This window comes from Kitasatospora sp. NPDC034035 (genome assembly GCF_055575755.1).
The window spans coordinates 169,486-225,314 of the sequence record NZ_JBVISA010000012.1; the positions used below are offsets into that span (position 1 = coordinate 169,486).

The window sequence follows — 55,829 nt, forward strand, 5'->3', positions numbered from 1 at the left end:
AGGTGATCGTCGACGCGCACGAGGAGGCCCAGGCGGCCATCGACGAGCTGCGCGACCTGGTCCGCGGCCTGCACCCGGCGGTCCTGGAGGACCGCGGCCTGGACGCGGCGCTGTCCGGCATCGCCGCGCGCGCCCCGCTGCCGGTGCGGCTGGACGTCGACCTCTCCGAGCCGATCGCCCCGACCGTCGAGGCGGTCGCCTACTTCACCGTCTCCGAGGCGCTTACCAACGTGGCCAAGCACGCCCGGGCCAACCGGGTCGACCTCGCGGTGCGGACGGCTCGCGGCCGGCTGCGCCTGGTCATCAGCGACGACGGCGTGGGCGGCGCGGACCCCTCGCGCGGCACCGGGCTGACCGGTCTGCGCAAGCGCGCCGCCTCGGTCGACGGCACGCTGTCCGTTCTCAGCCCCCTCGGGGGCCCCACCACCATCACTGTGGAGTTGCCGTGCGCGCTGTGATCGCCGAGGACTCGGTCCTGCTGAGGGTCGGCCTGGTCAAGGTCCTGGAGGCGGTGGGCTTCGAGGTCGTGGCAGCCGTCGGGGACGCCACCGAACTGCTGGCCGCGGTCGAGGAGCACCGCCCCAAGGTGGTGGTCGCGGACGTCCGGATGCCTCCGGGCTTCCACGACGAGGGCGTGAAGGCCGCGATGGTGATCCGTCGCCAGTGGCCGGACACCGCCGTCCTGCTGCTCTCCCAGTTCGTGGAGGAGCGCTACGCCGCCGACCTGCTGTCGACCAACACCAGCGGGGTCGGCTACCTGCTCAAGCAGCGGGTGGCCAATGTGGACGACTTCGTGGACGCGCTGCAGCGGGTCGCCGAGGGCGGGACCGCCCTGGACCCGGAGGTGGTCGCCCAGCTGCTGGTGCGCCGCCACCGGGACCCGCTGGAGAAGCTGACCCCGCGCGAGCGGGACGTGCTCTCGCTCATGGCGGAGGGCCGTTCCAACGCCGCGATCGCCGGCTCGCTGGTGGTCAGCGAGAGCGCGGTGGCCAAGCACATCAACTCGATCTTCACCAAGCTCGACCTGCCGCCGGCCGAGGACAGTCACCGCCGGGTGATGGCGGTGCTGCGGTTCCTGGAGGTCGGGTAACGGTGGGCGTGGCGAAGGCTTGGCGCGTCACCGGGACGCTCGCGGCCGTCCTGGTCATGGCCGTCGGTGGACTGCAGACCTGGGCGACGGCGGCGCAGCAGCAGTCGAACTCGACCCGGTCGTACGACGACGTCACGATCCACCGGTTGACGCTGGAGACCGGCAGCGCCTCCGTCAAGGTGAGGGTGGGCCGGGAGAGCCGGGTGGTGGTCCACCAGCGGCTGGACTGGATGGTGCGCAAGCCGGTGGTGTCGACCGTCCTCGCCGACGGCGTCGTCACCGTCGGCGTGCACTGCCGGCAGATCCTGCCGGTCGCGGACGTCGGCTGCGGCGCCGACCTCGAGCTGGAGGTGCCGGCCGCCACCGAGGTGACGGGGTCGGTGGACTCCGGCTCGGTCCAGGTGGAGGGCCTGAGCGGAAACGTGGACCTGAGGCTCACCTCCGGCGAACTGCTGCTGGTCGACACCTCCGGGGACGTGAAGGCGCACGCCACCTCCGGGCTGATCCAGAGCGCCGACCTGAGCGCACGGCGGGTGGAGGCCCAGACCACCTCGGGCTCGATGGAGCTGCACTTCGCCAAGGCGCCGCAGCAGGTGGACACCAGGTCCACCTCCGGCTCGCTGACGATGACCCTGCCGAAGGGCAGCCGCTACGCCTTCTCCAGCGACATCGGCTCCGGCAGCGGCCGGATCGATCCGCAGCTGGCGGACTCCGGCAGCCCCAACCGCATCCACGCCACGGTCACCTCGGGGTCGATCACCATCAATCCGTCGTAGCGCTCGCCCCTCGCGCGGACCGGCCCGGCGGCGTCCCGGTCCCGCCGCCGGGCCGGCCGCTCACCCTGGTGGGGGACAATGGAGAGTCCCGTCCCCTCGACCCGAGGTCAGCCGCGCATGACAGCCACGCCCGCACCCACCGCGCCCGACACCGAGTTCGCGCCGCTCGACATCGGCCCGATCCAGGTGTGGCCGCCCGTCGTGCTGGCACCGATGGCCGGCATCACCAACGCGCCCTTCCGCACCCTGTGCCGCGAGCAGAGCGGCGGCAAGGGCCTGTTCGTCTCGGAGATGATCACCACCCGGGCGCTGGTCGAGCGCAACGCCAAGACCATGCAGCTGATCACGTTCGACCCGAGCGAGAAGCCGCGCTCGATCCAGCTGTACGGCGTGGACCCGGTGACCGTCGGCAAGGCCGCCCGGATGATCGCGGACGAGGGCCTGGCCGACCACATCGACCTCAACTTCGGCTGCCCCGTGCCCAAGGTGACCCGCAAGGGCGGCGGCTCGGCGCTGCCGTACAAGCGCAACCTGCTGCGGGAGATCCTGCGCGAGGCCGTCGCCAACGCGGGCGACCTGCCGGTGACCATGAAGATGCGCAAGGGCATCGACGACGACCACCTCACCTATCTGGACGCCGGCCGGATCGGCGCCGAGGAGGGCGTGGCCGCGATCGCCCTGCACGGGCGCACCGCCGCCCAGCACTACGGCGGGACGGCCGACTGGTCGGCGATCGCCCGGCTGCGCGAGTCCGTCCCGGCGCACGTCCCGGTGCTGGGCAACGGCGACATCTGGTCGGCCGACGACGCGCTGCGGATGATGCGCGGGACCGGCTGCGACGGCGTCGTGGTGGGCCGCGGCTGCCTGGGCCGGCCGTGGCTGTTCAAGGACCTGGTCGCGATCTTCGAGGGCGACGTCGACTACGCCCGCCCCGACTTCGGCTACGTGGCGCGGGCGATGGTGCGCCACGCGCAGCTGCTCGGCGAGTGGATCGGGGACGAGGCGCGCGGCGTGATCGACTTCCGCAAGCACGTCGCCTGGTACACCAAGGGCTTCTCGGTCGGCTCCGAGCTGCGGGTGCGGCTCGCCAATTCGTCCTCGTTGGCCGAACTGGCCGAAACCCTGTCCGAGGTGGAGCAGTCGCAGGGCTGGCCGGCCGGCGCGGACGGCCCGCGCGGGCGGACCAGCGGCAACGGCCGGGTGGTCCTGCCGGAGAACTGGTTGGACGATCCGTACGACTGCGCCCGCCCGGGTGAGGACGCCGAATCGGACACCTCCGGCGGATGATCTATACGGACCGGCAAAATGGGCCCTCGCGGTCCGATTGCCACTAGGTCCCAGCCCTCTTGTCCATTCTGGACAGGAGGGCTCCTTTTCGGCGTCCGGATGTCACGGAACGGGCACGTTTCTGGACGCTGTGCGACGATCGGCGGAGGCCATCTACGCTCGAGCGGTGAGACACGCTGGTGACGCTTGCCACACGCCGCGGGGGCTGATGCCGGGTCAGTGGACGAAATGGACAGGTCGGCCGTGAATCGCTTCCCGAAGCCGCCATCCGGGGATCGGCCGATCCGGGTGCAGGAAATCAAGCCGGGGCAACGCGACGGACCCGCGGTCGCTACACAGCGTCCGAATCGTGCGATCTTCGGGTTTCGTTGTCTTCAAGAGTTGAACGCTGGCTAGCGTCAGGCGGACGATTTCACCAACAGAGGTGAACGCCTTTATGTGCATTCGATCTAGCGGGTTACCTCTCGGTACCGGCCTCGGGTGGCCTATTCAGGGCAGAGAAGTGCCTTCGAAATGGGTATGTTCTCCGGCGTCAGGGCAACCGCGTACGAGGAGACCGACCCGTGCCGTCCCAGCAGAAGTTTGTTTACTCCTTCACCGAAGGAAACAAGGACCTCAAGGATCTTCTTGGCGGCAAGGGCGCGAACCTGGCCGAGATGACCAACCTGGGACTCCCCGTCCCCCCGGGATTCACCATCACCACCGAGGCCTGCAAGGTCTTCCTGGAGACCGGTAGCGAGCCCTCCTCCCTCCACGAGGAGATCAGCGCCCACCTGGAGGCCCTCGAGCAGCAGATGGGCAAGAAGCTCGGCCAGGCCGACAACCCCCTCCTGGTCTCGGTGCGCTCCGGCGCGAAGTTCTCCATGCCCGGCATGATGGACACCGTCCTGAACATCGGCCTCTCCGACGCTTCGGTGGTCGGCCTCGTCGCCCAGTCCGGCAACGAGCGCTTCGCCTGGGACTCCTACCGCCGCCTGGTCCAGATGTTCGGCAAGACCGTCCTGGGCGTCGACGGCGAGCTGTTCGAGGAGGCCCTGGAGGAGGCCAAGCACGCCAAGGGCACCGTCAACGACCTGGACCTGGACGCTTCCGACCTCCGGGAACTGGTCGAGGTGTTCAAGGGCATCGTCGAGCGCGAGACCGGCCGGGCCTTCCCGCAGGACCCGCGCGAGCAGATGGACCTCGCCGTCCACGCGGTCTTCCACTCCTGGAACGGCGACCGCGCCCGGCTGTACCGCCGCCAGGAGCGCATCCCGAACGACCTCGGCACCGCGGTCAACATCTGCTCCATGGTCTTCGGCAACCTCGGCGAGGACTCCGGCACCGGCGTCGCCTTCACCCGCGACCCCTCCACCGGTGCCCAGGGCGTCTACGGCGACTACCTGTCCAACGCCCAGGGCGAGGACGTCGTCGCCGGCATCCGCAACACGCTGCAGCTGTCCGAGCTGGAGAAGCTCGACAAGAAGTCGTACGACGAGCTGATGGCGATCATGCAGAAGCTCGAGAACCACTACCGCGACCTCTGCGACATCGAGTTCACCATCGAGCGCGGCAAGCTCTGGATGCTGCAGACCCGGGTCGGCAAGCGCACCGCCGCCGCCGCCTTCCGGATCGCCGTCCAGCTGGTCGACCAGGGCCTGATCGACCTGGACGAGGCCCTGATGCGCGTCACCGGCGGCCAGCTGGCCCAGCTGATGTTCCCGCGCTTCGCCCCGACCCCCGAGTCCAAGCAGATCGGCTGGGGCCTCGCCGCCTCGCCGGGCGCCGCGATCGGCAAGGTCGTCTTCGACTCGTACACCGCCGTCAAGTGGTCCCGCTCCGGCGAGAAGGTCATCCTGGTCCGCCGCGAGACCAACCCGGACGACCTGGACGGCATGATCGCCGCCGAGGGCATCCTCACCTCGCGCGGCGGCAAGACCTCGCACGCCGCCGTCGTCGCCCGCGGCATGGGCAAGACCTGTGTCTGCGGCGCCGAGGAGCTGGAGGTCGACACCAAGGCCCGCAAGTTCACCACCGCCGACGGCCTGGTGGTCCACGAGGGCGACATCGTCTCCATCGACGGCGCCAGCGGCAAGGTCTACCTCGGCGAGGTACCGGTCCTGCCGTCCCCCGTGGTCGAGTACTTCGAGGGCACCCTGCACGCCGGCGCCGACGTCCAGGGCGGGCTGGTCCAGGCCGTCCACCGGCTGATGTCGCACGCCGACGGCCGCCGCCGCCTGGCCGTGCGCGCCAACGCCGACAACGCCGAGGACGGCGGGCGCGCCCGCCGCTACGGCGCCCAGGGCATCGGCCTGTGCCGCACCGAGCACATGTTCCTCGGTGAGGAGCGCCGCAAGGAGGTCGAGCACCTGATCCTCGCGGACAACGACAAGGACCGCGAGCAGGCCCTCTCCACCCTGCTGCCGCTGCAGAAGAGCGACTTCCTGGAGCTGTTCCAGGCGATGGACGGGCTGCCGGTCACCGTCCGCCTGCTCGACCCGCCGCTGCACGAGTTCCTGCCGGACATCACCGAGCTGTCGGTGCGCGTCGCCCTCGCCGAGGCCCGCAAGGACCCGAACGAGAACGACCTGCGGCTGCTCCAGGCGGTGCACAAGCTGCACGAGCAGAACCCGATGCTGGGCCTGCGCGGCGTCCGCCTCGGCCTGGTCATCCCCGGCCTGTTCGGCATGCAGGTCCGGGCCATCGCCGAGGCCGCCGCCGAGCGCAAGCTGGCCGGCGGGGACCCGCGCCCCGAGGTGATGATCCCGCTGGTCGGCACCGTCCAGGAGCTGGAGCTGGTCCGCGACGAGTGCGAGCGCGTGCTCGCCGAGGTCGCCCAGTCCACCGGCGTCCAGCTGGACATCAAGCTCGGCACCATGATCGAGCTGCCGCGCGCCGCGGTCACCGCCGGGCAGATCGCCGAGGCCGCCGAGTTCTTCTCCTTCGGCACCAACGACCTGACCCAGACGGTCTGGGGCTTCTCCCGGGACGACGTGGAGGCCTCGTTCTTCACCGCCTACCTGGAGAAGGGCATCTTCGGGGTCTCCCCGTTCGAGACCATCGACCGCGACGGCGTCGGCGCGCTCGTCAAGCACGCCGTCGAGGCCGGCCGGGCCACCCGCCCCGACCTCAAGCTCGGCGTCTGCGGCGAGCACGGCGGCGACCCGGAGTCGGTCCACTTCTTCCACGAGGTGGGGCTGGACTACGTCTCCTGCTCCCCCTTCCGGATCCCGGTGGCGCGCCTGGAGGCCGGCCGCGCCGCCATCGAGACGGCGGGCAGCGACTCGCGCTGAGGGAGGGAAGGCATCCCCTCCTCACGCGCGGGCACGACTGACCGCTCTTCCTCCCACCGGGAGGGCGTACACCGGAGCTCGGCGCAGGAGAACCGGCGTACGTAACACGGCCGAGCGGGAACGGACAACGGCGTCCGTTCCCGCTCGGCCGTACGTCTGCGCCCGGCCGCATGCCTGTACCCGGCCCTACGGCTGCGCCCGGCCGTACGTCCGCGCACCGGCGGGCGTGGCGGCGACCACGTGTGCGGCTCGCCGGGCGGGGCCCGGGCGCCTGCCAAGCTGGGGCGCATGACCAGTCGCAAAAACCCGCTCGTCGTCGTGGCCGTGCTGATCCTGGCCCTCCTGGCCGGGTCCGGGTACCTCCTCGCCGACAGGGGGAGCAGCCGCCCCAAGGCCGCCGCGAGCCCCACGGCGGCCGCCGCCGCGGGTTCTTCGACGTCCACGTCCTCGGCTCCCAAGCCCTCGGCCCCCAAGCCGTCCCCACCGGCCGGCGGCGCCCCCTCCGCGGCCGGCACCTGGGTCCCCGCCGACCCCGCGCTGGCCGACGTCTGCCGCACCAAGCTCCCCAGCCAGGCCCAGGACACCCTCGGCCTGATCGCCAAGGGCGGGCCCTACCCGTACAGCCGTGACGGCATCGTCTTCGAGAACCGCGAGAGCCGCCTCCCCAAGAAGGCCGGCGGCTACTACCACGAGTACACCGTGGTCACCCCGGGCTCCGACGACCGCGGCACCCGCCGCGTGGTCACCGGCACCGCCGGCGAGCAGTACTGGTCCGGGGACCACTACGCGACGTTCCAGGAGATCGACCCCCGCTGCTGAGCCGGCCTCCCGGCCCCGTCCTTCCGGCCCGACCTGGCCCGACTCGACCCGACCTGGCTCGGCTGATGGAAAGTACTTTCCATCCTGGAAACAGGGTGCCATGGTGGACGCTCTCGAAGAGGCCGGGTACGTCGCCGTGAAGAAGGGCTACGTCGGCAAGCGCCCCCGCACCTGGCTCGCCGCCACCAGGGCGGGCCGCAAGGCCCTGGCCGCCCACCTCGCCGAACTCCAGCGCCTGGTGACCGCCGCCGAGGCGGCCTCCGCCCGGCATGCCGGGCATGCCGGGCGGACCGTCAGTGGGCCCGGCGCCACGTGATCCGGCCGTGCGGGCCGTGCGGGCCGGTGGTGACCAGGGCGGTCAGTTCGTGCAGCACCGGTGCCGGGTCGCGGCGGAGCTGGACCGGCGTGGTGCGGACCACCGGGAGGCCGGTGGCGGTGAGCCGGTTGGCGCGGGCCAGGCCGCGCTCGTGATCGGCCGGGCGCAGGTGCCAGGCGCGGGAGTCGATCTCCAGGGCCACGCAGGCGTGTGGCCAGTAGGCGTCCGGGACGGCGAGGAAGCGTCCGTCCAGGAAGAGCACCGGATTCCACAGCGGTTCGGGCAGGCCCGCGTGTGACAGCAGCTCGTGGGCCTCGCCCTCGACCGCCGAGCGCACCCCCGCGGTGAGGTCCTCCACCACCCGGGCCACGTGCGGCAGTCCGAGCACGCCCGGCCGGGTCAGCAACTGGTCCAGCAGTTCGCCGAGTTCGCAGTGCCGCCGCTGGACGGCCTCCGCGCACAGCGCCCGGAACCGACGCTGCCCGGTCTCCCTCGGGGCGAGGTCCGCCAGCGCCCGCGCGACCGTGGTGCTCCACAGCCCGTCGTCCCGCTCGAAGCCGCCCGGCATCGCCCCGCCGGCCCGGTGGATCCGGACGAACTCCCGTTCCCCGACGCGGCGTTGGCGTGGAATCAGGACGTCGACCGCGTCTAGGTCGGCCGGGTGCCCGGCGCTCGGCAGCCCGGCGTCGGCCAGTACCGCGAAGCCGGTCAGCAGCACCTCCCCCGGCTGCGGCTCGTGCCCCTTCGGCGTCGCATAGGCCAGGGCGGCCCGCAGTTTCTGATGGGCCGTCAATCTCCCGCTCTGCAGGCAGATCACCCGGGGCAGCACCTGCTGCCAGGGTCCACCCGGCCGCAGCCGGTGGGCGATGGTGCCGGAGGGCACCCCGAGCCGGCGCAGCTGCGCCCGGGTGGCGATGTGCTGCTGGTCGGCGCCGAGCAGGGCGACCGGGTCGAGCGGGTTCGCGCGGGTCATGTCAGGGTGCTGCCCGCCCCGATCGGAGGTATGCGAAACATCCCTCGTCGGGGGCGTTCCGGCAAACGTGTTGACGAAACGGCGGCCGACCGGCTGAGCTGGCGCCCATATGACAACTCCACACACCGGCCCGGCGCTCGACGCGCTCCGGGGCCTCTCCGTCGGCGACGCCCTCGGCGCCCAGTTCTTCGTCCCCGAAACCGCCCGCGCCCACCTCGCCGACCGCACCGACCCGCCCGGCCCCTGGCCGTGGACCGACGACACCGAGATGGCCTGCTCGGTGCACGCCGCCCACACCGAACGCGGCACGATCGACACCTTCGACCTCACCCACGCCTTCGCCCGCCGCCACGACTTCGACCGCGGCTACGGCCCGGCCGCCAACCGGATGCTGCGGCTGATCCGCGAGGGCGGCGACGCGAAGCGGCTCGCCGCCGAACTCTTCGACGGCCAGGGCTCGTACGGCAACGGCGCCGCGATGCGGGTCGCCCCGCTCGGCGCCGCGTACGCCGAGGACCTGGACGAGGCCGTCCGGCAGGCGGCCTGGACTGCGGTGGTCACCCACACCCACCCGCAGGCGGTGGACGGCGCGATCGCGGTCGCGGTGGCGGCGGCTCTCGCGGTCCGGGCGCGGACCGAGACCATGACGCCGAAGACCTTCCTGGGCAGGGTCGCCCACCACACTCCGCTGGGCGCCGTCCACGACGGCCTGACCGAGGCGATCGGGCTGCTCGCCGAACCGGACCTCCGGGTCGCCGCCCACGTACTCGGCAACGGCAGCCGGACGTCGGCTGCCGACACCGTCCCCTACGCCCTGTGGTGCGCCGCCCGCCGGCTGACCGACTACCGGGCCGCGGTGTGGGAGGCGATCGCAGCGGGCGGGGACATGGACACCGTCGCGGCGATCACCGGGGGAGTGGTCGCCGCCCGCACCGGCACGCGCGGCATCCCGGCCGCGTGGACGGCCGCGCGCGAGCCGCTGCCCGGTTGGGCGTTCCCGGAGCCGGACAGCATCCCCGACGGCCGGGGCCGTGAGGAGATGCTGGTGCCGCGTCTCTTCCCGGTCCCGGACGTGGTGTGGACCGACGAGCAGTGGCAGCGCATCCGGACCGGGTCCGATCCGGCCGCGATGGACCACCGCTGGCAGGTCCTCACCTATGAGGGCACCCTGCGGCTGTGCCACCCGGACGGCCCGGCCCGCTGGGAGGTGACCGTCGCCCGCGTCCGGAACGGCTGGCGCCCGGTCTCCGCCGTCGCCGAGACGGCCCACCACCGGTTCCCGACGGACGCGGACCGGAGCCCCCTGCTCCTCGCTCGGCTCCTGAGGAACGCCGCCGACGGTGAGTGGTCCCCGGTCAGGCCGTGATCATCAGCTGCCCGGCGCCGCTGCCGCCCTGTCTAAGGCACTCCTGGTTGATCGCCGGATCCGGGGCGCTCGGCGAGGTGGCGGCGGCGATCCGCATCTCGATGATGTCCCGGACGGCCGGCCACTCGGCGTCGAGGATCGAGTAGAACGCGGTGGACCGGACCACCCCGTCCAGCCCGCGCGAGTGGGCCCGGCGCACGCCCTCGCCCGTCGCGCCGAGCCGCTCGATCGCGGCGCGCGAGCGCAGGTTGCGGGCGTCCGCGCGCAGGGAGATCCGCTGCACGCCCCAGGTTTCGAAGGCGTGGCGCAGCATCAGCAGCTTGGCCTCGGTGTTGATGCCGGTGCCCTGGGCGCGCGGCGAGAGCCAGGTGTTGCCGATCTCGGCGGCGTCCGGGACGGCCGTGGCGGGATCGCCGAACGGCACACCGGGCACCGGCGGCCACACCATCGGGCCCTGCCAGTAGTCCAGTTCCAGGAACCGGGTGGAGCCGACCACCCGGCCGTCGGCGACGTTCACCGTCGCGAACGGCAGCGACCGTCCCGAGGCCTGGTCGGCGAGGGCCCGCGCGATGTAGTCGCGGGCCGCTTCCAGGCCGTGCGGAACGGGGGTGAAGGCGTAGGTCGTACGGTCCTCGGCGCCGGCCTTGGCGATGGCCTCGGCGTGGTGCGCGGCGAGGGGCTCCAGCCGCACGGTGCGGCCGGTGAGGATGACAGGTACGGGCACGGAACCTTCGGTCCTTCATCGGTCGGAGGGCGCCTCCCGGGCCGGGGTGCGGCTCGGGATGCGGTTTCGGGGTTCGCCCCGGCCCGGGTCCGTCCGCCCGGGTAGCCGTGCGCGCCGGAGGATCCGGTCGGGCGGGGCGGGGGCGGCGGCCCGGAACGGGCGGCGCGGGGTGCCGGAACGGACACGGGTCCTCGGACCGGTCCGGCGGGAAGTGCGAGGGGACAGTGTGCGTCCGCGAAATGGCCGAGAAGGAAACGAGAGCGCGAAGGGAAGCAGGCGGCCAGGTGAAGGCAAGATGCGTCGTGGGTGGCTGGCCGAGCACCGGACCGGGACGTGGCCGACGGCGTTACGGACGACGTGACGACGACGCGACGATGCGAGGCAGCGAGAGGACGATACCCGCCAGAAGGCGGTGCGTCACTTCGCGGCGCGCGAATGGCGGCGCGGCCTGTTGCGGCGCACCTCGGAACGGGCCCTCGCAGGCCTGTGACCAGGGGATCTTCCGTCGGGTGCGATCATGGTCCGGAGGGGTCGGCCGAGGCTCCGGACGAGTCGTCCGGCGTGGCGGGAATTCCGGCGGTGCCCGGCACGCTGGACAGGACGAGAAGCCGGTGGGACGACGAGCAGAGAACGGGGTTGGGTGCGCGGTGCGTGACTTCCAGGCGCTGTACGAGCTGGATCAGCAGGGCGTGGCCGCGGTGGCCACCGCCACCGCGCAGTTGCGCGACACCGGCGCCGGCTTGGTGCTGCTCCAGCACTTCGAGGGCTTCATGGACGCCGGCGAGGCCGGCGGCCAGGTGGTGGCCCACCTGCTGGAGACGGGATCGCCGCAGGTGGTGGCCAGTTTCGACCACGACCGGCTGGTCGACTACCGGGCCCGCCGTCCGGCGATGGTGTTCGACCACGACCACTGGACGTCCTACGACCCGCCGGAGATCCTGCTCCAGCTCGTCCACGACGCCGCCGGCGCGCCGTTCCTGCTGCTCACCGGCCCCGAGCCGGACGTGGAGTGGGAGCGCTTCGCGCGCGCCGTCCGCGAGCTGGTGGAGCGCTTCGAGGTCCGCCTGTCGATCGACTTCCACGGCATCCCGATGGGGGTGCCGCACACCCGCCCGGTCGGCCTGACGCCGCACGGCAACCGGCTCGACCTCGCGCCCGGGTACCCGCAGTGGTTCGAGCAGGCCCAGGTCCCGGGCAGCGCGCAGGCGCTGCTGGAGTACCGCCTGGCCGAGGCCGGGCACGACGTCCTGGGCTTCGCCGTGCACGTCCCGCACTACGTGGCCCGCTCGGCCTACCCGGCGGCGGCCGTGCTCGTCCTGGAGGCGGTGCAGTCCGCCACCGGGCTGGTGCTGCCCGGCACCCGGCTGCGCGAGCGGGTCGGCGAGGTCTACGCCGACATCGAGGAGCAGCTGACCCACGGGGACGGCGAGTTGCGTTCGGCGATCCGCGGCATGGAGGGCCAGTACGACGCGGTGGCGGGCTCCGAGGACCGGGAGAGCCTGCTGGCCGAGCCGGTGGACCTGCCGTCGGCGGACGAACTGGGTCGGCGCTTCGAGCAGTTCCTGGCCGAGCACGAGCGCGGCGCGGAGTAGTCGGGAGCGGGCGCGGAGCCGGCTCCTCCGGCGCGGCCCCGGGGGCCCTGACGGGAACGCGGATTCCCCTTGGGAGGATTTCGCGGAGGCGGGAGTCATCGTCGACGGCCGCTCGTTGGAGCCCGAGGTGCCCGGGGGACGGGCTGCCGTGAGGAGCCGACCGTGACTCGTCGTACCCCCGGGGGGATGCCATGCCCAGGACCACACGCCCGACCGTCGCCCTGACGGCCGGGCTGGCCGCGCTGCTGCTGGCCGGATGCACCGGCGGAGGCGGTTCGGACAGCCAGGGGAAGGACCTCGCAGGCGCGGTGCCCGGCCGTGCGAAGGCCGGCGCCACCCCGTCGCCGACACCCACCCCGCCACCCACCGGCCCGTACGTCGCGCTCGGCGACTCGTACACGGCCGGCATGCAGATCCCCCCGCAGACCGGCGAGCCGCGCGGCTGCTCCCGCTCGGCGGTCAACTACCCGTCCCTGGTGGCCAAGGGCCTCGGGGTGGCGTCCGGGCAGTTCCGGGACGTCAGCTGCACCGGCGCCACCACCGTGGACCTGACCGCGGCGCAGGACACCGGCAACGGCAGCAACCCGGCCCAGCTGGACGCGCTGAGCGCGGACACCCGGCTGGTCACCCTCGGGATCGGCGGCAACGACGCCGGTTTCATGGAGGTCGTGACCGAGTGCGCCAAGGACAACCTGATGGACGTGGTGAAGGGCGTGATCAAGCAGACCCGCGCCGCCTCGCCCTGCCGTGACCACTACTCCTCCGCCGACGGCGCCGACGAGGTCCAACACAAGGTGGACGCGGCCGGCGACCGGCTCGGCGGGATCCTCCAGGACATCAAACGGCGCTCCCCGCAGGCCCGGGTGTACGTGATCGGGTACCCGACGCTGCTGCCGGCCGAGCCGTCGGGCTGCCTGCCGGTGCTCGGCAAGACCGTGGCCGCCTCCGACCTGGGCTTCCTCTCGGAGAAGGAGCAGCAGCTCAACGGCATGCTCAAGAAGCACGCGGAGGCGGCCGGAGCGGTGTTCGTGGACACGGCCGGGCCCTCGGCCGGGCACGACATGTGCGCGGGGGAGGACCAGCGCTGGGTCGAGCCGCCGTTCCCGGCCCGCGGAATGGCGCCGATCCACCCGAACGCCAAGGGGCAGGAGGCGGTGGCCGGCGTCGTCCTCAAGGCGCTCCGGGGCTGAGCCGTCCGGGTGAGGAGGATTCACCGGGACGGGCACCCGCGCGCCGCGCGGCGTTCACGCCCCGGCCCGCGCTCCTTCGCGCGCGGCATACCCCGCGTGTCAGGGGCGCGGCGTACCGTGAGTGCCATATGGATGACACCACGCACCGCCTCGCCGCCCCGATCCCGTACGACCACGCCGCCGAGGCCCGCTGGGTCCCCGAACCCGACAAGCGCCCGGGTCGTACGGCGTTCCAGCGCGACCGCGCCCGGGTGCTGCACTCGGCGGCGCTGCGCCGGCTGGCCGGCACCACCCAGGTGGTCGCCCCGATGCGCAGTGACTTCCCGCGCACCCGGCTCACCCACTCCCTCGAATGCGCCCAGGTCGGGCGGGAGTTGGGCGCGGCCCTGGGCTGCGACCCGGATCTGGTGGAGACGGCCTGCCTGGCCCACGACATCGGCCACCCGCCCTTCGGCCACACCGGCGAGGAGGCCCTCGACCAGGCCGCCGAGGAGTGCGGCGGCTTCGAGGGCAACGCCCAGTCGCTGCGCATCCTGACCAGGCTCGAACCCAAGCGCTTCGCCCCCACGGAGGAGCCGTCGACCCGGCTCGCCCCCTGGCCCGGCCGCAGCGTCGGCCTCAACCTGAGCCGCGCCGCGCTCGACGCCGCCACCAAGTACCCGTGGACCAAGGGCACCCACCCGAGCGACCCGGCCTCGCCCAAGTACGGCGTCTACGCCGACGACCTGCCGGTCTTCCGCTGGCTGCGGGCCGGATCCCCGGCCGGGCGCAAGTGCTTCGAGGCCACCGTGATGGACTGGTCCGACGACGTGGCCTACTCCACCCACGACGTCGAGGACGGCCTCCAGGCCGGCCACATCGACCCGGCCGTGCTGCGCGCCCCGAGCGAGCGCGCCGAGCTCTTCAAGGTCGCCGAGCGCTACGCCCCCGACGCCGAGCCGGAGGAGCTGGCCGCCGCCCTGGACCGACTGCTCGCCCAGGAATGGTGGCCCCGCTCGTACGACGGCACCGCGCGCGACCGGGCCGGGCTCAAGGACCTCACCAGCCAGCTGATCGGCCGCTTCTGCCTGGCCGCCGAGCAGGCCACCCGCGCCCGCTACGGCCCGGGCCGGCTCACCCGCTACGCCGCCGAGCTGGTGGTGCCGCGGGACGTCCGGCTGGAGTGCGCGGTGCTCAAGGCGGTCGCCGTCCGCTTCGTCATGCAGCGCGACGAGCAGGCCCAGCTGCGGGCCCGCCAGCGGATCGTGATCGCCGAGCTGGCGTACGTCCTCACCCAGCGCGCCCCCGAGGGCCTGGACCCGGTGTTCGCCGCGATGTACCGCGAGGCCGAGGACGACCGCGCCGCCCTGCGCACGGTCATCGACCAGATCGCCACCCTGACCGACGCCTCGGCCCTGGCCCTGCACGCCAAGCTCGTCGGCGCGGCCTGGGCGTAGCCGGTCCGCCGTTCGACCCGACCCCTCAACCCGGCTGGTTAACCCGGCCGGTTAACCCGGCCGCCCCAGTAGACTTCCGGGGTGGCCGGGCGGATCAGGGACGAAGACGTACAGGCGGTGCGCAGCGCACTGCCGATCGACGCGGTGGTCGGCGACTACGTACAGCTGACCAATGGTGGCGGTGGCGAGTACAAGGGCGTCTGCCCCTTCCACGACGAGAAGTCCGCCTCGTTCTACGTGAACCCCGCCAAGGGCGTGTTCCACTGCTTCGGCTGCCAGGAGAACGGCGACACCATCGCCTTCCTGATGAAGATCGAGCACTTCACCTTCGCCGAGGCCGTCGAGCGGATGGCCGCCCAGGCCGGCATCACACTGCGCTACGAGGAGGGCGGCTACAGCCCCCGCCACCAGCAGGGCGAGCGCACCCGCCTGGTCGAGGCGCACAAGGTGGCCGCCGCCTACTACCGGGAGCAGCTGACCTCGCCGGAGGCGGAGATCGGTCGCCGCTTCCTGGCCGAGCGCGGCTTCGACGAGGAGGCGGCCGCGGCCTTCGGCGTCGGCTACGCCCCGGTCGGCTGGGAGCACCTGGTCCGCTACCTGCGCGGCAAGGGCTTCACCGACAAGGAGATCCTGCTCGGCGGCCTGGCCTCGCAGGGCCAGCGCGGCGGCCTGATCGACCGTTTCCGGGGCCGGCTGGTCTGGCCGATCCGGGACATCGCCGGCGAGGTGGTCGGCTTCGGCGCCCGCCGCCTGCGCGAGGACGACAACGGCCCGAAGTACCTGAACACCCCCGAGACGCCGATCTACAAGAAGTCCCACGTGCTGTACGGCATCGACCTGGCGAAGAAGGAGATCGCCAAGTCGGGCCGCGCGGTGGTGGTCGAGGGCTACACCGACGTGATGGCCTGCCACCTCGCCGGGGTCACCTCGGCGGTGGCCACCTGCGGCACCGCCTTCGCCGAGGACCACATCAAGATCATCCGTCGGCTGCTGATGGACACCTCGCAGTACCGGGGCGAGACGGTCTTCACCTTCGACGGCGACGCGGCCGGCCAGAAGGCCGCCCTGCGGGCCTTCGAGGACGACCAGAAGTTCGCCGCCAAGACCTCCATCGCGGTCAGCCCGGGCGGCATGGACCCGTGCGAGCTGCGCCTGGCCCAGGGCGACGAGGCGGTCAAGCAGCTGATCGACAACCCGGTCCCGCTGTTCGAGTTCGCACTGACCTCGGCGGTGGCCCGGCACCGGGTGGACACCCCGGAGGGGCGCTCGGCGGCACTGGAGGAAGCGGCCCCGATCGTCGCCAAGATCAAGGACCGCTCGATCCAGCACGAGTACGCCGTCCGGCTGGCCGGCATGCTCGGCATCCTGGACGAGCCCTTCGTCGTCCGCAGGGTCTCCCAGCTGGCCCGCTGGGACCGCGAGCGCCAGCAGAATCCCCGCGGTGCCGCGCAGCGCCGCCCCGAACCGGTACAGCCGCCGCGCCCCGCGCAGCAGGCCTTCCGGCTCAACCCTCGTGACCCGGCCCAGTTCGTCGAGCGCGAGCTGCTCAAGTTGGCGCTGCAGCACCCGGACCTGGTCAGCCCGGCCTTCGACCACTACGGCGACGACGAGTTCCCGACCCCGCCGTACACCGCCGTCCGGCAGGCCGTCGCCAAGGCCGGCGGGGCCGCGTACGGGGCGACCCTGCCGGACTTCACCAGCGCGGTGCGCGAGGCGTCCCCGGACGACCGGGTGCGCTCGCTGGTCACCGAGCTGACCGTCGAGCCGGTGCGCTCGCGCCGCAAGGTGGACGCCGTCTACGCGGGGGAGTTCCTGGTCAAGCTCCGCCTGCTGGCCGTCGACCGCAGGATCGCCGAGGTCCGCGGCTACCTCCAGCGGCTCGGCCACCGGGCCGACACGGAGCAGCTGCACGCGGTGCAGACCGAGCTGTGGCAGCTCCAGCAGTACGGCGATCAACTGAAGAGCCGGGGCGCCGCCGCCCTGTAGCACTCGCTGCACAGAAAGTCGGCGCACGAGTCTCGGCCACGGAGTGTGGCGTACCGCACACTGGAGGGCGTCTCACCTCCGTACAGCGCGGGTCCGCCAGAGTCGCGCCCGCCCCGAGGGGATGCCCGTGGAGCAAGGCCTCGCCGCAGCGACCACCACCAGCACGAGAGCGAACCCCGCCGAACCGGCGGGGGAGCAGGAGACCGACCACGGCCGGGCCGGGGCAGCGCCCCCGGACGGCGCGCGCGTCCCTGCCCAGGGCCTGCCGGAAGGCCACCCGGACAGCCCGGAGCCCGAGCCGGAGCCCGAAGCGGACACCGGCGGCGATGCCGAGCGCCCTGCCGACCACGATGCCGACGCGGCGGACGAGCGCCGCGAGCCGGCCGACAGCGGCGGGCCGGGCGCCGACCTGCTGCGCCAGTACCTGCGCGAGATCGGCCGGATCCGCCTGCTCACCGCCGCCGAGGAGGTCGAGCTGGCCCGCCGGGTCGAGGCCGGCCTGTTCGCCGAGGAGCGGCTGAACGGGGCCCCGCCGTCCGACCCGTTGGCCGGGCAGCTGGACACCCTGGTGGTGCGGGGCCGGATCGCCAAACGCCGGCTGATCGAGGCCAACCTGCGCCTCGTCGTCTCCGTCGCCAAACGCTACGTCGGACGCGGGCTGACCCTGCTGGACCTGATCCAGGAGGGCAACCTGGGCCTGATCCGGGCGGTGGAGAAGTTCGACTACGCCCGCGGCTACAAGTTCTCCACCTACGCGACCTGGTGGATCCGCCAGTCGATGAGCCGGGCCCTGGCCGACCAGGCCCGGACGATCCGGGTGCCGGTCCACGTGGTCGAGCTGATCAACCGGGTGGTCCGGGTCCAGCGGGGGCTGCTGCAGGAACGCGGCCTGGAACCGACGGCGGCCGAGATCGGCGCCGCCCTGGGACTGACCGAGGAACGGGTGCGGGAGCTGCTCCGGCTGGCCCAGGAGCCGATCTCGCTGCACACCCCGGTCGGCGAGGAGGACGACGTCGCGTTCGGCGACCTGATCGAGGACGCCGACGCCGCCTCACCCGCCGAGTCCGCGACCTTCCTGCTGCTGCGCCAGCACCTCGACGCGGTGCTGGCCACCCTGGGCGAACGGGAACGCCAGGTCGTCCAGCTCCGCTACGGGCTGGACGACGGCCGCCCGCGCACGCTGGAGGAGATCGGCGCGGTGTTCGGCGTGACACGGGAGCGGATCCGTCAGATCGAGTCGAAGACGCTGGTCAAGCTCCGCGACCACGCCTTCGCCGAGCAGCTGCGCGGGTACCTCGACTAGGACGGTGTCGGCGAGTCGCTCGGGGCTGCCGGGGCCGTCGCCGGGGTCGTGGCCGGTGTGGTGGCCGCACCCGCTCCGGTGCCCGGCGGCGGCGAGGCGGGGCCGATCGGGATCGGGGTCGAGGCCACCACGGCGGCCAGGTCGAAGATCTCCTCGGTGCAGCGGTCTCCGCCCGGCTGGTGTCCGCAGAGGTGGAAGCCGATCGTCGGGTCCGCCGCGTTCAGCATGTTCGAGTAGTTGTCGTAGCCGTAGTGGATGAGGGCCTGCTCGCTGTCACCCGTGCTGTTGATGATCGTCGCGAAGTCGTTCGGCTCGCCCTCGGTGATCGCGGCCCACGCGGCCTGGCACGTCTGGCTGTACCGGAGGTAGATGACCACCTTGCCGATGACGTCGGTGTACAGGGTCCGCGCGTCCTTGCCGCAGCCGGTGTACTTGGGGTCCCGGTGGTCGCAGCCGAGGGCCTGGCAGGTGGGAGCGGCGGGGATGGGCTTGCCGGTGGTGCCGGTGGTGCCGGTGGCGGCCGGGAACGTGGTCGGGACCGGTTCGGCGACCGCCGTCGGCTGACCGTCGTGCCGGGCGGCGCGCAGGCCGACCAGCACCAGCAGGGCTGCCAGCACCGCCGCGCCGGAGACCAGCGCCGCCGGGCGCCGCCACCAGACGACGGGGGCGGGCTCCGGATCCTGGCCGGTCACCAGCGCCTCGTCTGGTTCCCCGGCGGACGCCTCGCCGTGCGACGCCTCGTCGGAGGTCACACCGGGCTCGTCGGAGGACGGCACACCGGTTTCGCCGAGGGACGGAACACCGGTTTCGTCCGGGGACGGCCCACCGGGCGGCGGCTCCGCGGCCGGGGAGTCCCGCGCCGACGGCTCGGCCGGTTCCCCCGGCACCGCCGCCCGCTCCCACAGCGCCCGCAGAGCGGCCCCGTCGCAGTCCACTGTCCCGATCAGCGCGTCCAGTGCCTGCTCGGTGACGACCCGCTTGCCGTTCAGCCAGCGCTCCCAGGAGGCCCGGCTGTAGTGCGTGCGGGTGGCCAGCTCGGACAGTGAGAGTCCGGCGGCGTCCTTGATGGCCCGGAGTTCCTCGGCCAGGCTTCTGGCGGGCTCGGACAGCTCCTCGGGCAGGTTCTTCCAGGCGGAACCCATGCGGCCTTCCAAAGATCAGGGACGGAACGGGGGAGGGAGACGGGCGGAACGGGCTCCGGCCCGGGCCGTTCGGGTGTCTCCGTTGTCTCCAACCTCATCGGCCTGGCGTCTCAATCCCCTGGTCATGGCGCTGAGACGGACGGAAGTGTCTCACAAGCCCCGGAGACGCTCGAACAGCTATCTGGCCATCGTGCAGAGTTCTCTCACCGGAGCGGTTGGCCGCCCGGTGGGTTCGTCGGATACCGGACGGTCACGTGCCGTTCGTCCGAAATCCGTCCCGGTTCCCCCACCGAGCCGGGGCAGCCTCGCGGGGGGAGGCTGCCCCGGCCCGTCCGGGACAGTCCGGCGGGAGGGCGCTTCACTGCGCCCTCCCGCCGTGACGTTCCCGTGGTGTTCCCGTCGATGTCCCGCGGCGTTCGCTCAGTGGTGGAAGCCTGACCGGGCCGGCACCCCGAGCTCCTTGAGCGGGACGGGCTGGCGCCGCAGTTCCGGCACCAGCCGGTGGAGGTCGGCCAGCAGCAGGTCGCCGAGGTCCCGGGAGAAGCCGTTGCGGCAGACCACCCGGAGCACCGACAGGTCCTCCCGGTTCGCCGGGAAGGTGTACGCGGGCACCTGCCAGCCGCGCTCGCGCAGCCGCCGCGAGACGTCGAACACGTCGAACGGGACGTCCCCTTCGGTGGTGAAGGCGAACACCGGCAGCTGGTCGCCGCGGGTCAGCAGCCGGAAGCAGTCCAGCGCGCCGATCTCCCCGGCCAGGTAGGTGGCGACATCGCGGGAGGCGCCCTGGACGGCCCGGAAGCCCTCCCGGCCGAGCCGCAGGAGCACGTAGTACTGGGCGATCACCTCGGCGCCGGGACGGGAGAAGTTGAGCGCGAAGGTCGGCATCTCGCCGCCGAGGTAGTTGACCCGGAAGACCAGTTCCTCCGGCAGCGCCGCCTGGTCGCGCCAGAGCGCCCAGCCCACGCCCGGGTAGACCAGGCCGTACTTGTGCCCGGAGGTGTTGATCGAGGCCACCCGGGGCAGCCGGAAGTCCCACACCAGCCCGGGGTCGAGGAAGGGCGCCACCATGCCGCCGGAGGCGCCGTCCACGTGCACCGGGACGTCGATGCCGGTGCGCTCCTGGAACGCGTCCAGGGCCGCGCAGATCTCCGCGATCGGCTCGTACGAACCGTCGAAGGTGGAGCCGAGGATGCCGACCACGCCGATGGTGTCCTCGTCGCAGAGCGCGACCGCCTGTTCGGCGTCGAGGTGGAAGCGCTCGCCCTCCATCGGCGCGGTGCGCGCCTCGACCTCCCAGAAGTTGCAGAACTTTTCCCAGCACACCTGCACGTTGACGCCCATCACCAGGTTGGGCCGGGCCCCGGCCGCGTAGCGGTCGGGGTTGCGGCGCATCCAGCGGCGCTTGAGCGCCATGCCGGCCAGCATGCAGGCCTCGCTGGAGCCGGTGGTGGAGCAGCCGACCGCGGTGTCCGGGTCGGGGGCGTGCCAGAGGTCGGCGAGGATCGCCACGCAGCGCCGCTCCAGTTCGGCGGTCTGCGGGTACTCGTCCTTGTCGATCATGTTCTTGTCGAGGCACTCGGTCATCAGCCGGTTGGCCTGCGTCTCCATCGACGTGGTGACGAAGGTGGCCAGGTTCAGCCTGGCGTTGCCGTCCAGCATCAGCTCGTCGTGGATCAGCTGGTACGCGGTCTCGGCCGGCACGGGGCCGTCGCCGAGCCGGTGCAGCGGCGGGGCCAGCTTCATCGCGCCCAGCGGGTCGGCGGCGGCCGTGAACGGAGCGACGCTCAGCCGGCGGTCCCCGGCGGCTCCCTTGTGCAGCGCCATGGCATCCTGCCGCCCTTCGTGTCGGTGGTTGTGTCCCGTCCCACGCTGCCACCGGGCGCCGGGTGACGCATCTTCACCGGCTGCCACCCCGAACGGCGGTCAGGCGCCACCCCGGCGGGCGGTCAGGCCGCCGTCTCCGGGTGGATCTGGCCGCGGGCGGCCCGGTACTGCCGGCGCACCGCCGAACCGATCGCCAGGTCCTGCTCCCCGTCGGGCTCGACGGTCTCGGCGTCCGGCAGCTCCCACTCCGGCGGCTCCGGGGTGCCCGCCAGCGCCCAGGCGGCCTGCCGGGCGGCCCCGCGGGCGGCGTGCGCGCCCGGCGGCGGCACCACGACCGGGACGCCGAACAGCATCGGGGCGATGTGCCGGACGGCGGGCAGCCGCCCGGCCGTGCCGAGCAGGAACACCCGGTTGATTCCGACGCCCTGGGCGCGCAGCACGTCCAGCGCGTCCGCGATGTTGCACAGCATGCCCTCGACGGCGGCCCGGGCCAGGTGCTGAGGGGTCATCGCGTCGGCGCGCAGGCCGGTCAGGGTGCCGGCCGCGTGCGGCAGCGCGGGGGTGCGCTCGCCGTCCAGGTACGGCAGCAGCACCAGCCCGTACGCGCCGGGGGAGGAGTGCAGGGCGAGGTCGCTCAGGCCCTCCAGTTCCAGGCCGAGCATCGCGGCGGTGGAGCGCAGCACCTGGGCCGCGTTGAGGGTGGCGACCATCGGCAGGTGCCGGCCGCTGGCGTCGGCGAAGGAGGAGACCAGGCCGGAGGCGTCCACGACGGCCTCCTCGTGCACCGCGAAGATCGTCCCGGCGCTGCCGAGCGAGACCACCGCGTCGCCCGGGCGCAGGCCCAGGCCCAGGGCGGCGGCCATGTTGTCGCCGGTGCCGGCCGAGATCAGCAGGCCCTCGGGGGTGTGCCCGGCGGGCTCGGCGGGGCCGAGGACGTCGGGCAGCTTGAGTTCGTGGCCGAGGGCCAGTTCGACCAGGTCCTGGCGGTACTCGCCGGTGATCGGCGACCAGTAGCCGGTGCCGGAGGCGTCGCCGCGGTCGGTGGTGCGGCGCTTGGGGTGGCCGAGCAGCTGCCAGACCAGCCAGTCGTGCGGCAGCAGCACCTCGGCGACCCGGCGGGCGTTGGCCGGCTCGAACTCGGCCAGCCAGCGCAGCTTGGCGATGGTGTACGTCGGGGCGGGCACGGCGCCGATCGCGGCGGTCCAGCCGGCCGGGCCGCCGAGGGCGTCCAGCAGCTTGGCGGCGGCGCCGCTGGAGCGCGGGTCGTTCCACAGGATCGCGGGCCGGACCTGTACCCCGCCCGCGTCCAGGCCGATCATGCCGTGCTGCTGCGCGCTGACGCCGATCGCCCGGACGCCCTCCAGCAGGCCGCCGGCCGCGGCGTCGCCGAGCGAGTGCAGCCAGACCTGCGGGTCGGCCTCGCCGGGGCGCAGGTCCTGGTCCTCGGGGACGGGGTGCGGCGCCTTGCCGGAGCGCAGGACGGCGCCGGTTTCCGTGTCGCACGCGACGATCCGGGTACGGCTGGTCGAGCTGTCTATCCCCGCGACGATGGCCATGTCGAGATCATGCCTCAGCCCGGCCCGGGACGCGTCCGGGCCGGGTGAGCCGTTGCCGCTTCGCGACCCCGCGTTGGGGCGCGCTTTGCCGTGGCATCACCGCCCCGTCACGGGCGGAAGGTACCCCAGCCGTCGTCCTCCGTCCGGGCCCGGTTGAAGTACGGCACCCGGTCGGTGACGGCCGACGGCAGCCGGTCGCCGACCCGGTCGGCGACCGCGCCCGCGGCCTTCCCGGCCACCGCGCCGGCCTGGTGCTTCGCCCGGTCGGCGGCGCCCTGCACTGTGGGGTTCTCGGCGATCTGCCGGGTGACCTTGGCGATCTGCTCGTAGCGCTGACGCCCGGCCCGCGAGCCGAGTACGTAGCCGGCCGCGAACCCCGCGGCCAACGACAGCTTCCACATGGTCGGATCCACCCTCTCCTGGCGGCCTTCTGCCGCATTGCCCTACCCGTCCGTCGGGACGGCGAACCGTCGTCCGCGTCCCCAGCATCCCCGGGAGCGGCTGCGGGCGCGCGCGGGGCACGCCGGGCGGCAACCCCGGGGCAACCGGCGAAAGCGATTGGCGGACCACCCCCCCGAGTGCGCTAATGTATGTCCCGCAGCGAGCGCCACGGAGTCCGGGAAACCGGAGGCCGGGGCGGAAGCCGATCCCCCATAGCTCAATTGGCAGAGCAGCCGACTGTTAATCGGCAGGTTATTGGTTCGAGTCCAATTGGGGGAGCTCGGGACGAGGCCCTCCGGGTCCTCTGCCCGCCCGTGGTACGGAAGTCGAGTGCCGCGATCCCGCATAGCTCAATTGGCAGAGCAGCCGACTGTTAATCGGCAGGTTATTGGTTCGAGTCCAATTGCGGGAGCTGCACCGGGTGCGCCCGGTGACTGCTCAGAGCGAAGGCCCCTCGGTCGACCGGGGGGCCTTCGTGTTGCCGCCGCCCGGTGTCGCGTACGTCACACCGTGACGGCCGCCCCGGCGGGCCCCGGAATCAGGTGGTCGCCTTCCGGTAGAGGTCGGTCACCCGCTGGTCGAAGGCGACGCTGTACGAGGTGCCCGGGGTGTCCCCGCCCTCCTGGTAGCCGCCGATCACGCCGACCACCGTGCCCTTCTCGGTCACCCACGGGCTGCCGCTGGTGCCGTCGGTGTAGCCGCCGCAGTCGAAGCGTTCCTGGGTGGCGCTCTGCGAGCGGGTCCGGACCGAGCAGGTGATCGGCTCGTCGCTCTGGTTCGGGTAGCCGGTCACCGAGACGGACAGCCCGAAGCCCTGCCCGGTGCCGATCGGGTTTCCGCCGACCGCGTCCTCGACCTGCCGGCCGTCCACCGTGCCCACCGTGACGAACGCCACGTCGTACTCCGGGTCGTCGTCGGACGCCCAGCGCGGGTCGACGGTGACCGACCGCACCGGCCAAGTCCCGTACGGGGTGGACCCGTTGCGGTAGCCCGGGGTGAACACCAGGCCGTCCAGCAGGCCGATCCGGCGGCTCTGCACACAGTGCGCCGCCGTCACCAGCAGGTTGTGCCGGGGGCTCTGCACGACACTCGCGGTGCACGCCCGGGGGCCCTGCGCGGTGTGGATGGAGAGCGTGCCGATCCGGTCCCGCGCGGGGCTCTGCTGCGCGACCTCGGCGGTCGGCGCCCCGTCCTGCCCGCCGCACGCGGTGCCGGCGGCGAGCAGCAGGGCGGCCAGCGCGGCCGTACGAACCGGGCGCGCGGGCCGTACCGGGCGGGGGGCCATCGGGGCTCCGTCTCGTTCCTCGGGGCGGGCACCGGGCCGTGCGTTCCGCCGTTCGTGAGGAAGATCTACCAGGCCGTGCCGGGCGGCGCCACCGTCGGGTTCCCGGTGCGGCGCCGGTCAGCCGGTGGCGCGGTCGTACAGCGCCTGGACGCGGTCGCCGAAGTAGCTGCTGTACGAGGTGTCCGGGCTGTCGCCGCCCTCCTGGTAGCCGCCGATCACGCCGACCACGGTGCCGGTCCTGGTGGTGGGGTCGAAGTCGGTGACCCAGGGGCTGCCGCTGGTGCCGCCGGTGTAGTCGGGGCAGTCGATCCGCAGCTGGGTGGGGCTCTGTTCGGAGGTGGTGTTGGAGCAGGTGATCGGGACGTCGCTGCTGCCCGGGTAGCCGGTGACCTTCACCGGGACCCGGTAGCCGCGGTTGACGCCCAGTCGGTTGGCGCCGAGCACCTGCTGGACCTGCTGCCCGTTCTGGGCCTGGACGACCGCGAAGGCGACGTCCATGTCCGGGTCGGCGTGGTCCTTCCAGCCGTCGTCGACGGTGACCGCCAGCAGCGGCCAGACGCCGCTGGGGGTGTCCCCGTCCCGGTAGCCGGGGACGAAGACCAGGTCGGCGCGCTGACCGAGCTTCGGGTCCCAGACGCAGTGGGCGGCGGTGACGATGAGGTTGAGCCCGGCGCTGTCGACCACGCTGGCCGTGCAGAAGTGGTCGCCGTCGGCGTTGCGGGTGAACACCGCGCCGACCAGGCCGTTGAGGACGCTGGGCTTGGCGGTGCGGGTGACTCCGGTGCGCCGGCCGACCGCCCCCTTGAACCGCTGCCTGCTCCAGCCGTGGCTGCTCCCCGAGGCGGCCGTGGCCGGTGCCGAGGTGACCGTGGGGACGCCCCCGCCGGGCCCCGCCGAGGTCGTGCAGCCCGCCGCGGCCAGCACCGTCGCGAACAGCCCGGCCACCACCCCCGCCCTACGTATCGTCGTCCGCCCAGGCTGCCCCGGACGGGCGTCGCGCCGCCACCCGGGCTGCGCCGCCCGGAGAGGCGCGCGCCGTCCCGCACCCAGGTGCGCCCCCGGCGCGCACCACGGGTGATCGACCGGCTATGCTGCCCGGGACGGCCTCGCTGGGGCCGTCTGCTGCTGCCGTGGCCGATCGACCGGCGCGCGGCGAACCGGGGCGGTAGCTCAGCCGGTTAGAGCAGGGGACTCATAATCCCTTGGTCGTGGGTTCGAGTCCCACCCGCCCCACCTTCTCGATGCGCGACGAGTGCCGTACGAGCGCGTATGACCGTCCGCGGGCAGGCCCTGAGCCGGAGCTCCGCCGCCTGCGACGACGCGAGTCTAGGACGCGGCCACTCCCTTTCCCCGGGTGGCGCGCCGGAATTCACCCGCCTGTGGGCATCGGCCCCGGCGTCCCCTGGTGGCTCCCCGGCCCTGTGCCCCGTCGGCGCCCTGTCGGCGGCGCGTCGGTGTTCCCGGTGTCGGCCCCCTGGTGCGGTGCGCGGAAAAAGTGATATCACTTTGCCATCGGATGCGGACGCTCGTTGGAGGAGTCGGTCTCATGGCCACACCGCGTTTCACCGTCGAAGACGGACCTGCCCTGGACCTTCCGGTCCCCAAGATCACCGAGCGGCTCATCACCGGGGCCGCCGGGTTGCCGGTGCTCTTCGGTGCGCTGCTCGGCCTGGTCGCGGGGGCCGGGTCGATCATCGGCGGAGGGGTCCAACTGGCGGACGGGCAGCAGGGGTTGGGTGCCGGACTGATCGTCGTCGGGCCGCTGCTGCTGCTGGGCTCGCTGCTGACGCTGTGCGGGCTGACGGTGGTCTCGCCCGGTCAGGCCCGGGTGGTGCAGTTGCTCGGGCGCTACCGCGGCACGGTCCGTGCCGAGGGCCTGACCTGGATGAACCCGTTCACCAGCCGTCGGCACATCTCCCTGCGGATCCGCAACCACGAGACCGAGACCACCAAGGTCAACGACGCGGACGGCAACCCGATCGAGATCGCCGCCGTGGTGGTCTGGCAGGTCGAGGACACCGCGATGGCCATGTTCGAGGTGGACGACTACACCGACTTCGTCGCCATCCAGACCGAGACGGCCGTGCGGCACATCGCCAGCAGCTACCCGTACGACGCCCACCAGGAAGGGCAGTTGTCGCTGCGCGACGGGGCGGACGAGATCGCCCGCAAGCTCTCCGCGGAGATCGCCGCCCGGGTCGCCTCGGCCGGGGTTCGGGTCGTCGAGTCCCGGATCTCCCGGCTCGCCTACGCGCCGGAGGTCGCCCAGGTGATGCTGCAGCGTCAGCAGGCCGGGGCCGTGGTGGCCGCGCGCAGGCTGATCGTCGAGGGCGCCGTCGGTATGGTCGAGGAGGCGCTGGACCGGCTCGCCGAGCGCGACGTGGTGGAGTTGGACGAGGAGCGCAAGGCCGCCATGGTGAGCAACCTCCTGGTGGTGCTCTGCGGCGACCGCGGCACCCAGCCCGTCGTGAACACGGGCTCCCTCTACCAGTAAGGCGCGGCATTGGCGACGGAACGGAAGAAGATCCTGTTGCGACTGGACCCTTCAGTTCACGACGCACTCGCCCGCTGGGCCTCGGACGACCTGCGCAGCACCAACGCGCAGATCGAGTTCCTGCTCCGCCGCGCCCTCACGGACGCGGGCCGGATGCCCGGCGGTGCGAACCGGATTCCCCGGCGCGGACGCCCGCCCAGGGAGAGCCCGGAGGACGGCGAATCCGACGCCGAATGATCGGACGGTTCCACCCCACTGCCCACAGCTTTGGAGTCCACCATGGACGTGCCCGCCAATCTGCCGGAGAAGCTGTACCTGCTCGCCTACGACCCCGAGCGTGAGCGGCTCACCGCCACCGACCGGCTCGACCTGGTGCTGCGGGCGTCGGCGCTGGTCGAACTCCTGCGGCGCGGACTGATCCGGGACGACGGCCGACACCCGGCCGCCGTCGAGGGGGTGCAGGCCGAAGGCCTCGACCCGCTCTCCGCCGCCCTGCTGGAGCAGATCCGGCAGGGGCGTCGGCGCAGCTGGCGGAGCTGGGTCGGCCGCAACCAGGGCTCGACGGCCCGCGCCGCACGGGTCGTCCGGAACGGCCTGGCGGCGGCGGGCCGGATCCGGATCGAGGAGCGCCGGGTGCTCGGGCTGTTCCCGTTCTCCCGGGTGATCCTGCCGGAGCCCCGGCTGCGCAAGTCGGTGATGGCGTTGGTCGGTTCGGCGCTGAAGGGCCCGCTCAGCCGGGTCGAACCGGCGGACGCCGCACTGGTCGCGCTGGTCGACGCCGCCCGGCTGGGCTCGGCCCTGTCCTGGCGCCGGCGCCGCGAGTTCCGGGCCCGGATCGACAAGCTCGCCCCCGCGGCGGGCCCCGTCCCGCGCGCCCTGCGCCGGGCGGTCAACGCCAGCCGTGCCGACGGTTCGACGGGGGGCTGACCCACCCCTGCGCCGTGAGCCCGGTCGCCGATCCGGCGGTCGGGCTCCACGCTGCCCGGGGGCTACCCGCTGCCCGCACGCCCGGCCCGTACGCCTGGCCCGTACGCCCGGCCCGTTCGCCTGGCTCGTTCGGGCCGGCCCGTAAGCTGGCCGGGTGCTCGAACCCGCCCTGCTGCCGACCCCGCTGGTGGACTGCACCGACGAGGCGTTCGCCCGGGCCGGGGTGGAGCTGCGGCTCAAGCGGGACGACCTGCTGCACCCGACCGTTCCCGGCAACAAGTGGCGCAAGCTCGCGCCCAACCTGGCCGCCGCCGTCGAGCGGGGCCACACCCGGCTGCTGACCTTCGGCGGCGCGTACTCGACCCACCTGCGGGCCGTCGCGGCCGCCGCCGGGGCACTCGGGCTGGAGAGCGTCGGACTGGTTCGCGGCGAGGAGTTGGCGGACCGGCCGCGCAACTGGTCGCTGCGGGCCGCCGAGGCGGCGGGGATGCGGCTGGAGTTCCTGACCCGGGCCGCGTACCGGGAGGCCACCGGCCGAGCCGGCAGCGCGGACCCGACGGACGACGGCGCCCCGGACGACGGCGGTACGGACGACGGCGGTACGGACGACGGCGGTACGGACGACGGCCTGCAGCGCCGCTGGGGCCCCTGCCTGGTGCTCCCGGAGGGCGGCTCCAACGCCCTGGCCGCCGTCGGCGCGGCCGCGATCCCGGCCGAACTGCCCGATCTGGGCGCACGCGACGTGGTCTGCTGCCCGGTCGGCACCGGCGGCACGCTGGCCGGCATCGCGGCGGGCCTGCCGCCGGGCGCTCGGGCGCTCGGCGTGGCCGTGTTGCGCGGCGGCGAGGGGTACCTGGAGGCGGAGGTCGCCCGGCTCCATCTGGCCGCGTACGGACGCGAGTTCGACAACTGGCGGATCGACCACGCGCACCACGGCGGCGGCTACGGCCGGGTCCCGGCGGACCTGGCGGCCTTCGCCGAGCGGTTCGAGCGCCGCCACGGCGTCCCGGTGGAGCGGCGCTACGTCGCCAAGCTGCTCGCCGGGCTGGCCGACCTGGCCGGGGCGGGCGCCTTCCCGCGCGGCACCCGTCTCACCGCCGTGGTCACCGGGCTGCCGGACCCCGAGTAGCCGGGACCCCGGGTCCGGTGGCCGGTCAGCCGAAGGACAGGTTGGCGCACGGGTCGGTGTCGGCGTTGCGGGTGTTCTCCGCTATGCCGGTCGGGACGCCCCCGGTGGGGACGCCGCCGGTCGGCGCGCCGCCGGGCGTGCCGTCGGCCGCGGCACCGGGGGTCGCGGCGCCGGGGGTCGGGATCGGGGAGGACGCCGAGTCGATCCGGGTGCCCGCCGGCCGGTAGTCGGCGCCGAGCGTGACGGTGATCGACTCCGAGCCGGGCTCCTCGACCGCCTGGGCGCCGGGGAAGAGCGCCACCACCTGGTCGGCGGTGGCCTTCAGCGCGGGGTCGTACGCGATCCGGGTGACCTGGTGTCCCGGGGAGTTGGAGCCGAGCGTGACGTTCCGGAAGCCCCTCCCCTTGAGGGTCTCGCCGCCGGAGCCCGCCAGACCGGGGGTACCGACGCCGTTGACCACGGTGATCGGCGCCGCGGCCTGCTCGGGGGTCAGCGGCGTGTCGGTGCCGGCCGTCGCGCCCGGGCCGGCGGTGGGGGAAGAGGTCACCTGGCCCGTCCCGGCGGTGCTCTGCCCGTCCAGGGTGCGGTCCTCGCGCAGCAGCTTCCAGAGGGTGTCGGCGTCCGGCTGGACCAGCCGGATCCGCTCGCCGGCGAAGCGCCAGGGCGCGGTGACGAAGGTGACGTCGGACAGCTTGATGTCCTGCACCGAGCGGGCGAAGTCCACCAGCTTCATCGCGGTGCCCAGCCCCTCGTCCACGGTGAGCGACTTGGTGGCCGCGTCCGCCAGCGGCAGCAGGGTGGGCAGCGAGAAGCCCTGGCTCTGGACCTTCTTGATCATCGAGGAGAGGAAGGCCTGCTGGCGCTTCATCCGGCCTATGTCGGAGTTGTCGCCGATGCCGTGGCGCGCTCGCAGGTAGTCCACCGCGGACTGCCCGGAGAGCTTCTGCAGCCCCTTCTTCAGGTGGATGCCGAACTCGTTGACGTCGTTGGGCACGCAGGCCTCGACGCCGTCGACGGCGTCGGCCATCGCGGCCGCGCCCTTGAAGTCGACCACGACGGTGTGGTCGATCCGCAGCCCGGTGAGCTTCTCCACGGTGTTCTGCGTGCAGGCCGGGTTGCCCTTGGCGTCCTCGCCGACGGTGAAGGCGGAGTTGAACATCTGGTCGTTCTTGGGCGTCGTCCAGGCGCCGCTCGGCAGCCGGCAGGACGGGACGGTGACCAGGGTGTCGCGGGGGATGGAGACGCCGACGGCGTGCTTGTGGTCGGCGTAGATGTGCAGCACGATCGCGGTGTCCGAGTGGCCGACGCCCTCGTCGCCGCCGCCCAGCGCGTTGTTGCCGTCGCCGCGGGTGTCCGAGCCGAGCAGCAGCACGTTGACCGGCACGGAGGCGCCCGGGGTGGCCGGAACGGGGGACGGCGGGCGCTCGGTGGCGACGCCGCCCGCGTCGAAGGTGGTGATGTTGCTGTCCAGCCGGTGGTAGAACCAGGCCCCGGCACCCACGACCGACAGCACCAGAACGGCGGCCAGGCCGATGGCGGTCCGCAGGTAGCGGCGTCGGCGCGTGCTGCTGCTCATCCTCTGTGCCCCCCGTCTTCAGGTTTCTCGCGTTCGACGATTCGAACGTTAGACGTTCCGGGGGGCGGTTCGGTTACCCCCGATGGGCGAACGGATCGCCCGTCGGGCCTGTGATGCTGGTCACGCCCCGGGGCCGGCGGCGCCCGCGAGCATCCGCCGGAGCAGGTCGCGCAGGACCGTCCGCTCGTCCGGGCCGAGCGCGGCCAGCGGCTCGCGGGCGAAGTTCAGCGATTCGCGCAGCTCGGCGGAGGCCGCCGAGCCGGTGTCGGTGGCGGCGACCAGCTTGACCCGGCGGTCCTGCCGGTCGGCCTCGCGGGTGACGAAGCCGCGGGACTCCAGCCGGTCGACGATGCCGGTGATGTTGGACGGCTCGCAGCTGAGCGTCTGGGCGATCTGGCGCATCGGCATCGGTCCGCGCCGCAGCAGTGCGAGCACCTTGGCCTGGGCGCCGGTGAGCGAGCGGGCGGCGGCGGCGTCCTCGTACTCGCGGTGGAAGAGCGCGACCAGGTTGGCCATCAGGTCGACGACGTCGCGGGTGATCTCGTCGGGCTGCGGCGTGGCGTCCTGGGCCGGCTGAGTGTCCATGGTGCAGAGTCTACCTGAAAAGTTGACAAGATGAACCTTTCATGCCCATCGTTACTTAAGTTTCTCAACCTTTCATGCACCTGAACCGTAAGGAGCACGTCCCATGGCAGAGCAGGCCGCCCCCGCCACCGCCCGTGAATGGCACCTCGCCGCCCGCCCGGAGGGCTGGCCGGTGCCGACCGACTTCGCCCTGGTCGAGGCCCCGGTCCGGACCCCGGGTCCGGGCGAGATCCTGGTCCGCAACGTCTACCTCTCGGTGGACCCGTACATGCGCGGCCGGATGTCGGCCCGCAAGTCCTACGCGGAGCCGTACGAGCTCGACAAGCCGATGCAGGGCGGGGCGGTCGGCCAGGTCGTCGCCTCGCAGGCGGAGGGCTTCGCCGAGGGCGACTACGTGCTGCACTTCTTCGGCTGGCGCGAGTACGCGACGTTCGACGCCAGGACGGCCGTCAAGGTGGACCCGAACGCCGCGCCGCTCTCCACCTACCTCGGCGTGCTCGGCATGCCGGGTCTGACCGCGTACGCGGGGCTGACGCGGATCGCGGAGATCAAGGCCGACGACGTGGTGTTCGTGTCCGGCGCGGCCGGCGCGGTGGGCGGCATCGTGGGCCAGATCGCCAAGCTGAAGGGCGCGGCGCGAGTGATCGGCTCCGCCGGCTCGGACGAGAAGGTCAAGCTCCTCGTGGAGGAGTACGGATTCGACGCCGCGTTCAACTACAAGAACGGTCCGGTGGTCGAGCAGCTCCAGGCGGCGGCCCCCGACGGCATCGACGTGTACTTCGACAACGTGGGCGGCGAGCACCTGGAAGCGGCGATCGAGGTGATGAACCTGCACGGACGCATCGTGGTGTGCGGCATGATCTCGCAGTACAACGCCACCGAGCCCACTCCGGCCCCGCGCAACCTGGCGCAGATCATCGCCAAGCGCTTCCGCATGGAGGGACTGCTCGTCGGCGACCACTACGACCTCCAGCCGAAGTTCGTCGAGGAGGTCTCGGCGTGGGTGCGCTCGGGTGAGCTGGAGTACCGCGAGACGGTGACCCAGGGCATCGACAGCACCGCGGACGCCTTCCTCGACCTGCTGCGCGGCGGCAACACCGGCAAGATGATCGTCCGCCTGGACGGCTGACGCCGCGTCAGGACACCGACCGCCCCGCCGCCCCGACCGGGCACGCGGGGCGGTCTGTCGTCAACGGCTCGTCGTCAGCGGTTCGCCGTCAACGGTTCGCAGTCGGGCGCAGGGGATCCGGTCGCACTACCGCATTCCGGCCGGATCCGAAAGTGCGTCAGCCATCCTGCGGGGCGGCGCGGTACGGTGGTTCCGCCCGGCGATGGGGCCGTTCGGGGGAGAGATCCGGCCGAGGGGTAGACCTCGTTGAGGATTCGACTAGCATTGAGCGAAAGCCTGTCCGTTTTGCTCAATTTAGTGACTTAATGTCGGCTAACGTGGGTAACTGTGGATCAACTGCAGGCACGAGGCAGCTGGGGAAGGCGACCCTCGTCCACAGCCTGGAGGTCCCGGTGACGACACGTGGAGTTCTGTACATCCACTCCGCGCCCCGCGCGCTGTGCCCGCACGTCGAGTGGGCCGTCGCGGGGGTGCTCGGTGTGAGGGTGAGCCTGGACTGGATCCGCCAGCCGGCCGCACCCGCGCATTGGCGTGCCGAGCTCTCCTGGCAAGGGGAGCCCGGCACGGCCTCGAAGATCGCCTCCGCGCTGCGCGGCTGGCAGCTGATGCGGTACGAGGTGACCAGCGAGCCCTGCGCCACGGCGGAGGGGGAGCGGTACAGCAGCACGCCCACGCTCGGCATCTTCCACGCCGTCACGGGCATCCACGGCGACATCCTCATCCCCGAGGACCGGCTGCGCGCCGTCCTGCTGCGCGCCCGCAGCGAGGGGGCCGACCTGGAGGCCGAGATCGCCCGGCTGCTCGGCAAGCCCTGGGACGACGAGCTGGAGCCGTTCCGCTACGCGGGCGAGGGCGCGCCGGTGCGCTGGCTGCACCAGGTGGTCTGAGACCGGAGGGTACGACGAAGGGGCCGGCGCTCGCGGAGAGCGCCGGCCCCTTCGTACGGGCTGTTCGGGGCAGCGGGTGTCAGCGGGTGCGGAAGGCCAGCACCACGTTGTGGCCGCCGAAGCCGAACGAGTTGTTCAGCGCCGCGATCCGGCCCTCGGGCAGCTTGCGGGCCTCGCCGCGCACGATGTCCGCGTCCACGTCGTCGTCCAGGTCGTCGACGTTGATGGTCGGCGGGGCGAGGCGGTTGTACAGGGCCAGCACGGTGGCGACGGTCTCGACGCCGCCGGCGCCGCCCAGCAGGTGACCGGTCATCGACTTGGTGGCCGAGATGGCGATGTGGTCGAGGTCGTCGCCGAGCTCCTTGCGGAGCGCCTTCAGCTCGGCGGTGTCGCCCTGCGGGGTCGAGGTGGCGTGCGCGTTGACGTGCACGATCTCGGCCTTGTCCAGCTCGTTGCGCTCGAACAGGTCGGCCAGCGCGCGGGCCACGCCGGCGCCGGTCGGCTCGGGCTGGGCGATGTGGTGGGCGTCCGAGGACAGGCCCTGGCCCACGGCCTCGCAGTAGATCCGGGCGCCGCGCGCCTCGGCGTGCTCGACCGACTCCAGGACGACCACGCCGGCGCCCTCGCCCAGCACGAAGCCGTCGCGGGCCTTGTCGTACGGGCGGGAGGCGTGCTGGGGGTCGTCGTTGTTCTTGGACATCGCCATCATGCTGGCGAACGCGGCGATCGGCAGCGGGTGGATCGCCGCCTCGGTACCGCCGGCCACCACGACGTCGGCGCGGCCGGTACGGATCATCTCGATCGCGTAGCCGATCGCCTCGGCGCCGGAGGCGCAGGCGGAGACGGGGGTGTGCACACCCGCGCGGGCGCCGACCTCCAGGCCGACGTTGGCCGCCGGGGAGTTGGGCATCAGCATCGGGACGGTGTGCGGGGAGACCTTGCGGGCACCCTTCTCCCGCAGCACGTCGTACTGGTCGAGGAGGGTGGTCACGCCGCCGATGCCGGAGGCGATGACGGTGCCCAGGCGCTCGGGGGCGAGCTTGGAGGACTCGTCGGTGGCGGGGGTCTCGTAGCCGGCGTCGGCCCAGGCCTCGCGGGCGGCGATCACGGCGAACTGGGCCGAGCGGTCCAGCTTGCGGGCCAGCGGGCGGGGCAGGATCTCGCCCGGCTCGACGGCGGTGCGCGCGCCGATCCGAACCGGCAGTTCTTCGGCCCACTCCTCGGTCAGGGCCGCCACACCGGACTTACCGGCGACCAGGTTCTCCCAGGTGCCGGCGGCGTCGGCGCCCAGCGGCGTGAAGGCGCCGATACCCGTGACGACCACGGTGCGATTTTCAGCGGTCACTGGTTTCTTCTTCTCTCACGTGTGCGGGGGGTCGGCGGGAGCCGAGGACGGGCCCGGCCGGGCGCCCCGGTGGGGCGTCCCGGCCGGAGGGTCGGTCCGGCTCGGCGAGCCGGACCGACGGGTCAGCCGTCCGAGGTGCTCAGGGCACCTCGGACGGGCTGGCCGAAGCGAACGAGTCGATCGCTCAGGCGCTGGCGTTGGCCAGGATGTAGTCCACGGCGTCGCCGACGGTCTTCAGGTTCTTGACCTCGTCGTCCGGGATCTTGACGTCGAAGCGCTCCTCGGCGGCCACGACGACCTCGACCATGGACAGCGAGTCGACGTCCAGGTCGTCGGTGAACGACTTGTCGACCTCAACGTCCTCGACCGGGATGCCGGCGATCTCGTTGACGATGTCGGCGAGACCGGACAGGACCTCGTCCTTGGTAGCCATACTGGCTGCTCCTCTACGGTGTTGAACGTGTCCGGCCGGCGGCCGGACACAGGCTTGTGGATGAGTGGGCGAAACGCGCCTAGGGGAGCGTAACGACTGCCGCGGCGTACACGAGACCCGCCCCGAAGCCGATGATCAGCGCCAGGTCGCCGCTGTGGGCCTCGCCGGTCTCCAGCATGCGCTCCATCGCGAGCGGAATGGAGGCCGCGGAGGTGTTGCCGGTCTCCGCGATGTCACGGGCAACCGGCACCGACTCCGGCAGCTTGAGCGCCTTGATCATGGCGTCGGTGATCCGCATGTTGGCCTGGTGCGGGATGAACGCGCCGAGCTGGTCGGCGGTCACCCCGGCGGCGTCCAGCGCCTGCTGGGCGACCTTGGCCATCTCCCAGACCGCCCAGCGGAAGACCGGCTGGCCGTCCATCCGCAGGAACGGCCACTTGGTGTCCTCGCCCGGCCCGTTGATCGCGTCGGGCTTGGCGAAGGCGGTGTCCCAGGCCTCGGTCTGGGTGATCACGTCGGCCTGCGAGCCGTCCGAACCCCAGATCAGCTTGCCGATGCCCGGAGTGTCGGACGGGCCGACGATCGCGGCGCCGGCGCCGTCGCCGAAGATGAAGGCGGTCGAGCGGTCCGACTTGTCGGTCAGGTCACTGAGCCGCTCGACGCCGATCACCAGCACGTACTCGGCGTTGCCGCCGCGGATCATGCCGTCGGCCAGGCCCAGGCCGTAGCCGAAGCCGGCGCAGGCGGCCGAAATGTCGAAGGCCGGGGCGGTGCCGCAGCCGAGCCGCTCGGCGATCTCGGTGGCGATCGCCGGGGTCTGCTTGAAGTGCGAGACGGTCGCGACGATCACGCCGCCGATCTGCTCCGGGGAGATCCCGGCCTGGGCGATGGCCTTGCCGGCGGCCTGCACCGACATCTCGGAGACGGTCTCCTCCGGGCCCGCCCAGCGGCGCTCGGTGATCCCGCTGCGGGTGCGGATCCACTCGTCCGAGGAGTCGATCCACTCCAGGACCTCGGCGTTGGGAATCACCCGGACCGGGCGGTAGCCGCCGACGCCGTGGATGCGCGAGTACTGCGCACCGCCGGCGGGGCGGATCTGGGGCTTGGTCATGCGGTGGTCTCCTGCTCCTGACCGCCGTGCTCCGCGATGAGCTCGCGGGCCTTGTCCAGATCGGCGGGGGTCTTGAGGGCGAGCGTGGCCACACCCTTGAGGTTGCGCTTGAGCAGCCCCGTGAGGGTGCCCGCGGGGGACAGCTCGATCACGGCCGTCGCACCCAGCTGCCCGAGGGTCTCCATGCACAGGTCCCAGCGGACCGGGTTGGAGACCTGCGACACCAGGCGCGCGAGCACCTCGGCGCCGGAGTCCACGACCCCGCCGTCCCGGTTGGAGACGTAGCGGACCTGCGGGTCGGCCGCGGTCAGGGTCGGGGCCAGCCCGGCCAGCCGCTCGACGCCGGGCGCCATGTGCTCGGTGTGGAACGCGCCGGCCACCTTCAGGGCGATCAGCTTGGCGCCGGCCGGCGGGTCCGCCTTCAGCGCCTCCAGCTGGGCCAGCGTGCCGGCGGCGACGATCTGGCCGCCGCCGTTGTTGTTGGCCGCGGTCAGGCCGTGCTTGTCCAGCGCCGCCGCGACGACCTCGGGGTCGCCGCCGAGCACGGCGGTCATGCCGGTCTCGGTGACGGTGGCGGCTGCGGCCATGGCCCGGCCGCGCTCGCGGACAAAAGTCAGGGCGTCATGGGCGCTGAGCACCCCGGCGCCGGCGGCGGCGGTGATCTCGCCGACGCTGTGGCCGGCGACGGCGCCGACCAGCTTGCGGGCGGCGTCCTCGTCCGGGAACAGCTCCCGGGCGGTCACCAGACCGGCCGCGACCAGCAGCGGCTGGGCGACGGCGGTGTCCTTGATCTCCTCGGCGGACGCCTCGGTGCCGGCGTGCACCAGGTCGAGCCCGGCGACGTCCGACCAGCCGCGCAGGCGGTCGGCGACACCGTCCAGCTCCAGCCAGGGGCTGAGGAAACCGGGGGACTGGGCACCCTGTCCAGGGGCGACGATTACGAGCACGGTTCAACCCTCTCTCGCCAGGCGCCCAGGGGCGGGTAGGCGACGGTAACGAAGAAAACCATCCGGGATTGTATGGTCCCTACACTCCGGCTCAGCTGGGCTCGCCCACGGCGGTCAGCCGGCCGAGGGCCAGTGCGATCCGCAGAGTGAACGCCGAACGTACGTCGGAGGGGGCGTACCCCGTGACGTCGGTCACACGTCGTAGCCGGTAGCGCACCGTGTTGGGGTGGACGAAGAGCATCCGGGCCGCGCCCTCCAGGGAGGAGGCCTGCTCCAGGTAGACACTGAGCGTCTCCAGCAGTGCCGAGCCCGCCTCATCCAGGGGTGTGTAGATCTCCTCCACCAACTGGTGGCGCGCAGCCTGGTCGCCGGCCAGTGCCCGCTCGGGCAGCAGGTCGTCCGCCAGCACCGGGCGGGGAGCGTCCGGCCAGGCGGCGCAGGCGCGCAGCCCGGCCGCGGCGGCGTGCGCCGAGCGGGTCGCGGACAGCAGGTCCGGCACGGTCGGGCCGACCACCACCGGGCCCGGCGCGAACTGGCCGATCAGCGCCTTGGCCGCCTGCACCGGCTCCTTGTTGCCGCCGACCACCACCACCAGGCGCCTGCCCAGCACCCCGGTCAGCACGTGCAGCTTGGCGTACCGGGCGGCCCGGCGGATCGCCTCCACCACCAGCTCGCTGTCGCCGTCCGGCGCGCTGCCCATCACCACCCGGATCTGGCTGGGCTGGCCCCAGCCGAGCGCGGCGGCGCGGGAGAGCACGCCCTCGTCGGCGTCGCCGGACATCAGGGAGTTGACCACCAGCGCCTCCAGCCGGGCGTCCCAGGCGCCGCGCGCCTCGGCCGCCTGGGCGTACACCTGGGCGGTCGCGAAGGCGATCTCCCGGGCGTAGACCAGCACCGACTCGCGCATGTCCGCCTCGTCGCCGGGGGCGGCCACCTCCTCGATGGCCTCCTCCATCACCTCGATCGTGGTGCGGATCAGCTCGACGGTCTGGCGCAGGGTGATCGCCCTGGTCAGCTCGCGCGGGGCGGTGCCGAAGACGTCGGTGGAGATCGCCTTCGCGGCCTCGGGATGGCGGTACCACTCGGTGAAGGCGGCGATACCGGCCTGGGCGACCAGGCCGATCCACGACCGGTGCTCCGGCGGCATCCGCCGGTACCAGCCGAGCTGGTCGTCCATCCGCGAGATCGCGGCGGTGGCCAGCTTGCCCGAGGACTTCTCCAGCCGCTTGAGCGTCGCCGCCCGGCGCTCGGCGCGCTCGGCGGCGTTTCTGCGCTCCTGCGCCGTCAGGCGGGGCGCGGCACGGCCGGGACGGTCGCGCCCGGACCGGGGAGCCGGGCTCTTCCCGGTCGGTTCGGGTACGGGACTGGGTTCGCTCTTGGAGTTCGCGGAAGCGGCTGGCACAAGGACAAGACTGCCTCACGTGAGTGACTGCTCGTGCACACCCCCCGGCACAGCGGCGCCGTGGCCAGGGGCACAACCATTACGGTGGGCGCGTGACCGACGCCGCTGACCGCCCCCGCGCCGACCTGCGCCGCACCGCCGAGCGCTACCGCTCCGCTCCTGCCGAGGGCATCGAGACCCGCCACGCGTTCTCCTTCTCCGGCCACTACGACCCGAAGAACACGCACTTCGGCGCGCTGCTCGCCTGCAACGAGGAACTCCTCGCCCCCGGCGCCGGGTTCGAGGAGCACAAGCACCGGGACACCGAGATCCTCACCTGGGTGCTGGAGGGCGCGCTCGCCCACCGGGACTCCCACGGCCACGGCGGGGTGGTCCGCCCCGGAATGGTTCAGCACCTCAGCGCAGGCTCCGGCGTCACCCACACCGAACGCAACATCGGCGGCGCCACCGGCCCGGTCCGCTTCGTCCAGATGTGGCTCCAGCCGGACGAGTTCGACGCGGCCCCGGCGTACGGGCTGCGCAAGGTGGAACCGGCGGACGGCGGGTTGACACTGCTCGCCTCCGGCCTGGAGCGCGACGCCGGAACGGAGGCCCTGCGGCTGCGCCGCAGCGACGCCGCGCTCTGGCTGGCGACCGCCGGGCCGTGGCAGCCGCTGCCGGAGCTGCCCGCCGCCCCCTGGCGGTACGTCCACCTGACGGCGGGCTCGCTGGGCTACCGGACGATCCCGGGGCCCAAGGGCGGCGGCCGCTCGATGGCCCCGGGCGACAGCGTGCGGATCACCGGCGAGGCCTTCGCCGACCCGGCCGCGGGCGAGACCGGCGCGGAACTCCTGCTGTGGGAGATGCACTCGCCGGTCTCGTACGGCTGAGACCTTCTCGGAAAGGCCTCGGTGGAGCTCGGCCCTCAGCGGAGCTCGGCGAGGACCGCGTCCGAGAAGGCCGGCCAGGCCTCGACCGCCCACGGGCCGAAGTCCCGGTCGGTGAGCGCGACGCAGGCCACGCCCGCCTGCGGGTCGACCCACAGGAAGGTGCCGGACTGGCCGAAGTGGCCGAAGGTGGCCGGGGAGTTGGCCGTGCCGGTCCAGTGCGGGCTCTTGCCGTCGCGGATCTCGAAGCCGAGGCCCCAGTCGTTCGGGCGGCGGTGGCCGTAGCCGGGCAGCACGCCGCTGGTGCCGGGGAAGGCGACCTCGCGGGTGGCCCGCAGGACGGTGGACGGGTCCAGCAGCTTGGGCGACTGCAGCTCGGCGGCGAACCGGGCGAGGTCGGCGACGGTGGACAGGCCGCCGGCGCCGGCCGGGGACTTGTGCGCGGTGTGGATCAGGGTGTCGGCCATGCCGAGCGGCTCGAACACCGCCTCGGCGAGGTAGCGGGAGAACTCGATCCCGGCGGCCCCGGACAGCGCCGACGCCAGCGCGTCGAAGCCCGCGTTGGAGTAGAGCCGGCGGTTGCCGGGCTCGGCGAACACCCGGTCCTCGTCGAAGCCCAGGCCGGAGGTGTGGGCGAGCAGGTGGCGGACGGTCGCACCGGGCGGCCCGGCCGGGTCGTCCAGCTCGAACACGCCCTCCTCGACCGCGATCAGCGCCGCGTACGAGGTGAGCAGCTTGGTCACCGAGGCCAGCGGGAACAGGTGTTGCTGCGGCCCGTGCGCCCCCAGCACCGCGCCGTCCGCCCCCCGGACCACCGCCGCCGCGGCGTGGGGCACCGGCCAGTTCTCGATCACACGCAAGCTCTCCATGGATCCCGACTGTAGCCGGGGCGGGCGAGGGGCGGCGGGGCACCCTGCGGTCAGCCGGGTGGCGGGGGCACCCGGCTGTCGGGCCGGTCGGGCTTGCTTGGAGTGCACTCCAACTCGGTAGCGTCGTTCCCGTCGCACAGGACAGGGGGAAACGTTCGATGGCCACACCCGCACGAATCGAGATCGACCTGCGCAGCTGCTCCGAGGTGTTCGGCCGCCCGGTCGGCGATCCGGACCGGACCCCGCGGCACACCATCAGCGAGGTCGCCGCGGCGAGCGGGCTCACCGCCCACACCCTGCGCTGGTACGAGCGGATCGGCCTGCTGGACCCCGTCGACCGCGCGGCCGGCGGCCAGCGCCGCTACTGCGACGCCGACCTGCACCGGTTGGCCTTCCTGGGCCGGCTGCGACTGACCGGCATGTCCGTGGCGGACATGCTCAAGTACGTGGACATGGCCCGACAGGGCGAGCAGACCTACGAGGGGCGGCGCCTGCTGCTGGAGGCCCAGCGCGAGGAGGTCCGGCAGAGGATCGTCGACCTCCAGGCCACCCTCGTCGTCCTCGACTACAAGATCGATCTCTATGCCGGGAAGATCGCCGACGCCGCCGGCACCCCGGCCCAATGCCAGTACTACCGCGTAGAGGAAGAGCAGAGCGCATGACTCACCCCGTCCTTCCCACCGCCGAACTCGGCACCGACGGCCCGCTGGTGGGCGTCCAGGGCCTCGGCTGCATGGGCATGAGCGAGTTCTACGGCCCGGCCGACGCCGGCGAGTCGCTCGCTACCCTGGACGCCGCGCTGGAGGCCGGTGTCACCTTCTTCGACACCGCTGACGCCTACGGCTACGGCCGCAACGAGGAGTTCATCGGCCCGTTCGTCCGGGCCAACCGGGACAAGGTGGTGCTCGCCACCAAGTTCGCCCTCGTCCGCAAGGAGGAGGACCCGGGCTACCGCGGCATCAGCAACGACCCCGCGTACATCCGGGCCGCCGTGGACGCCTCGCTGCGCCGCCTCGGCGTGGACGAGATCGACCTCTACTACATGCACCGCCGCGACCCGGCCGTGCCGCTGGCCGACTCGGTCGGCACCATGGCCGAGCTGGTCAAGGCCGGCAAGGTGCGCCACCTCGGCCTGTCCGAGGTGACCGGGGCCGAGCTGCGCGAGGCGCACGCGATCCACCCGATCGCGGCGCTGCAGTCCGAGTGGTCGGTGTTCGCCCGCGACGTCGAGCGCTCGGCGGTGCCGGTCGCGGCCGAGCTGGGCGTCGCCTTCGTGCCGTACTCGCCGCTCGGGCGGGGCTTCCTGACCGGTTCCTTCCAGGCCGCCGAGCAGCTCGCGGCGGACGACGTGCGGCGCACCCAGCCGCGCTTCACCGGTGCCAACGCGGCGGCCAACGCCGAACTGCTGGCGCCGATCCGGGAGATCGCGACGGCCCGCGGGGTGACCCTCGCGCAGATCGCGCTGGCCTGGGTGCACCAGCGGGCCGAGGTGCACGGGCTGACCGTCGTGCCGATCCCGGGCACCCGCAAGCGCAGCCGCCTCGCCGAGAACGCCGCTGCGGCGACGCTGCGGCTCACCGCGGCGGAGCTGGCGCTGCTGGAGCCGGTGGCCGGCCAGGTGGCGGGGGAGCGCTACGCGGACATGAAGTTCACCTCGGTCGGCCGGGAGTAGCCGGCAACAGCCGGCCGGGCCCGGGAAGTCGCCGACTTCCCGGGCCCGACCGGCTGCCGTGCTCATCCGGCCGGCTTCAGCCGTGCGGCCCGGCTCAGGCTGTGCGGCCCAGCCAGGCGGCCAGCTTCGCGTGCACGTCGGCGTCCTCGGCGACCGGCTGGACCGCGGCGAACGGGACGCCCTCGACGCGGCTCTCGGGCGGCAGGACGGTCTCGGCGATGCCCAACGCGGTCCGCGCCAGCGCGTCGTCCAGCGCGAAGCCGTTGCCGAGGCTGGTGGCGATGTCCCCGGTGTGGGTGACCGCCTCCATCAGGTAGCCGCCGACCGCGGCCCCGCCGGGGACCTCGCCCCAGGGTGCGAAGGTCGGGCGGCCGAGCTTGGCGTCGTCCGCCCAGGCGGCGGTCACCCGGGCGCGGGCCCGGCCCAGCGCGGCCGGCCAGCCCTCGTCCGACGGGTCCTCGATGGCGGGCACGATGTCCTCGAAGCGGCCGCCCTCCCCGAGGTACGCGAGGCGGTGGATGCCGCCGACCACGTGGTTCAGCAGCCGGCGCAGCGTGAACTCGGTGCAGGGGGTGGGCCGGTCGAGGTCAGCCGGGGTGATCGTGGCGAACAGCTTCTCCAGCTGGTCGAGGGCGAGCAGGTACTGCGGGCGGGCGTCCTGGACGGCGTTCATGTGCGGTCAACTCCCCGTGGTCGGGCGGGCTTTCGGGCTCGGAACGCAATCTCCCAGTAAAACCTGACAGGTTCCGTCAGGATTGCTGGGATTCTTGGCCCATGAAGGCCGACCGCCTGCTCTCCGTCCTCCTGCTGCTGCAGACCCGCGGCCGGGTGTCCGCCACCGAACTCGCCGCGCGGCTGGAGGTGTCCGTGCGCACCATCTACCGCGACGTGGAGTCGCTCTCCACCGCCGGGGTGCCGGTGTTCACCGAGCGCGGGCGGCACGGCGGCATCGGCCTGCTGCCCGGCTACCGCACCGACGTCACCGGCCTGACCGCGGACGAGGCCAGGGCGCTGTTCGTCCTCTCCGCCCAGGGCGCGCACAGCGACCTCGGGCTGGACGGCGCGCTCGGCTCGGCGCTGCGCAAGGTGATGGCGGCGCTGCCGGCCCCGCACCGGCCGGCCGCCGAGCGGATCAGCGAGCGGATCCTGGTCGACCCGGCCCGCTGGATGCAGGGCGGCCCGCCCGCGGCCGCGCCGGGCCCGGACCTGGGCGAGCTGCAGTACGCGGTCTTCGCCGACCGGCGGCTGCGGCTGCGCTACCGGCACAGCGGCACGCCCGCGCCGGTGGAGTACACCGTCGACCCGTACGGGCTGGTGAGCAAGGCCGCGGTCTGGTACCTGGTGGCCGATCTGCACGGCGAGCCGCGGCTGTTCCGGGCCGACCGGGTGTTGGCCGCCGAGACCACCGAGGAGACGGTGCGCCGCCGAGCCGGGGTGGGGCTCGGTGACGTGTGGGCGGCGCTGCGCGAGCAGGTGGAGCGGCTGCCGAAGGAGCTGCCGGTGCGGGTGCGGATCCGGCGCGGGCGGCTGGACCAGTTCCTGCGCATCCACGGCGGCCGGGTCACCGCGCCGCCGCCGGAGGCGGGCATCGGGCCGGCCGAGGACTGGGTCGAGGTGGCGATGGCCTTCCCGGCTCCGGCGGCGGTCCGGTCGCTGCTGGCCTTCGGCGCGGAGGTCGAGGTGCTGGCCCCGCCGGCCGCCCGGCGCGAGCTGGCCCGGGCGGCGGCGGACGCCCTACGGCTGTACCAGGACCAGCCGTCGTAGCCGCACCGGCGTGGCCCGGTCGGGAGTCGGGCCGGTCGGGTGTTGCCCCGGTCGGGAGTCCGGCCGGGCGGGAGTCGGGCCGTCAGGAGTTGGGCTCGGTCCGGACCACGTCCCGGTAGTGGCCGAGCGAGATCGCCGCGAAGTTGTGCAGGCTGTCGGTGCCGTCGGTGAGGTAGCCGGTGTGGCCGACCGCGCGGGCCGAGGAGATCTGCTCGGCGCCGAAGCCGCCACCGGTCGGGTCGGCGCCGTGGCCGAGCTTGCCGACCTCCAGGAACGGGACGTTGCCGATCCAGTCACCGGGGTTGCGGGCGGCCCAGACGTGCACGCCACCGCCCAGCTCGGCGGCGTTCTGCACGCCCATGCCGGGGGAGCCGAACACCACCATGTCGGTGATGCCCGAGGTGTCGGACGGCGAGGCGGCCGCGCGGAGGATCTTCGGGGCGGCGGTGCCGCAGACCACCGAGCCGTACGAGTGGCAGAGCAGCGACGGGGGCGCGTCCGGCCGGGTCGTCTCCTTGAGGCCGGCGAGCAGTCGCTCCAGCCGGGGCGCGGCGACGTCGGCGAGCCGGGAGGTGGCCGCGTCCGGGCCGAGGCCGGAGGGGGTGACGTAGCCGGTCCAGGAGACCACGGCGGTCCGGGTGCCCGGGGCCTGGCGCTGCTCCTCGGCGTAGAGGGCGCGGGCCATGCCGGCCGGGGAGCGCAGCGGCTCGGCGGTCTGGTCGAAGTGGCCGAGGTCGGCGTCCGAGCCCGGGACGAGGACGGAGATCCGCTCGGCGTCGGCGAGGTCGCCCCACACCTCGGTGACCAGGCCGCGGCCGCGCGGGTCGAAGGCCAGGATCTGTCGGCCGGGGGCGAGCAGGTGCTCGACGTCGTTGGCGCGGGAGACGGCCAGCGCGCGGGTGTCGGAGTCGAGCCTGTGGTCCTCGGCGCGGGCCCGGGCCGTGTCGCGTTCGACGGCCAGGGCGATCCGGTTGGCGCGGTAGCGCAGGTCCAGCGGGGCGCCGTCGTAGTTGCCGACGACCAGCGGGTAGTCCCGGATCAGTCGGTCCAGCTCGGTGGGCGCGAGCGAGGCGAAGAACTCGGCGGCGGCGGCCGGGGAGGTGGTGGCCGGGTCGGGCAGGGTGCGGCCGAAGGAGTGGTCCTGGATCCAGGCGGCGCTGCCGGCCGGGGGCGTGGAGATCGCCAGCTGCTCGGAGGAGACCGCGGCCGCGGCCGCCGAGGCGCCGGCGTCGGCGAGCACGGCGCAACCCGCGAACGCCCCGATCAGTACACGCTTCCAGCGTCGACGGTTGCGCACCGCACCAACTCCCTTGGGGCCCGTCACCGTTTCGCGGGCGGTGCCCGGAGGGTGCATTAGAACTGCTGATTCCCTGCGCAAGCCTAGGGGGCCCGACGGGGTGGCGGGCGTGCCTAAACTGTGGGATGGATCACATGGACCGGGGGTGTCCTGCCGACGTCTCCCCGTGGTGCGGGCCGTGACCCGCAGGGCCGTTCGCTCAGGCGTCGAACTCCCGGACCAGCCGCTTCGGCGCCGTCCGCCGCCAGGCCTCGGTGACCAGGTCGCGCAGTTCGTCCGGGTCCACCAGGTCCAGCCGGACGCTCACCCAGCCGTGCCGCCCGACGTAGGGGGCGGAGGAGAACACCTCGGGCTCGGCGGCGAGCAGCTCGGCCTGGTCCTCGGGGGAGGCCTTGACGGTGACCCGGTCGCCGTCGGGCGAGCCCATCGTGAAGATCCGGCCGCGGACCCGCAGCGTCTCGATGTCCCAGGTCGGCTCCTGGGCGGTCTCCGGCAGGGCCAGCGCCATCGCGCGGAACTCATCGAACGTCACCATGGCGGCAGGTTAGAGCAGGGCGCTGACAACGCGCCCCCGGCGCGCGCGATGGCGCACCGGGGGCGCGTTGGTGCCAGGTCTGCCCGGTCAGGCGGGCCCGGTCAGGAGAGCGAGGACCAGCCGTCGCAGGAGCGGTCGGCGGAGACCAGCCGGTCCGGGTGGCCGCTGCCGTCGGAGATCGAGATCCTGCGGTACTTCTGGCCGCTGAACACCCAGTACTCGCTGTTCCCGCCGACCCGCTGCTGGTCCGGGACGGGCAGGAAGCAGTCCACCCGGTCCAGGCCGCTCAGCGAGCCCCACTGGGAGAGTTCGCGGTCGGTGCGCTCGCGCACGTCGGTGTGCGAGGAGCCGTCGGCGATCGAGATCAGCCGGTACTGCTGGCGCCCGGCGGTGGTGTGGAAACACCAGTACCAGCTCTTGCCGCCGACCCGCTGCTGGTCCGGGACGGGCAGCCAGCAGTCCACCTGGCCGACGCCGCTGAGCGAGCCCCAGAGGGTGAGGTCGCGGTCGGAGCGTTCGAGCGCCGTGGTGTACCGGCCTCCGCCGCAGGTGATGGAGACCAGCCGGTACTGCTGGCGCCCGGCGGTGCTGTGGAAGACCCAGTACCAGCTCTTGCCGGCCGGGTCCTGCTGGTCCGGTACGGGCAGGACGCAGTCGACCCGGCCGACGCCCTGCAGACAGGACCAGGTGGTCAGCCAGGTGTCGTCCTCGACCTTGCGGTCGGTGTGGGCGGATCCGTCGGCCACCGAGATCAGCCGGCAGCGGTCGCCGTGGAACGCCCAGTACTGGCTCTGCCCGCCTCGGCGGAACTGGTCCGGGACGCCGATGAACTCGTCGCACGGGTACGCCTTCACCGGCTGCGGCTTGGGCTGCGGCTGTCCGCCGGTGCCGGGCTGCGTGGTGGTGCCCTGGCCGTTGCCGCCCGGCTGCGTGGTGGTGCCCTGGCCGCCGACCGGGGTGAGCCGGCCCTCGCAGAGCCCGCGCAGGATGCTCAGGGAGGGCATGAAGGCGTACACCGAGCCGGTGGTCTGGACGAACTGCCGGAAGCTCACCGGGGTGTGCGTGATCAGGCCGCTCGCGTCCCGGCTCTCGAAGTCGACGTCGGGGGCCTCCTGGGTGACCGGGTCCTTGCCGGGTACCGGCCTGGGGTTGGCGTGCCCGGGCGGGACGCTCCCGCCGCTGTCCCGGTTCGGCGGGAAGTTCGGCTGGTCCATCCAGTCGGCCTGGATGAACTCGAACTGCCGCTGGATGTCCGCCTGGTAGCAGATGAACAGCAGGCCGCGCGGGTCGTCGGGGCCGCCCGGGCCTTCCGAGGCCGGGTCGAACGGGGCGCCGTACGGGGTGCCGCGGCGCATGATCCGTCGGCCGTTGAGGTCCTTGGCGGGGAACGGGTCCTTGTCCGGGCTCTCCTGCAGGCCGGCCCGCGGCTCGGTCTTGCGCAGGTGCGACCAGAGCGGGGTGACCAGGCCCTCCGGGTCGTCCCGGAAGTCGAAGTCGTTGTCCGAGGCGGCGCTCGGGTTGTTCGGGACGTCGTTGAGCTGGTGCTTGCAGACCGGGGCGCCGGAGCGCCACCGGCCGACCATCCGGGCGGCCAGCCACTCGGTGGTGGCGGTGTCCGGGACGGCCTTGGCCTGCTTGAGCTCCCTCAGCTTCACCGCGACCTGTGACCACCAGCCGGGGACGTCCTGGGCGAGCCGGCGGACCACCTGGAAGGAGCCGTTGCGCGCCCACACGGGGTACTGGTCCTTGGGGAAGCTGAACTGGTCGTTCTCCAGGCCGCAGACGAACTCGCCGGCCGGGATGAGCCGGGTGCCCGGGTGGCCGTCGACCTCGTCCGGCCTGGCCGGGTTCGGCCGGTCGAAGCCCTTGATGCCGGGCTCGCTGATGCCGTCCTTGAAGCCGAAGTGCTCCTTGCCGCGGCGGCTGCCCAGCAGGGTCTGGGCGTTCTGCTGGTAGGCGATCAGGACCCGGCACTCGGCGGCGGCGATCCGCTGCGCCTCGACGGCCGCCTGGAGATCCCGCTCGGTGTCCGCGGAGATCTTCAGCACGGCGTGGACCGACTGGGTCCGGCCGTTGCCGAAGAGCCAGTTCTCCGGGGAGTTGTCGCCGGTGTCGCCGAGCGCGCCGGCCCGTTTGGCCGAGCCCTCCTTGAAGGCCTCCAGGCCGCTGCCGACCGGCGGGGCGGTCGCGAACGGGTCGGTGGCGGAGAGCATACGCAGGCCCTCGTAGGTGAAGCTGATGCCGAGCCAGGTGGCGGTCAGCGACTTGGGGTCGTCGCCGCCGGAGGCCTGTCTGGCGTCGCTGAACGCCTCGTTGAACTGGGCGACCTGGCGGGTGGTGGAGATCTGCGGGGTCAGCTTGCGGAGCCAGTCGCGGGCCCGGGCGGCGTCCTCGAACTTGAGGAACAGGAGGCTGACGTTGTCCTTCTTGAATCCGGCGAGGATGTCGCCCTGGATCTCGTCGCTGTCGCGCAGGCTCAGATCCGTTGCCATGGGAGGTCCTTTTCTGGGGTGGGGTGGGGGATCAGGCCGAGGAACTGAGCTGGACCCACTGAGCGACGCTGGGCACGCCCTTGTCGCTGAGCAGGAAGAGCATGTACCAGCCGGGCGGGGCGGCCTTGGCGTCCGGCGGGGCCTGGAACTCCAGCCGGTTGCCGGCCCGGCCGGTGAGCCGCAGGTCGATGTGGCGCTGGCTGGTGTTGACCGAGTGGGTGGAGGTGGTCGGCGCCAGCAGGACGGCCTTGGTGGCGAGGCCCGGGGTGGTGCTGGTGACGGTGAACCTCTTGTCGTAACCGACCGGTGTGGTGGGCGGGTTGGCCAGCGCGGGCCGGTCACCCTGGTGCAGGTAGGACGGCTCGTAGATCTCGATGGTGCCGTTCATGGTGACCGGCCCGGAAGTGCCCGGGATGCCGCTGACCGTGCCGTTGATGTCCGTGTTGTTGGCCATCTGCTGGAGCTCGTCGCCGGTCACCAGGACGCGTCCGTCCGGCAGCACGACGGCGTTGGAGTGGTAGCCGCGCGGCAGTCGCTGGACCGGGCCGAGCTGCCAGTTGCCCTGGTCGTCGCGCAGCTCGATCTGGCGGTACTTGAGGTCGGCGTTGGGGTTGTACGGGCCGTTGCCGTAGTCGCGGATGTCGTAGGCGCCGTTGACGGTCAGCAGCCGGCCGGTGGGCAGCAGGACGGTGTCGTCCTGGGTGCGGCCGAAGGCGCGGGACTTCTCGGCGGTCCAACTGCCGTTGGAGAAGCGCATCGTGCTCGGGTTGTCCCGGTCGCCGCCGAGGACCAGCGCGGAGTCCGGGCCGTTGACGCCGTTGGGGAGCATGACGGCGGAGCCGTAGTTGCGCCTGCGGCCGTCCGGGCGGGCCGCCAGGTCGGTGCGGGTCTCGGCGGCCGGGTCGAACTTCCACTGCTCGCCGGGCTGGCGGCCGAAGCCGTAGACGCTGCCGTCGTTGAGCGAGAACAGGTGCGGGTAGTCGGTGCTGAACGGGGCGTCCACCTTGAACCGCTCCACCGGGGTGTCCTTGGGGACGTCGGTCTTCTTCACCGGCACCGGGAAGGACTTGGCGGGGAAGCGCTCGACCACCGGGGTGGGGGTGCCGTAGCCGAGCTCGGACTGGCCGGACATGATCAGCTGGCGGCCGTCGGCGCCGGTCACCACCGAGGGGTACCAGCGGCCGACCGACATGTCGGGGTTGCGGGTCCAGGTCTCGGTCCACGGGTCGAAGACCAGCGAGAGCTTGGCGCCCGTCCCGCCGTTGCCGCCCAGGTTGCCGCCGAAGACGCCGAGCATCCCGTTGGGCAGGAACGAGTGGCCGGAGCAGAAGAACGGGACCGGGCGGGGCTCGCCCAGGCCGTCCGGCATGTCCGAGACCGGCGGGTTGACCTGCTTGAAGGCGTTTGGGCCGGTGCCCCTGGCCGGGTCCCAGAGGAAGGCGCGGCCGGCGTTCTCCTTGCCGATGGTCTGGGTGGGGGCGGGCTCCTTCTCCGGGTTGGTCTCGATCCGCTCGAAGGAGAACAGCAGCACCTTGCCGGTCGGCAGCAGCGCGACGTGGTCGCCGAAGTCGGGGGAGGGGAAGTACTGGTTGAACGCGCCGAAAGTTGCCGGGTCGAAGGCCTTGTTGTGATCGGCCTGGGAGGCCGTCAGCGCGTTGTACCGGTTGGTGCGGGTGGTCTGCGGGTAGTCGCCGATGCCGCGGACGGCGGCGCGCATCCGGGCGTGCTCCTCGGCGTGCTCCTGGCCGAGCGCCGCGACCTCGTCCTCCCGCAGCTCGGCCATCACCCGGGGCGAGTCGACGTGCGGGGTGAGGCCGTCCGCCCCGGGGGCGGCCGGTCCGCCGTGGGCGACGGCCGGGGCGACGGCGCCCAGCAGGGTGCCGGCGGTCACCGCGAGGACCACGGCGGTGCCCGGCAGCCGTCGGCGGGCCCGTCGCCGCGGCTGGGGACGGGGTGGGGACAGGGACATGGCACTCCTCGGGAGCGTGGGGTGGTGGGGAGGAGCGGCGAATGCGGACGGACGGGCCGTGGGCGGGCGCGGTCCTGCGATGGTCGCCGACCGTCACAGGACATCACGGCGCGTGGTGGTTCGCATGCGGGTGCATCCCCTCGGGCGCAGCCTCCCGGGAGGGTCACACCACGCCCAGCGCGTACGCCGCGAACAGCGCCGCCGCGGCGCCGGCCGCCGCCTTCCCGGCCCGGGAGAAGGACGTCCACGGCCCGTCGAACCGTCGGGTGAACCACCCGATCGCCACCAGGACGGCTCCGAACAGCGGAAGCAGCGCCAGCCGGGCGGCCACCCAGCCGAGCGAGTCCGGCGCGGTGGTCAGGCCCGGCACGGCGCCCAGGCCGGCCGCGCCGGGCACCGCCACCGCGAGCATCGCGCTCTGGTGCCAGCAGAAGATCGTCATCGCCGACAGGTTGACCGCCACCACCGGCAGCCACAGCAGCGGACGGCGCGTCAGCAGCCGGCCCAGCCGCTCCCGCAGCAGCACCGCGGCGCCGCACTGGAACGCCGCCAGGGCGAGCACCAGCAGGGACGGCGGGTGGGAGTTGGTGCGCTCGGCCCCGGGCACGCCGACCATGCTGGCCGGGTAGTGGAACACCAGCAGCAGGACGGCGAACAGCGCCCCGCCGCCGAGCAGCAGCACCCGGGCCGCCGGGCGGCCCAGCCGGCCCTGCGCCCAGAGCACGCCCAGCTGGTAGCCGAACAGCCAGCCCGGCAGGATGTTCAGCAGCGCGACCCAGGACGGCACCGCCTGCGCCCACGGCCCGTACCGCAGCAGGTCCACCGTGGCGACCGAGGCCACCAGCAGGCCCGCCGACCAGCCGCCCAGTCGGCGCCCGGCGGCCACGCAGAGCGGGGTCAGCGCGGTCAGCCCCAGGTAGACCCCGATGTACCAGAGCGGTTGCACCACCAGTGTCGCGCCGGTGCGGACGGTGTCGGCGGGGACGCCGAGCGCGGGCAGCAGCGGGAGCAGCAGGGCCCACACGGCCGTGACCCCGAGCACCGGGCGCAGCAGCCGGACCGTACGGGCGCGCAGCCAGCCGCCGTACGACTCGCCCCGGGCGCGGGCCCGGTCCAGCGAACGGACCGAGGAGTGGCCGCCGACCAGGAAGAACACCCCGAGCATCTGGAGCCCCCAGCTGATCGGGGCGAAGAAGCCGAGCGAGGAGAGCGGGCTGGCGTTGTGCAGCGCGCCGTCGGGGGAGCGGGTGAAGCCGCCGAGCATCCAGTGCCCGACCGGCACGGCGAGCAGGGCGAGGGCGCGCAGCCCGTCCAGGGCGCGGTCGCGGGTGGCGGGGGTCTTGGCGTCGACCCGGCGGGCGGCGTGGCGCAGGGCGGTGAGGGGGTGGGCCATGGTGGTGCTCCTTCCGGTGCGGGCGGTCAGGCGCGGCCGAGGGCGACGGCGGCGTAGGCGGCGAGCGAGGCGGTGCCGGGGGCGAAGTAGCCGGTGTGGCCGTGGGATCCGGTGGCGGGCAGCGGGCGGGCGCCGAAGCCGGACGCGGTCGGGTCGGCGCCGTGGCCGAGGCCGAGCAGCCGGACGTTGGGCACGTCGCCGATCCAGTCGGAGCCGTTGCGCGTGGTGGCCCAGAGCGGGACGCGCCGGTCGAGGTCGGCGGCCGAGTCGACGCCCATGCCGGGGGAGCCGAGCACCACCACACCGGAGGCCTGGGCGGGGGTGGGGCGGGCCAGGCCGCAGACCACCGAGCCGTAGCTGTGGCAGAACACGGTGGCGGGGGCCTGCGGGCTGGTGCTGACGGCGAGTCCGTCGAGCAGTCGGGTGAGGCGGGTGGCGCCGACCCGGGCGAGGTCCTCGGTGGCGGCGTCCAGGCCGAGGCCGACCGGGGTGGTGTAGCCGGCCCAGGCGATCACGGCGGTCTGCCGGTCGGTGGCCTGGTGCAGCGCGCGGGCCATGCCGGCGGGGGTGCCGTACGGGTCGGAGGCACGGTCGAAGCCGGACAGGTCGATGTCCGAGCCGGGGACGATCACGGCGGTGCGGCGGGTGCCGGCGAGGTCGCCGTACACCTCGGCGACCTGCCCGCGGCCGCGCGGGTCGAAGGCGAGGATCTGCCGGCCGCCGTCCAGCAGGGTGCGGTAGCGCTCGGCGCGGGTGCGGGCGGCCTCGTGGTCCTGCGGGGCGAGGGCGGGGTCGGCGGCCCGGGCGAGTTCGCGGGTGCGTTCGGCGGCCAGGGCCAGGGCGTTGGCGCGGTACCGGAGGGCGACCGGGGCGCCGTCCAGGTTGCCGACCACCAGGGGGTGCCGGACGGCCAGCGCGTCCTGCGTGCTCGGCGCCAACCCGGCGAAGAAGGCGGCGACTTGGGCCGGGGCGGCGGTGGCCGGGTCGGGCAGCCGCAGGCCGAGCGAGGTGTCGGCCGTCCAGGCGGCACTGCCGGGCGGCGGGCCGGTGACGGGGGTCTGGGTGTCGGCGGCCCAGCCGCCGGCGCCGAGCACCGCTGCCAGTGCCACCGCGGCGGCGGCGAGCGCCCGTCCGGCCCGAAACTTGCGCATGTCCCTGATCTCCCTCGTCCGTTCGGCTTGCGACAGAGAGGAAGGTAGGAACGCGACGGCCCCGCGGACGTCACACCGCGGGGCCAACTCCCGGGTGCTACCGGGGTATCAGGCCAGCTCCGAGCGGAGGCGAGCGGACGCGTAGCGAGCGGGGGAGTAACAGCCGCTACTGACCGGGGGTCACCAGGCCCGACTCGTAGGCCAGCACCACCGCCTGGGCGCGGTCGCGCAGGTCGAGCTTGGCGAGGATGCGCCCGATGTGGGTCTTCACGGTCTGTTCGGCGAGCACCAGCTTCGCGGCTATCTCCTGGTTGGACAGGCCGCGGGCGATCAGCTCCAGCACCTCGGTCTCGCGCGGGGTCAGGCCGTTGAGCCGCACCTTGGGGTCGTGGCGCTTGGCCGGACGGGTGCGGGCGAAGTCCTCGATCAGCCGGCGGGTCACCGAGGGGGCGAGCAGTGCCTCGCCGGCCGCGACCACGCGGACCGCGGCGATCAGGTCGGCCGGCGGGGCGTCCTTGAGCAGGAAGCCGCTGGCCCCGGCGCGCAGCGCCTCGTACACGTAGTCGTCCACGTCGAAGGTGGTCAGCATCAGCACCTTGGGTGTGTGCGCGCCCGGCACGGCGGGGTCGAGCAGCCGCCGGGCGGCTTCCAGGCCGTCCATCACGGGCATCCGGACGTCCATCAGCACCACGTCCGGGTGGGTGCGGCCGACGACCTCCAGGGCCTGGGCGCCGTCCGCCGCGTCCCCCACCACGTCGATGTCGCTCTGGACGCCCAGCAGGGCGGCGAAGCCCGCGCGGACCATGGCCTGGTCGTCGACGATGATCACGCGGATGGTCATGCGGTGGTCTCCCGAGGGGTGCTGAAGGTGCCGAGGGGCAGGACGGCGGCCACCTTGAAGCCGCCGTCCGGCAGCGGGCCGGTGTCCAGCTTGCCATCGACCAGCCGGACGCGTTCGCGCATTCCGACCAGGCCGTGCCCGGTGCCCTCGACCGAGGCCTCCAGCGACTCGGTGCGCTCCGGCGGGGGCGCGTTGACCACGGTCACCAGCAGTGCCGGGCCGTCCGAGGAGAGCGACACCCAGGTCTGCGCGCCGGGGGCGTGCCGCACCACGTTGGCGAGCGCCTCCTGGACGATCCGGTACGCGGAGAGGCCGACGGCCTGCGGCACCGTCTCCACCAGCCCGTGGTCCACCGCCAGCTCGGCCGGGACCCCGGCCCGCCCCACCGTCTGGACCAGCTGGGCGAGTTGGCCGACCCCGGGCTGCGGGGCCTTCTCCCCGCGGGACTCCTCGCTGCGCAGCACGCCCAGCAGCCGGCGCATCTCGGTGAGCGACTCGCGCGCGGTGCCGGCGATCGCGGTGAACTCCTCGGCGGCCGCGGCCGGCATCTCGGGGATCCGGTACGGCGCGCTGGCGGCCTGCACCGCGATCACCGACATGTGGTGGGCCACCACGTCGTGCAACTCCCGTGCGATCCGGGCGCGTTCCTCCAGCAGGGTGCGCCGTTCGCGTTCGACCTCGCTGATGTGCTCCTGCTCGGTGAGCAGCCGGCGCGCCTCGGCGCGGTCCCGGACGGCCCAGCCGAGCAGCAGCACGGCGCCGCTGAGCGCGATCAGCAGCACGGTGGTGCCGTCGCCGGAGCGGGGCAGGCCGAGCGCGGTGGTGAGCACGGTGAGCAGGACGGTGGCGAGCCAGACCGCGACCAGGGTGGGCCGGCTCTCCCGCAGTGCGAGGGCGATCAGCAGGAAGAGGTACGCGAGGATCATCGGCGCGGTCCACGGCCAGGTACCGCCGTGCAGGTCGTAGTGCGCGGAGATGGTGGCGGTGGCGACGAGGGTGGCGGCGCTGATCCACCAGGCGGCCAGCGGCCGGGTGATGGCGAGCAGCAGCGGCGCGGTCTGGGCGACGGTGAGCGCGCCGGCCACCGGCAGCACCAGGCCGTAGGAGTCGACCAGCACGGCGATCCCGGAGGGGATCAGCGAGGACAGCAGGATCAGGGCGACGGCGTACGGCAGCCGTCGCAGCCAGGACCTGGGCGACTCCCCGAGCAGCGGGGTGTGGCCGCCGGTCGGGGTGATGAGGTGGTGGTGAAGGGAGCGCAGCAGGCGGCCGGCGTACCTGCGGAGGTCGGCGGGGGTGAGGTTCTTCATCGTGGGCCAGCCTAGGAGGCCGGGGCCCGCCGGGGCGTCGCACCGGAGCGCGAACTTCCGGGTGCTGCCGGGGTGTCGGGTGCTACCCCGGTATGACCCGGGGGTGCTACCCGGGCGTTACTCGGGGCGCTGTGCGGGGGTGCGCCAGTGGCCGGCCAGGGCCGGGCCGAGCTGGTCGAAGTGGCTCTCGATCAGGGCGATCATGCCCTCCGGGCCGTCGGGTTCGCGGTCGGCCGTCCAGGACAGGTGGGCGGCGCGCAGCACGCTGCCGAAGACGGCGGCGAGCACGGTGGGGCGCAGGTCCTCGCGCGGGTCCAGCCCCTCGCGTTCGGCGAGCACCCGGACGACGATCCGCTCCTGCTCGGTGACCCGGCGCAGGTGGGCGGCGAGCAGGGTGGGCGCGTCCTCGATCATCCGCATGAGTTCGAGGGCGCTGGTGATCGAGCCGGGGCCGGAGGCCTTGGCGTTCCCGAGGTCGCGCCAGGCCTTGACGATCGAGGCGCGCAGGGCCTGCAGCGGGGTCTCCTCGGCGGGGCGGTGGCGCAGGCACTCGATGAAGTAGTCCTCGGCTTCGGCCATGACGGCGAGCGCGACCTCGTCCTTGTTGGCGAAGTAGCGGAAGAAGGTGCGCTGGGAGACGTCGACGGCGGAGGCGATCTCGTCGACGGTGGTGCGGGCGAAGCCCTGGCTGAGGAAGAGCATGTGGGCGGCCTGGACCAGGGCGTACCGGGTCTGCTGCTTCTTTCGCTCACGCAGCCCGGGCGTCCGCCCGAGGTCCTCCGGGGTGTCGGCGGGGCGGGGGGTGTGAGCGGCCATGGCGGGGGCCTTCCGGGGCTCTGGTGTGGCGGGTGGGAGCACAACCTTAGCGTTCTGACAAATGTCAGTAATGGCCAGAAGTCACTGTTTGCCGAATGTCAGCGACTGACATAATCTGCGGCGAGTGGCGCCCGTCGGGCCGGGGCACCTGTGGGGACGGGTGGGCCGGGGCGCCACGACCACGTTCCGAACGAGCCACGCCCCCGGAGGGCCCAGATGAGCCAGTCCGTCGTCAAGAACTCCGAGGCGGACGCCCCGCCGCTGCCACCGCCCGGGGGCGGCCTCAAGGGGCACCCCTGGCTGACCCTGCTGACCGTCGCGGTCGGCGTCATGATGGTCGCGCTGGACGGCACGATCGTCGCCATCGCCAACCCGGTGATCCAGGAGAAGCTGCACGCGGCGCCCTCCGAGATCCAGTGGGTCACCAGCGGCTACCTGCTCGCCCTGGCGGTCTTCCTGATCACCGCCGGCAAGATCGGCGACCGTTTCGGCCACAAGTCCACCTTCCTGG

50 protein-coding genes and 3 tRNA genes (2 of these 53 only partly in view) are annotated in these 55,829 nt (G+C 73.2%); 27 read left to right on the plus strand and 26 right to left on the minus strand.

The features are described from left to right. The 7 genes from ACZ52J_RS19260 to ACZ52J_RS19290 all read left to right on the plus strand — a co-directional run. Positions 1–458, plus strand: partial view of a sensor histidine kinase gene (locus ACZ52J_RS19260; protein ID WP_465620200.1) — the end only. It extends 757 nt beyond the left edge of the window; 458 of the gene's 1,215 nt are visible here — the last part of the coding sequence; its start codon lies beyond the left edge, outside the window; it ends in the stop codon at positions 456–458. Next, complete coding sequence (locus ACZ52J_RS19265) at positions 446–1,090, plus strand: response regulator transcription factor (protein WP_360504237.1); 645 nt, start codon at positions 446–448, stop codon at positions 1,088–1,090. Before ACZ52J_RS19260 ends, ACZ52J_RS19265 begins: the two co-directional genes overlap by 13 nt. An 8-nt stretch (positions 1,091–1,098) precedes the next feature. Further along, positions 1,099–1,866: a DUF4097 family beta strand repeat-containing protein gene (locus ACZ52J_RS19270; RefSeq protein ID WP_360504235.1), complete on the plus strand. Its 768-nt coding sequence runs from the start codon at positions 1,099–1,101 to the stop codon at positions 1,864–1,866. 117 nt (positions 1,867–1,983) lie between these two features. Beyond that, a complete protein-coding gene (gene dusB / locus ACZ52J_RS19275) occupies positions 1,984–3,153 on the plus strand; it encodes a tRNA dihydrouridine synthase DusB (protein WP_360504233.1) in 1,170 nt (389 codons plus the stop codon). A gap of 563 nt (positions 3,154–3,716) precedes the next feature. Then, a complete protein-coding gene (ppdK, locus tag ACZ52J_RS19280) occupies positions 3,717–6,425 on the plus strand; it encodes a pyruvate, phosphate dikinase (RefSeq protein ID WP_465620202.1) in 2,709 nt (902 codons plus the stop codon). A gap of 288 nt (positions 6,426–6,713) precedes the next feature. Continuing rightward, positions 6,714–7,244, plus strand: a complete 531-nt coding sequence (locus ACZ52J_RS19285; RefSeq protein ID WP_465620204.1) for a ribonuclease — start codon at positions 6,714–6,716, stop codon at positions 7,242–7,244. Positions 7,245–7,344: 100 nt separating this feature from the next. Beyond that, entirely contained in the window at positions 7,345–7,560 is a 216-nt protein-coding gene (locus ACZ52J_RS19290; RefSeq protein WP_465620206.1) for a transcriptional regulator, read from the plus strand. Here ACZ52J_RS19290 and ACZ52J_RS19295 read toward each other — a convergent pair. Beyond that, positions 7,538–8,533: a hypothetical protein gene (locus ACZ52J_RS19295; protein ID WP_465620208.1), complete on the minus strand. Its 996-nt coding sequence runs from the start codon at positions 8,531–8,533 to the stop codon at positions 7,538–7,540. The genes ACZ52J_RS19290 and ACZ52J_RS19295 overlap by 23 nt on opposite strands. 109 nt (positions 8,534–8,642) lie before the next feature. Between ACZ52J_RS19295 and ACZ52J_RS19300 the strand changes: the two genes are divergently transcribed. Next, positions 8,643–9,899: an ADP-ribosylglycohydrolase family protein gene (locus ACZ52J_RS19300; RefSeq protein ID WP_465620210.1), complete on the plus strand. Its 1,257-nt coding sequence runs from the start codon at positions 8,643–8,645 to the stop codon at positions 9,897–9,899. On the opposite strand, the gene ACZ52J_RS19305 is transcribed toward ACZ52J_RS19300, so the two are convergent. Further along, a complete protein-coding gene (locus tag ACZ52J_RS19305) occupies positions 9,889–10,623 on the minus strand; it encodes a GNAT family N-acetyltransferase (RefSeq protein WP_360504220.1) in 735 nt (244 codons plus the stop codon). The genes ACZ52J_RS19300 and ACZ52J_RS19305 overlap by 11 nt on opposite strands. Positions 10,624–11,270: 647 nt before the next feature. Here ACZ52J_RS19305 and ACZ52J_RS19310 point away from each other — a divergent pair. From ACZ52J_RS19310 to ACZ52J_RS19330, 5 genes are all read left to right on the plus strand, one after another. Continuing rightward, positions 11,271–12,215, plus strand: a complete 945-nt coding sequence (locus ACZ52J_RS19310) for a PAC2 family protein (protein ID WP_465620212.1) — start codon at positions 11,271–11,273, stop codon at positions 12,213–12,215. 191 nt (positions 12,216–12,406) lie between these two features. After that, the gene (locus ACZ52J_RS19315; protein WP_465620214.1) at positions 12,407–13,405 is read left to right on the plus strand and encodes an SGNH/GDSL hydrolase family protein; all 999 of its coding nucleotides are present in this window, start codon (positions 12,407–12,409) and stop codon (positions 13,403–13,405) included. A gap of 128 nt (positions 13,406–13,533) precedes the next feature. Then, on the plus strand, positions 13,534–14,841 hold the full coding sequence (locus tag ACZ52J_RS19320) for a deoxyguanosinetriphosphate triphosphohydrolase (RefSeq protein ID WP_360504214.1): 1,308 nt from the start codon (positions 13,534–13,536) through the stop codon (positions 14,839–14,841). Positions 14,842–14,922: 81 nt separating this feature from the next. Further along, complete coding sequence (gene dnaG, locus ACZ52J_RS19325; RefSeq protein ID WP_360504212.1) at positions 14,923–16,827, plus strand: DNA primase; 1,905 nt, start codon at positions 14,923–14,925, stop codon at positions 16,825–16,827. Between the two features lie 121 nt (positions 16,828–16,948). Beyond that, complete coding sequence (locus ACZ52J_RS19330; RefSeq protein ID WP_465620217.1) at positions 16,949–18,130, plus strand: RNA polymerase sigma factor; 1,182 nt, start codon at positions 16,949–16,951, stop codon at positions 18,128–18,130. Here ACZ52J_RS19330 and ACZ52J_RS19335 read toward each other — a convergent pair. The 4 genes from ACZ52J_RS19335 to ACZ52J_RS19350 all read right to left on the minus strand — a co-directional run bounded on the left by ACZ52J_RS19335 (position 18,127) and on the right by ACZ52J_RS19350 (position 23,065). Then, on the minus strand, positions 18,127–19,272 hold the full coding sequence (locus ACZ52J_RS19335) for a helix-turn-helix domain-containing protein (RefSeq protein WP_465620218.1): 1,146 nt from the start codon (positions 19,270–19,272) through the stop codon (positions 18,127–18,129). The two genes, ACZ52J_RS19330 and ACZ52J_RS19335, sit on opposite strands and share 4 nt — an antisense overlap. 420 nt (positions 19,273–19,692) lie before the next feature. Next, positions 19,693–21,096, minus strand: coding sequence for a glutamate decarboxylase (locus tag ACZ52J_RS19340; RefSeq protein ID WP_465620220.1), 1,404 nt, complete (start codon positions 21,094–21,096; stop codon positions 19,693–19,695). Between the two features lie 122 nt (positions 21,097–21,218). After that, positions 21,219–22,652 carry an FGGY family carbohydrate kinase gene (locus ACZ52J_RS19345; protein ID WP_360504204.1) on the minus strand — a complete coding sequence of 478 codons (1,434 nt, stop codon included), beginning with the start codon at positions 22,650–22,652 and terminating at the stop codon, positions 21,219–21,221. Between the two features lie 107 nt (positions 22,653–22,759). Continuing rightward, entirely contained in the window at positions 22,760–23,065 is a 306-nt protein-coding gene (locus ACZ52J_RS19350) for a hypothetical protein (protein WP_396287800.1), read from the minus strand. Between the two features lie 234 nt (positions 23,066–23,299). On the opposite strand from ACZ52J_RS19350, the gene ACZ52J_RS19355 reads away from it, so the two are divergent. Both ACZ52J_RS19355 and ACZ52J_RS19360 read left to right on the plus strand, forming a co-directional pair. Next, a tRNA-Asn gene (locus ACZ52J_RS19355) sits at positions 23,300–23,372 on the plus strand. A 60-nt stretch (positions 23,373–23,432) separates the two neighbouring features. Then, positions 23,433–23,505: transfer RNA gene (locus tag ACZ52J_RS19360), tRNA-Asn, on the plus strand. A gap of 126 nt (positions 23,506–23,631) precedes the next feature. Here ACZ52J_RS19360 and ACZ52J_RS19365 read toward each other — a convergent pair. Together ACZ52J_RS19365 and ACZ52J_RS19370 are read right to left on the minus strand one after the other, a co-directional pair. Then, complete coding sequence (locus tag ACZ52J_RS19365) at positions 23,632–24,378, minus strand: trypsin-like serine peptidase (protein WP_465620221.1); 747 nt, start codon at positions 24,376–24,378, stop codon at positions 23,632–23,634. A gap of 117 nt (positions 24,379–24,495) precedes the next feature. Then, positions 24,496–25,323, minus strand: coding sequence for a trypsin-like serine peptidase (locus ACZ52J_RS19370; RefSeq protein ID WP_465620222.1), 828 nt, complete (start codon positions 25,321–25,323; stop codon positions 24,496–24,498). A 214-nt stretch (positions 25,324–25,537) separates the two neighbouring features. On the opposite strand from ACZ52J_RS19370, the gene ACZ52J_RS19375 reads away from it, so the two are divergent. The 5 genes from ACZ52J_RS19375 (at position 25,538) to ACZ52J_RS19395 (ending at position 28,928) form a co-directional block, all read left to right on the plus strand. Continuing rightward, positions 25,538–25,611: transfer RNA gene (locus tag ACZ52J_RS19375), tRNA-Ile, on the plus strand. Between the two features lie 313 nt (positions 25,612–25,924). Beyond that, the gene (locus ACZ52J_RS19380) at positions 25,925–26,872 is read left to right on the plus strand and encodes an SPFH domain-containing protein (RefSeq protein ID WP_465620224.1); all 948 of its coding nucleotides are present in this window, start codon (positions 25,925–25,927) and stop codon (positions 26,870–26,872) included. Positions 26,873–26,881: 9 nt separating this feature from the next. Continuing rightward, on the plus strand, positions 26,882–27,109 hold the full coding sequence (locus tag ACZ52J_RS19385; RefSeq protein WP_360504194.1) for a type II toxin-antitoxin system antitoxin: 228 nt from the start codon (positions 26,882–26,884) through the stop codon (positions 27,107–27,109). A gap of 42 nt (positions 27,110–27,151) precedes the next feature. Next, positions 27,152–27,799 carry a GOLPH3/VPS74 family protein gene (locus ACZ52J_RS19390; protein ID WP_465620226.1) on the plus strand — a complete coding sequence of 216 codons (648 nt, stop codon included), beginning with the start codon at positions 27,152–27,154 and terminating at the stop codon, positions 27,797–27,799. Positions 27,800–27,953: 154 nt separating this feature from the next. After that, on the plus strand, positions 27,954–28,928 hold the full coding sequence (locus tag ACZ52J_RS19395; RefSeq protein ID WP_465620227.1) for a 1-aminocyclopropane-1-carboxylate deaminase/D-cysteine desulfhydrase: 975 nt from the start codon (positions 27,954–27,956) through the stop codon (positions 28,926–28,928). Between the two features lie 25 nt (positions 28,929–28,953). Here ACZ52J_RS19395 and ACZ52J_RS19400 read toward each other — a convergent pair whose 3' ends face one another. Together ACZ52J_RS19400 and ACZ52J_RS19405 are read right to left on the minus strand one after the other, a co-directional pair. Beyond that, entirely contained in the window at positions 28,954–30,504 is a 1,551-nt protein-coding gene (locus ACZ52J_RS19400; protein WP_465620229.1) for an LCP family protein, read from the minus strand. A gap of 120 nt (positions 30,505–30,624) precedes the next feature. After that, the gene (locus tag ACZ52J_RS19405; protein ID WP_360504186.1) at positions 30,625–31,089 is read right to left on the minus strand and encodes a MarR family winged helix-turn-helix transcriptional regulator; all 465 of its coding nucleotides are present in this window, start codon (positions 31,087–31,089) and stop codon (positions 30,625–30,627) included. 103 nt (positions 31,090–31,192) lie between these two features. On the opposite strand from ACZ52J_RS19405, the gene ACZ52J_RS19410 reads away from it, so the two are divergent. Then, on the plus strand, positions 31,193–32,218 hold the full coding sequence (locus ACZ52J_RS19410; RefSeq protein ID WP_465620231.1) for an NADP-dependent oxidoreductase: 1,026 nt from the start codon (positions 31,193–31,195) through the stop codon (positions 32,216–32,218). Positions 32,219–32,610: 392 nt separating this feature from the next. Beyond that, positions 32,611–33,105 carry a DUF3145 domain-containing protein gene (locus tag ACZ52J_RS19415; RefSeq protein ID WP_360504182.1) on the plus strand — a complete coding sequence of 165 codons (495 nt, stop codon included), beginning with the start codon at positions 32,611–32,613 and terminating at the stop codon, positions 33,103–33,105. Between the two features lie 79 nt (positions 33,106–33,184). Here the strand turns inward: ACZ52J_RS19415 and fabF are convergent, their stop codons facing one another. The 5 genes from fabF to ACZ52J_RS19440 all read right to left on the minus strand — a co-directional run bounded on the left by fabF (position 33,185) and on the right by ACZ52J_RS19440 (position 38,229). Then, positions 33,185–34,450 carry a beta-ketoacyl-ACP synthase II gene (gene fabF, locus ACZ52J_RS19420; RefSeq protein WP_465620232.1) on the minus strand — a complete coding sequence of 422 codons (1,266 nt, stop codon included), beginning with the start codon at positions 34,448–34,450 and terminating at the stop codon, positions 33,185–33,187. Positions 34,451–34,634: 184 nt separating this feature from the next. After that, positions 34,635–34,883, minus strand: a complete 249-nt coding sequence (locus ACZ52J_RS19425) for an acyl carrier protein (protein WP_360493006.1) — start codon at positions 34,881–34,883, stop codon at positions 34,635–34,637. Between the two features lie 79 nt (positions 34,884–34,962). After that, positions 34,963–35,994, minus strand: a complete 1,032-nt coding sequence (locus ACZ52J_RS19430; protein WP_360493003.1) for a beta-ketoacyl-ACP synthase III — start codon at positions 35,992–35,994, stop codon at positions 34,963–34,965. Then, entirely contained in the window at positions 35,991–36,941 is a 951-nt protein-coding gene (locus tag ACZ52J_RS19435) for an ACP S-malonyltransferase (protein ID WP_465620234.1), read from the minus strand. Before ACZ52J_RS19435 ends, ACZ52J_RS19430 begins: the two co-directional genes overlap by 4 nt. 91 nt (positions 36,942–37,032) lie before the next feature. Beyond that, the gene (locus ACZ52J_RS19440; RefSeq protein WP_360493031.1) at positions 37,033–38,229 is read right to left on the minus strand and encodes a PucR family transcriptional regulator; all 1,197 of its coding nucleotides are present in this window, start codon (positions 38,227–38,229) and stop codon (positions 37,033–37,035) included. Positions 38,230–38,435: 206 nt separating this feature from the next. Between ACZ52J_RS19440 and ACZ52J_RS19445 the strand changes: the two genes are divergently transcribed. Then, positions 38,436–39,212: a pirin family protein gene (locus ACZ52J_RS19445; protein WP_465620235.1), complete on the plus strand. Its 777-nt coding sequence runs from the start codon at positions 38,436–38,438 to the stop codon at positions 39,210–39,212. Positions 39,213–39,247: 35 nt separating this feature from the next. On the opposite strand, the gene ACZ52J_RS19450 is transcribed toward ACZ52J_RS19445, so the two are convergent. Further along, on the minus strand, positions 39,248–40,078 hold the full coding sequence (locus ACZ52J_RS19450) for a serine hydrolase domain-containing protein (protein WP_465620237.1): 831 nt from the start codon (positions 40,076–40,078) through the stop codon (positions 39,248–39,250). 158 nt (positions 40,079–40,236) lie between these two features. Here ACZ52J_RS19450 and ACZ52J_RS19455 point away from each other — a divergent pair, with 158 nt between their 5' ends. Then, on the plus strand, positions 40,237–40,740 hold the full coding sequence (locus ACZ52J_RS19455) for a MerR family transcriptional regulator (protein ID WP_465620238.1): 504 nt from the start codon (positions 40,237–40,239) through the stop codon (positions 40,738–40,740). Then, on the plus strand, positions 40,737–41,750 hold the full coding sequence (locus ACZ52J_RS19460; RefSeq protein WP_465620240.1) for an aldo/keto reductase: 1,014 nt from the start codon (positions 40,737–40,739) through the stop codon (positions 41,748–41,750). The genes ACZ52J_RS19455 and ACZ52J_RS19460 overlap by 4 nt, the downstream gene beginning before the upstream one ends. 94 nt (positions 41,751–41,844) lie before the next feature. On the opposite strand, the gene ACZ52J_RS19465 is transcribed toward ACZ52J_RS19460, so the two are convergent. Next, on the minus strand, positions 41,845–42,423 hold the full coding sequence (locus ACZ52J_RS19465) for a TIGR03086 family metal-binding protein (protein WP_465620242.1): 579 nt from the start codon (positions 42,421–42,423) through the stop codon (positions 41,845–41,847). 101 nt (positions 42,424–42,524) lie between these two features. On the opposite strand from ACZ52J_RS19465, the gene ACZ52J_RS19470 reads away from it, so the two are divergent. Then, on the plus strand, positions 42,525–43,514 hold the full coding sequence (locus ACZ52J_RS19470) for a helix-turn-helix transcriptional regulator (RefSeq protein ID WP_465620244.1): 990 nt from the start codon (positions 42,525–42,527) through the stop codon (positions 43,512–43,514). An 82-nt stretch (positions 43,515–43,596) separates the two neighbouring features. Here ACZ52J_RS19470 and ACZ52J_RS19475 read toward each other — a convergent pair whose 3' ends face one another. The 9 genes from ACZ52J_RS19475 to ACZ52J_RS19515 all read right to left on the minus strand — a co-directional run bounded on the left by ACZ52J_RS19475 (position 43,597) and on the right by ACZ52J_RS19515 (position 55,318). After that, a complete protein-coding gene (locus ACZ52J_RS19475; RefSeq protein ID WP_465620246.1) occupies positions 43,597–44,811 on the minus strand; it encodes an alpha/beta hydrolase in 1,215 nt (404 codons plus the stop codon). A 199-nt stretch (positions 44,812–45,010) separates the two neighbouring features. Continuing rightward, positions 45,011–45,346 carry an MmcQ/YjbR family DNA-binding protein gene (locus tag ACZ52J_RS19480; protein WP_465620247.1) on the minus strand — a complete coding sequence of 112 codons (336 nt, stop codon included), beginning with the start codon at positions 45,344–45,346 and terminating at the stop codon, positions 45,011–45,013. A gap of 101 nt (positions 45,347–45,447) precedes the next feature. Beyond that, positions 45,448–47,838, minus strand: a complete 2,391-nt coding sequence (locus ACZ52J_RS19485; RefSeq protein ID WP_465620248.1) for a Dyp-type peroxidase — start codon at positions 47,836–47,838, stop codon at positions 45,448–45,450. A gap of 31 nt (positions 47,839–47,869) precedes the next feature. Continuing rightward, the gene (locus tag ACZ52J_RS19490) at positions 47,870–49,807 is read right to left on the minus strand and encodes a galactose oxidase-like domain-containing protein (RefSeq protein WP_465620250.1); all 1,938 of its coding nucleotides are present in this window, start codon (positions 49,805–49,807) and stop codon (positions 47,870–47,872) included. 163 nt (positions 49,808–49,970) lie between these two features. Further along, on the minus strand, positions 49,971–51,200 hold the full coding sequence (locus ACZ52J_RS19495; RefSeq protein ID WP_465620252.1) for an acyltransferase family protein: 1,230 nt from the start codon (positions 51,198–51,200) through the stop codon (positions 49,971–49,973). A gap of 26 nt (positions 51,201–51,226) precedes the next feature. Further along, positions 51,227–52,351: an alpha/beta hydrolase gene (locus tag ACZ52J_RS19500; protein WP_465620254.1), complete on the minus strand. Its 1,125-nt coding sequence runs from the start codon at positions 52,349–52,351 to the stop codon at positions 51,227–51,229. Between the two features lie 166 nt (positions 52,352–52,517). Continuing rightward, positions 52,518–53,192, minus strand: a complete 675-nt coding sequence (locus ACZ52J_RS19505; protein WP_360492963.1) for a response regulator transcription factor — start codon at positions 53,190–53,192, stop codon at positions 52,518–52,520. Continuing rightward, a complete protein-coding gene (locus ACZ52J_RS19510; protein ID WP_465620256.1) occupies positions 53,189–54,502 on the minus strand; it encodes a histidine kinase in 1,314 nt (437 codons plus the stop codon). The genes ACZ52J_RS19505 and ACZ52J_RS19510 overlap by 4 nt, the downstream gene beginning before the upstream one ends. Before the next feature lie 117 nt (positions 54,503–54,619). Next, positions 54,620–55,318 (minus strand): TetR/AcrR family transcriptional regulator, encoded by a 699-nt coding sequence (locus ACZ52J_RS19515; protein ID WP_465620258.1) that lies wholly within the window; start codon positions 55,316–55,318, stop codon positions 54,620–54,622. A gap of 216 nt (positions 55,319–55,534) precedes the next feature. Here ACZ52J_RS19515 and ACZ52J_RS19520 point away from each other — a divergent pair, with 216 nt between their 5' ends. Further along, a protein-coding gene (locus ACZ52J_RS19520; protein ID WP_465620260.1) for an MFS transporter crosses the window boundary here: on the plus strand, positions 55,535–55,829 show its 5' portion. It continues 1,304 nt past the right edge of the window; the window shows 295 of its 1,599 coding nt (coding positions 1–295); it begins with the start codon at positions 55,535–55,537; its stop codon lies beyond the right edge, outside the window.

What these genes read in the sequence shown, in the direction of transcription:
- ACZ52J_RS19285 (WP_465620204.1), top strand. Translation starts at nt 6,714, where the DNA reads ATGACCAGTCGCAAAAACCCGCTCGTCGTCGTGGCCGTGCTGATCCTG.
- ACZ52J_RS19450 (WP_465620237.1), bottom strand. Translation starts at nt 40,078, where the DNA reads ATGGAGAGCTTGCGTGTGATCGAGAACTGGCCGGTGCCCCACGCCGCG.
- ACZ52J_RS19460 (WP_465620240.1), top strand. Translation starts at nt 40,737, where the DNA reads ATGACTCACCCCGTCCTTCCCACCGCCGAACTCGGCACCGACGGCCCG.
- ACZ52J_RS19300 (WP_465620210.1), top strand. Translation starts at nt 8,643, where the DNA reads ATGACAACTCCACACACCGGCCCGGCGCTCGACGCGCTCCGGGGCCTC.
- ACZ52J_RS19340 (WP_465620220.1), bottom strand. Translation starts at nt 21,096, where the DNA reads ATGGCGCTGCACAAGGGAGCCGCCGGGGACCGCCGGCTGAGCGTCGCT.
- ACZ52J_RS19410 (WP_465620231.1), top strand. Translation starts at nt 31,193, where the DNA reads ATGGCAGAGCAGGCCGCCCCCGCCACCGCCCGTGAATGGCACCTCGCC.
- ACZ52J_RS19380 (WP_465620224.1), top strand. Translation starts at nt 25,925, where the DNA reads ATGGCCACACCGCGTTTCACCGTCGAAGACGGACCTGCCCTGGACCTT.
- ACZ52J_RS19335 (WP_465620218.1), bottom strand. Translation starts at nt 19,272, where the DNA reads ATGGGTTCCGCCTGGAAGAACCTGCCCGAGGAGCTGTCCGAGCCCGCC.
- ACZ52J_RS19480 (WP_465620247.1), bottom strand. Translation starts at nt 45,346, where the DNA reads ATGGTGACGTTCGATGAGTTCCGCGCGATGGCGCTGGCCCTGCCGGAG.
- dusB (WP_360504233.1), top strand. Translation starts at nt 1,984, where the DNA reads ATGACAGCCACGCCCGCACCCACCGCGCCCGACACCGAGTTCGCGCCG.
- ACZ52J_RS19500 (WP_465620254.1), bottom strand. Translation starts at nt 52,351, where the DNA reads ATGCGCAAGTTTCGGGCCGGACGGGCGCTCGCCGCCGCCGCGGTGGCA.
- ACZ52J_RS19470 (WP_465620244.1), top strand. Translation starts at nt 42,525, where the DNA reads ATGAAGGCCGACCGCCTGCTCTCCGTCCTCCTGCTGCTGCAGACCCGC.
- ACZ52J_RS19290 (WP_465620206.1), top strand. Translation starts at nt 7,345, where the DNA reads ATGGTGGACGCTCTCGAAGAGGCCGGGTACGTCGCCGTGAAGAAGGGC.
- ACZ52J_RS19295 (WP_465620208.1), bottom strand. Translation starts at nt 8,533, where the DNA reads ATGACCCGCGCGAACCCGCTCGACCCGGTCGCCCTGCTCGGCGCCGAC.
- ACZ52J_RS19485 (WP_465620248.1), bottom strand. Translation starts at nt 47,838, where the DNA reads ATGGCAACGGATCTGAGCCTGCGCGACAGCGACGAGATCCAGGGCGAC.
- ACZ52J_RS19315 (WP_465620214.1), top strand. Translation starts at nt 12,407, where the DNA reads ATGCCCAGGACCACACGCCCGACCGTCGCCCTGACGGCCGGGCTGGCC.
- ACZ52J_RS19425 (WP_360493006.1), bottom strand. Translation starts at nt 34,883, where the DNA reads ATGGCTACCAAGGACGAGGTCCTGTCCGGTCTCGCCGACATCGTCAAC.
- ACZ52J_RS19345 (WP_360504204.1), bottom strand. Translation starts at nt 22,652, where the DNA reads ATGGCCATCGTCGCGGGGATAGACAGCTCGACCAGCCGTACCCGGATC.
- ACZ52J_RS19320 (WP_360504214.1), top strand. Translation starts at nt 13,534, where the DNA reads ATGGATGACACCACGCACCGCCTCGCCGCCCCGATCCCGTACGACCAC.
- ACZ52J_RS19490 (WP_465620250.1), bottom strand. Translation starts at nt 49,807, where the DNA reads ATGTCCCTGTCCCCACCCCGTCCCCAGCCGCGGCGACGGGCCCGCCGA.
- ACZ52J_RS19330 (WP_465620217.1), top strand. Translation starts at nt 16,949, where the DNA reads ATGCCCGTGGAGCAAGGCCTCGCCGCAGCGACCACCACCAGCACGAGA.
- ACZ52J_RS19505 (WP_360492963.1), bottom strand. Translation starts at nt 53,192, where the DNA reads ATGACCATCCGCGTGATCATCGTCGACGACCAGGCCATGGTCCGCGCG.
- ACZ52J_RS19510 (WP_465620256.1), bottom strand. Translation starts at nt 54,502, where the DNA reads ATGAAGAACCTCACCCCCGCCGACCTCCGCAGGTACGCCGGCCGCCTG.
- ACZ52J_RS19365 (WP_465620221.1), bottom strand. Translation starts at nt 24,378, where the DNA reads ATGGCCCCCCGCCCGGTACGGCCCGCGCGCCCGGTTCGTACGGCCGCG.
- ACZ52J_RS19515 (WP_465620258.1), bottom strand. Translation starts at nt 55,318, where the DNA reads ATGGCCGCTCACACCCCCCGCCCCGCCGACACCCCGGAGGACCTCGGG.
- ACZ52J_RS19400 (WP_465620229.1), bottom strand. Translation starts at nt 30,504, where the DNA reads ATGAGCAGCAGCACGCGCCGACGCCGCTACCTGCGGACCGCCATCGGC.
- ACZ52J_RS19430 (WP_360493003.1), bottom strand. Translation starts at nt 35,994, where the DNA reads ATGACCAAGCCCCAGATCCGCCCCGCCGGCGGTGCGCAGTACTCGCGC.
- ACZ52J_RS19405 (WP_360504186.1), bottom strand. Translation starts at nt 31,089, where the DNA reads ATGGACACTCAGCCGGCCCAGGACGCCACGCCGCAGCCCGACGAGATC.
- ACZ52J_RS19455 (WP_465620238.1), top strand. Translation starts at nt 40,237, where the DNA reads ATGGCCACACCCGCACGAATCGAGATCGACCTGCGCAGCTGCTCCGAG.
- ACZ52J_RS19465 (WP_465620242.1), bottom strand. Translation starts at nt 42,423, where the DNA reads ATGAACGCCGTCCAGGACGCCCGCCCGCAGTACCTGCTCGCCCTCGAC.
- ACZ52J_RS19390 (WP_465620226.1), top strand. Translation starts at nt 27,152, where the DNA reads ATGGACGTGCCCGCCAATCTGCCGGAGAAGCTGTACCTGCTCGCCTAC.
- ACZ52J_RS19495 (WP_465620252.1), bottom strand. Translation starts at nt 51,200, where the DNA reads ATGGCCCACCCCCTCACCGCCCTGCGCCACGCCGCCCGCCGGGTCGAC.